Here is a 55,871-nt window from a genome sequence, read left to right on the forward strand (position 1 = left end):
CCATGACGGGCCGGGGCCTGCTACCGGGCGCTCCGATGCTTACCCGGACGGGACTTTCACCCGCAGGCCTGGACCAGCTTCCAGGACGCAACATGAGGGCAGCATAAACCGTACCAGGTACATTTTTGAACCCGGTACGGCTTTTTGTCCGGTTACATGCGGACGACCATCGTGTTGGACACGCGGTCGTGCAGCCCGCGGTGGTCGCGGTCCCAGATCAGGGCGGGCACGGCCAGGCACAGCAGCACCGAGCGCACCAGCACGGGCAGCCAGCGCGGGTCGCCGCCGTCCATCGCGGCCACCCTGATGCCCGCCAGCCGGTGGCCGAACGTCTGCCCCATGAACCCGACGAGGATCAGGTACTGCAGAGCGAAGACGACCGCGGGCGCCCACGGCTGCTCGGCCGGGTTCATCCTGAGCAGCAGCTGCACGACGACCCACGTGCAGATCATCCAGTCGATGACCAGCGCGGCGATCCTGCGCCCCCAGCCGGCGATCGATCCGCTGCCCTCCTCGGGCAGCCCCAGGCGCTCACCCGGGTATCCGAGATCGACCCCGGCGGCCCTGACGCCGCCCAGCCAGGTCTGCGTCCACCGAGGCTCCTTGCTGCTCATGCCTTCAACGGTATCCGCCCGGCAGGCCGGTCGGCATTGTGACCCAACCGCGTCGCAAAGCGGCCATCATGTACGCCATGCCACACGGGGATGACCTTGACGCGCGCTTCAACGAGCTGGTCGCGCAGATCGACGAGGAGCAACAGCGCAGGATGCGGGCCGCGGCCGTCAAAGGCGCGAAAGAACAGCGGCGTACCGACCGCTTAGAGAGGCACGCGGGCAGGACGGCGCGCTTATCCGGGGGACACGAGTCCGAGCCGCCGCGGCGGGTCGGGCGGGCCTGGATCGCGATGGCCGTGATCACGGCGCTGATCGCGGCCGCGGGCGTGATCGTGACCTTCCGCCCCGACCTGCTCGCCCCCGACGCCGTCGTGGACGATGCGCCGCTGTCGATCGCGGCACCGGCCGTCGAACCGGCCGTCGAACCCGCCGAGGACCCGGCGGACGAAGCCGCCGGGGAGCCGACGGAGGGCGCCGGTGAGGAGCCAACGAGCCCGTTCGCCGGATCCCCCGCCGAGAAGTACGCCGAGGGGGCCGCCGGATTCGTGATGCCGGAGGCGAAGGCGCTGGGCGGGCTGTCGAAGAAGGACGTCGCCAAGGGCCTGAAGCTGACTCGCGAGCTGATGTCGGCGGCCTTCCTCGACAAGAAGACGCTCCTGGGCGGCAAGCCTGCGGCGTTCATCAAGCTGCTCGACCCCGAGTTCCGCGAGTGGTACCTCGACGAGCTGAAGAAGCGCAAGAAGAAGGCCGCGTACTACGTCCTCCAGTTCGCGCGGGGCACGGCCGAGTTCTCCACCGATGTGATCAAGGTCTACGGCCGGGTCAAGCTGGGCACGTTCAAGGACCACGGCCGTCGCGGCGTCGAGCTCAAGCTGAACCACATCGTCGTCTACGCCGTGCACCGACCGGGCCGGCCGGACACCACCATTCGGCTCGTCACCCATCCGACCGGCACCGTGATGCTGTTCCGCGAATCCGGACGGCTCGTCGTCTGGCCGGACGGCTGGACGGCGAGCCGCACCCCCGCGAGCTGCGACACGCGCGACGGCTTCATTCATCCCGAATATGAGGACTCACCTCAGGGTACGGTGGCGCCCACAGGCGCGCCCATCGATCCGTATGAGCTGGAGGAAGAGGACGAGCGGACGGGGTGTGCGGCTTCGAAGGGCACCTGACCTGCGTAACATGTGCGAAACAATCGAGACACCACACGGAAACGGCCACGCCCTAGCGTCGGCATGATGGCCAGTCCCCAGGGAGGTTCGAGAGTGTTCAACTCCGCCGACGACGTCCTGAAGTTCATCAGTGACGAAGGGGTGCAGTTCGTCGATGTCAGGTTCACCGACCTGCCGGGGACGACTCACCACTTCACCTTCCCGGTAGAAAACTTCAGCGCGAGCGTCTTCACCGACGGACTCATGTTCGACGGCTCGTCGATCCGCGGTTTCCAGGCGATCCACGAGTCCGACATGCTTCTGCTGCCCGACCCGACCAGCGCCGTGTTGGACCCGTTCCGCCAGCACAAGACGCTCAACCTGAACTTCTTCGTGCACGACCCGCTCACCGGCGAGGCCTACAGCCGCGACCCGCGTAACGTCGCGCGCAAGGCAGAGGAGTTCCTCCGGGGCACGGGCATCGCCGACACGGTCTACTTCGGCCCCGAGGCCGAGTTCTACATCTTCGACGACGTGCGCTTCGAGACGAAGCAGAACGCCGGCTACTACTACATCGACTCCATCGAGGGCGCCTGGAACACCGGCAAGGCCACCGAGGGCGGCAACCTCGGTTACAAGCCGCGTTACAAGGGCGGCTACTTCCCGGTCCCGCCGATGGACCACTTCACCGACCTGCGCTCCGAAATGGTGCGCAACCTCATCGAGTGCGGCATCGACGTCGAGATGCAGCACCACGAGGTCGGCACGGCGGGTCAGGCGGAGATCGACTTCAAGTTCGGCACGCTGCTCAAGACCGCCGACAACCTGATGCTCTACAAGTACATCATCAAGAGCACGGCCCTCGAGTACGGCCACACGGTCACCTTCATGCCCAAGCCCATCTTCGGTGACAACGGCTCCGGCATGCACTGCCACCAGTCGCTGTGGAAGGACGGCTCGCCGCTCTTCTACGACGAGGTCGGCTACGCGGGCCTGTCCGACACGGCCCGCTACTACATCGGCGGCCTGCTCAAGCACGCGCCGTCGCTGCTGGCCTTCACCAACCCGACGGTCAACTCCTACCACCGCCTGGTCCCGGGCTACGAGGCCCCGGTCAACCTGGTCTACTCCCAGCGCAACCGTTCGGCCTGCGTCCGGATCCCGATCACGGGCTCCAACCCGAAGGCCAAGCGCATCGAGTTCCGCGTGCCCGACCCGTCCTGCAACCCGTACTTCGCCTTCGCGGCGATGCTGATGGCGGGCATCGACGGCATCCGCAACAAGATCGAGCCGCCGGAGCCGGTCGACAAGGACCTCTACGAGCTGCCGCCGGAGGAGGCCCGCAACATCCCGCAGGTGCCCGGCTCACTCACCGACGTGCTCAACGCGCTGGAGGAGGACCACGACTACCTGCTCGAAGGCGGCGTCTTCACGCCTGACCTGATCGAGACGTGGATCTCCTACAAGCGGGAGAACGAGGTCGACCCGATCCGCCTGCGCCCGCACCCGCACGAGTTCGAGCTGTACTACGACGTCTGAGCCGCTGAGCTTCTGACCTGGAGAAACGCTGACGGTTGACCCGTCAAGGGCACACCCAGGGCACTCAGGCATCCCACGAAAGGCCGTTGACCGCCCCTCCGTTGAGGGCACGCTCGACGGCCTTTCGCATGCGCTCCTCCCCCGACGGCATGAGTGCTCTGGACGCTCCCAGACGTGAAATCGACGTCGTCCACCGCCAGGCCGAAGACCTCCCCCTGGCGCATGCCGAGACCGGCGCCGAGGTCGACGCTGGCGCGGTAGCGGGAGGGAAGGAGCGGCTGTGAGCACGGCGGAGAGGTTGGCGAAGATGGTCCGCACGCAGTTGGGCACGAGGGCCTTCTGAAGGGTGCGCGTCCAGCCCTGTACGGCCGAGGGACGGAGCGACCGCAGTTCGATCCCGAACGATGATCGGATTTGTCGGGCGTTCGCCCGGCACCGGCGGGGATTGATGTTCCGTAGGTTGAGCGAGGCAGTAGAACCGCCGCTATCGGCTGGGCCCGCGCGGTTACCGCGCGGGCCTCTCTATCGCCGTCAGAGAGAGTTTTCGAAACCAGGGAAGGGCCATATTCGTGGTCAAGGTTAGAGGCGGAACGTCATTGGCCAAGTTCTGCATCGCGGCCGGGATAGTGCTGGCGGCGAGCGTGGCGATGCCGGCAGCACAGGCTGCATCCAAACCGGCGAGATCCACCGGTGCCCCTACTAACGCCACCGGCGTCTCCAGTTACAAGCAGTACACCAGCTCGCTGGGAACCCTGCACTTGCGCGTCGGCACCTACGTGAGTCATAAGTACTACTGGGCCCGGGTCAGCAGCCCGGGGAGCACCCTGAACTCTGACTACAACCTCCACCTCATCGTCAGTGGTCCCAACGGCTACAAAGTGATCGAAACCGTGGACATCAACCGCACCACCTACACCGCCGCCTATAGCATCAAGAGCGGCTACACCTACAAGGCCTGCTGGAGCAAGAAGTCCTCCGAGCTCACGGAGAAGTGCTTGTCGACGACTGCTTGATCAGCGGGCCGGGCGCAATGCCCGGCAAGCGAACGCTGAAAGCCCAGCTCAGCGCACGAGCCGGGCGAGCAGCACAGGTCAGCCACCATGACGGGTCAGATCTACGACATCTATGGTGCATGAGTAGGCAGTCTCTCGGATTCGAGCAATGCTTGAGATCTGTGGATCACCGGGAAGGGGTGTACCTTCCCGGTGATCATGATCGATGCCGGGCCGTATCCGTACTGGTGGAGCCTGGCGGCGCGCCTGTCGCGGTGGACGTCGGCACGGTGGCGCCGGGGTCTTCGGCGTGCGCCGGCGATGTCGCCGCTCCCGTCACGAGCGCCGTAATGAGCAGGGCGCCGTCCGTAGCCGCCCCTCATGAGGAAACCAGTCGCCGCGGCAGGTCTCCACGCTCTCCCTGTGGCGACACCCGGGCACGTACGGCGGGCGTTCTGCGAGCGTCTCCGGTCGTGGCAGCGGGCGATCGGCAACTGCCGCAAAGCGTTCCGAGCGTCAGTAACGCTCCCTTATCGCGGAGTACAGGATCTGGTCGTGCCATCGCCCCATCCGCCACTGAGCCCGCCGGAGCACCCCTTCTTTCTGGAAGCCGGCCTTCTCCAGGGCACGCTGCTCCGCGATGTTGTTGATGTCAGTGGATGCCTGGATTCGCTCTGCCAGGGTGTGCGAGAAAAGGTAGTCGCTCAGCTCCTTCTGGGCCGCCGTCCCGATGCCCTTGCCCCGGAAGCCGGGAAACAAGATTATCCCGATCGTCCAGCTCCAGGACGTGTCCTCCGGACCCCAGCAGTGTTTGACCCAGGAGACCCATCCCGCGATGGCCCCTTCGACGTCGACAACGAACGCCCCGGAATCCGGACCGAGGTATCCGTCCTCGGCCACCCTTTTTCTCATCTTATGAAAAGAGCGAAATCCGAACCACTGGAAATCACCCACGCCCTCAGGAGTAGCGGCGGCCTCCAGGACGTCTATGTCCGGCTCGCGGATCGGCCGCAGCATGACTCCCACAGGCACCCTCCCGCCGCAGACCTTAAGTCTCATCGGCTGCGGCGATCCTGTCAACGGGGCGAGCTTTCAATGAGGCATTAAGAAAGCGCCCGAATGAAATAAGGCAAATTCCGATAAATAGCGGCGGCGTCGACATCCTGCCCGTCTTTATCAAAACCCGTTTGCCCTCGGCGGCCCGCTCGCGCTACGGGAAGATCGGCGACCGGCTCGCCATTCCCCCGGCGCTCGACCTCACGTCGTGAACTCGAACCGGGGCGCGGACGGGCCGAGAACCGTGGATTCCGGGGTCACGGACCAGACGGCGGTCAGCTCGCCTGAGAGCGTGGCCATGAGGGAGGCGATGTCCTTCCCGGCCGTGTCGTGCAGCGCCTCGACGACGATCAGGACGTCTGCGGTCGTGTCGCGGACGGCCGAGTGGCCGCTCTGGCGGTTGGTCCAGCGGCGGGCGTGCGCCCTGCCCTCCGCGTCGGCGAAGATCACCTCACCGGGCGGCGGGTGCTCCGTCTCGCCGGAGAAGGTCAGGTACGTCTCGTCGCCCGCCGCGTACCTGACCTCCACGCACTGCGAGATCTTGGAGACGTCGAACACCGCCACCGGGATCGCGTACGCGATGGACACCGCGTTGCAGAGGTCGATCAGCGGGTGCAGGCGCGGCAGCGCGCCTTCCTTCCGGAAGCGGCGCAGCAGGGACTCCGAGGCGCAGCGGTACTGCGTCGGCTTCAGGCCCATCTTCGAGAACGCCCGCCGCCACGCCTGGATCTCCGGCAGCTCGCCCTCCGAGCCGGTCGCGAGCCGCTTCGCGGCGAGCTCGCCGAACCGGGCCACCTGGTCGTCGACGGAGACGCCCGCCGTGACGCCCTTCGCGACGAGCACTCCGGGGACGAGCTCCGGGAAGTCCCGCCAGATGTCGCTCGAATGCTGAAAACGCACGGTCTACCTCGCCATCCCCGTTGTGAAGCCCCGATCCTGCGGGCGCCTGAGGTGATAGGCCACGTGGGGGAACAGCGGGTGGTCCGGCGCGAGCCGCGGGTGGCCGAAGTCGGTCATGTGGGTCATCCCCAGGCGCTTCATCACGGCCTGGGAGCGGGTGTTGCGCTTGGCCGTCATGGAGATGATCTCGTCGAGTCCGGCCTCCTCGAACGCGTGTCCGATGGCCTCCTCGGCCGCCTCCGTGGCGTACCCGCGGCCCCAGGCGGGGCGTGCCAGCCGCCAGCCGATCTCCCACGCGGGCAGGAACGGCGCGTCGAACGTCTGCCAGATCAGGCCGGTGAAGCCGATGAACTCCCCGCTCTCGCGCACCTCCAGCGCCCACAGCCCGTGGCCGTGCTTGTCGAACTCCTCCTCGATCCTGTCGACGAAGTGGTCGCTCTCCGCGCGGGTGAGCGGGGCCGGGAAGTGCTCCATCACCACGGGGTCGGCGTTCATCGCGGCGAACGGGTCCCGGTCTTCGTCGCGCCATCTGCGCATGATCAAACGCTGGGTCTCCATCCCACCCACGATAGGACCGTCCGCGCCTCTCCCGCCGCCGTCCGTACGTGGGGACGGGCGCGGGCCGGAGGGCGGTTACAGGACGCGGCTGAGGAAGGCCTTGGTGCGTGGGCTGGTGGGATTGTCCAGGACCTCCTTGGGTGTGCCGGACTCGACCACGACGCCGCCGTCCATGAACACCACCCGATCCGCCACTTCCCGCGCGAACCCGATCTCATGCGTCACCACGATCATGGTCAGCCCGTCCTCGGCGAGGCCCTTCATGGTGGCCAGCACCTCGCCCACCAGCTCCGGATCGAGCGCGCTCGTCGGCTCGTCGAAGAGCATCAGCTTGGGCCGCATCGCCAGCGCCCTGGCTATCGCGACCCGCTGCTGCTGCCCGCCGGAGAGCTGCCTGGGGTAGCTGCCCGCCTTGTCCTCCAGGCCCACGCGGCGCAGCAGGCCGAGCGCCCGTTCCCTGGCCTGCTCGCGGGACTCGCGGCGGACGCCGACCGGCGCCTCCATGACGTTCTGCAACACCGTGAAGTGCGGGAACAGGTTGAACTGCTGGAAGACCATGCCGATCTCCCTGCGCTGGCGGGTGATGTCGCGCTTGCGCAGGTGCCGCACCCTGCCGCCGGACGCCTGGAACCCGATCAGCTCCCCGTCCACGAAGATGGAGCCGCCGTCGATGGTCTCCAGGTGGTTCACGCAGCGCAGGAACGTCGACTTGCCCGACCCGGAGGGGCCGAGGATCACCACGACCTCCCCCGGGTGGACGTCCAGGTCGATGCCCTTGAGGACTTCGAGGTGGCCGAAGTGCTTGCGTACGGCGTGGGCGTGGACCATGGGGACGGTCATGACGTCACCTCCGTGGGACGGCGCCGGCGGAAGGTCAGGAACGCCCAGAAGCTCTGCGGCGCGTGCCTGGTGGCCCCGCGGGCGTAGTGCCGCTCGATGAACGACTGGCCGACGTACAGGATCGAGGTGATGAGCAGGTACCAGACGCAGGCGACGATCAGCAGCGGGATGGTCTGGAAGGTGCGGTTGTAGATCGACTGCACCGTGTACAGCAGGTCGGCCAGCGCGATGACGCTCACCAGCGACGTGGCCTTCAGCATGCTGATCACCTGGCTGCCGGTGGGCGGGATGATGAACCGCATGGCCTGCGGCAGCACGATCCTGCGGAAGGTGCGCGCGTTGCTCATGCCGAGCGCGGAGGCGGCCTCGGTCTGCCCGGGGTCCACCGACATGAGCCCGCCGCGGATGATCTCCGCCATGTACGCGCCCTCGTTCAGCCCGAGCCCGAGGATGGCCGCGAGCAGCGGGGTGATGACCTGGTTGGTGTCGGCGCTGATGAACTCCGGCCCGAACGGGATGCCGAGGGAGACCTTCGGCAGCAGGTACGACAGGTTGTACCAGAGCACGAGCTGCACCAGCACCGGCGTGCCGCGGAAGAACCACACGTAGAGCCCGCAGGCCGACCGCGCGACGGGGTTCTCGGAGAGCCGGCCGACGGCCAGCAGCACCCCGAGCACCACGCCCACGAACATCGCGATCACGGTGAGCAGGAGCGTGGTGAAGACGCCCTGGCCGATGACCTGCGCGTTGACGTACCTGAAGACCACGTCCCACTGGAAGTTGGGGTTCGTGACCAGCAGGCTGACGAGCTGGGCGGCCAGCACCAGCAGGACGACCGAGGCCACCCAGCGCAGCGGATGGCGCGTGCGGGACGCGCCCGCGACGTCGACGTCCGGCGGGGCGCTCATGATCCCGCCAGGTTGACGCCGGCCTTGTCCAGCTTGTTGTCGGACGTGCCCCACTTGTCCATGATCTTGGCGTAGGTGCCGTTGTCGATCAGCTTCTGGATGCCGTCCCTGACCACGTCACGCAGCGGCGAGTCCTTGCCGACGACGGCCCCCTGGAAGAGGTCGTCGAACCCGTTGGCCTGCCCCTTGCCCGCCAGCTCCAGCTTGCCGCCCGCCTGCGACACGAAGTACGTGAGCGGCGCCTGCGAGGAGAAGAACGCGTCGGCCCGGCCGGAGCTGACCGCCAGCACCGAGGTGGGCTGGTCCTTGTACGACTGCACGGTGATCTTCGGCTTGCCGTCCTTGACGCAGGTCTCGGACTGGTTCTTGATCACGGCCTCGGCGGAGCCGCCGGCCATGACCGAGATCTTCAGCCCGCACGTGTCGGCCACCGAGTTGATCTTGCTGGGATTGCCCTTCGGCACGGCGAAGACCACGAACTCCTTCACCCAGTCCACGAAGTCGTTGGACTTCTGCCGGTCGGGGAAGTCGCCCACCGGGCCGATGGCCAGGTCGTAGCGGCCCGACGCGATGCCGGTGAGCTGGCTGGGCAGGCCGTCCACGGTGACGTGCTCGATCTTGACGCCGAGCACCTGGCCCAGGGCCTCCGACAGGTCGGCCGCGGCGCCGGTCATGGACTTGCCGTCCGCCCCGGCGATCTCGTACGGCGGGAAGGAGCCGTTGTTCACCGAGACCAGCTTGCCGGCGGTCTTCACCTTGCCGGGCAGCCGGTCGTACAGGGCCTGGTCCTTGTCCTGGGCGGCCACGCTGCCGGAGGCGGCGGGCCGGGAGCTCAATGCGCCCTGGGCCTCCTCCGGGTTGGCGCCGCAGCCGGCCAGCAGGAGGGCGGCGCCGAGCAGGGCAGCCGTCGCGTACTTAGACATGTCGCTCCAATCGGGGGTCGACGGCGAAGCGCCGGTTCTCGAGGACGGGGAGGCTGAGGCGGGCTCGCTCGAGCTCTTCCTTGGAGGCGTCGGCCCACAGCAGGCCCGGCGCGTCGCCGAGGCGGGCCCGGGTGATGCCGAGCGGGTCGACGAGCATGCTGGCGCCGATGTTGCGGCGGCCGCACTCGCCGGAGGCGGCCAGGTACACGGTGTTCTCCAGGGCGCGGGCGGTCACCATGACCTCCCAGTGCCATTCCTTGGCCGGGCCGCGCACCCACGCCGTGGGCAGCGCGATCACCTGCGCGCCCTGGTCGGCCAGGAGCCTGGCCAGTTCGGGGAAGCGCACGTCGTAGCAGGTCATCATGCCGACCTTCCAGCCGGCGACGTCGATCACCACGGGCGCGTTCGTGCCGGGCACGACGTTGTCGGACTCGCGGCGGCCGAAGGCGTCGTACAGGTGCAGCTTGGTGTACGTCCCGACGATCTCGCCGTCCCTGGCGGCCACCAGGACGTTGAACACGCGCCCGTCACCCGACGGGGTGTGCACGCCGACGATCACGGTGGTGGACGAACCGCGCGTGCGCTCGACCAGCCCGCTGACGAACGGCCCGTCCAGCGGCTGGGCGGCCTCGCGGATGCGCGTGGGCTCGTCGATGAACAGGGCCATCGCGCCCTCGGGCAGGACCAGCAGGTCGGCGCCGCCCTCGGCGGCCCGGTCGACCAGGTCCTGACAGGTCTTGAGGTTGGCCGTCCAGTCCTCCGAGGACGCGAACTGTCCAACGGCGATTCTCATAGGTCGAAGACCTCCTCAGGTCCGATGCGTCGGTTCGAGATGCCCTGGGCGTGCAGTTCCGCGCAGAAGGCGGCGACCATGGCGGCGTTGGCCTCGACGCCGTACGGCATCCAGTCGGGGCCGAAGGTCCGCGCCGTCTCCGTCAGGTCGGCGAGCAGCCAGGGCGTGGTGTCGGTGAGCAGCCGCCGCCGGGCCAGCCAGTGCCTCTTGGAGCGTTCGAACAGGTCCTGCACGGCCCGCGGCAGCCCCGGGTCGCGCTCGACGGCCTCGCGCTTCAGCGTCACGAGGTGGATGCCGGGCACGAACCCGGTCTCCCGGTAATAGGCCAGCTCGGCGGCCCGGTGGTCGGGGAGCAGGTGGCGGAAGCGGCTGCCCGGGGTGAAGAACTCGCCGGGCATGAACGGGGTCATGATCGCGTCGTAGCGGCCCTCGGCGAGCCCTTCGGCGAGGCCGTCGTCGGTCAGCGAGACGTTGTCCGGGAACGGGACGGGGCCGACGCGGTCCTTGCCGGTCTCCCCGGCGACCAGCGGGCCGACCGTCCACTCGATGCCCCCGATGTCCACACCGGCGGCCCTGAGCAGGGCGCGCGTCCAGGTGTTGCCGGAGTCCGGCCAGCCGGTCAGGCCGATACGGGCTCCCTTCAGCTCCTCCAGCGCGGTCAGCTCGCTGTCGCGGCGGACCAGGACGCACCTGTGCCGGAAGCCGCGCATCACGAAGACCGGCAGTCCGACCAGGCGGTCGTCGCCCGCGGCGCGGCCGAGCACGTACCTGCTGAAGGACGTCTCGCCGCCGTCCAGGTCCGGCTCGCTCAGGACGTCCGGGGTGACGGCCCGGGACTCCAGGTCCAGCTCGAACCCCTCGGGCCGCACCTCCCCCGTCGCCACCGGCACGAGATGGTCCCAATCCCGCAGACCCAACCGAATACGCACAAATACCCCAAAGTTCCCTTGCTTTGAATTGCTGGAAACCATATGTTCAGCCGAACATCCCACACAAGACGATCTTTGTTGCTGAACAAAGATTTACAGGAGGTCACGTGGAAGCCGCCTGGCTGGCGCAGCAGATCGGCGAGCCGACCGCACGCGGGATCGCCGCCGCCCTGACCGATCTGATCAGGCAGGGCACGGTCACCGCGCAGACGCGCCTGCCGACGGTGCGCGGCCTGGCCAGGGAGCTGGGCGTGAGCTCCGGGACCGTCGCGGAGGCCTGGTCGGAGCTGCGGCGGCACGGGATGATCCACACCGATCGCCGCCGCGGCACGGTGGTGCTCGGGCCGCCCGACGTGCCCCGTCCCATCCGTTACGAGCGCATCGGCCACTGGGGCGACCGGCTGGCGATCGACCTGGCCATCGCCTCGCCGGACCCGGCGCTGCTGCCGCCGCTGGAGGCCGCCCTGGTAGCGGCGGCGGGCGCGGACGGGCTCAACGACTACGCCCGCGAGACGATCACGCCGCGGCTGCGTGCCGCCGTGGAACCGGACTGGCCGTTCCCCGCGCAGGGCTGGCTCGCCGTCGGCGGCGGGTACGAGGGGGTGCAGCTGCTCTGTCAGACGACCGCGCTGCCCGGCGACCGGATCGCGATCGAGGAGCCGACCGCCGCCCGGCTCCTGGACATCCTGGAGACGATGGGCGTCCAGATCGTGCCCGTGGCCTGCGACGAGCAGGGGCCCGTCCCCGAGTCGCTGGCCAAGGCGCTGCGGGCCAGGCCGGTGGCGTTCGTCTACCAGCCGCGCGGCCAGTCGCCCTGCGGCCACGCCGTGACCGCCGAGCGCTCGGCCGAGCTGGCCGGCCTGCTGGAGCCGTCCTCCACGCTCATCGTGGAGGACGACGGGATCGGCGAGCTGTCGGTCTCGCCGATGGTGAGCATGGGGACGCGCTTTCCCGACCGTACGGTGCTGGTGCGGTCGTACTCCAAGTCGCACGGCCCCGACCTGCGCATCGCGGTCATCGGCGGGGCGGCGGACGCGGTCGAGCGGGTGCGCGTGCTACGGAGCTTCGGCACCGGCTGGACCAGCAGGATCCTGCAGGACACGCTGGCCCACCTGCTCGGGGACGCCGGCGTGCGGGAGCGCGTGACGCACGCCCGCGCGGTCTACGCCGGGCGGCGGGCGCGGCTGGCCGCCGAACTGGCGGCCCGCGGCGTGCGCACAAGCGGCGGGGACGGGCTGGTCCTGTGGGTGCCGGTGCGCGAGGAGTCGGCGGCGCTGGTCACGCTGGCCGCGCACGGCATCTCCGTGGCGCCCGGCAGCCGGTACGTGATCCGCCCCGCGACCACGGACCACCTGCGGCTCGCCACGGCCCGGCTCACCGACAACCCCGGCGAGCTGGCGGACCTGGCCGACGTGATCGCCCTGGCGGCCGGGGACGGGCTCAGCGCCGGCTCTTGATCCCGGTGAGGCGGCGCAGCACGTCCCACCAGAACGACGCCCCGAACAGCAGCGCCACATACGTCAGCAGGAAGCCCGGCCAGTGGCTGGGCGTGGTGATCCGCTGCCACCACAGCCCGCCGTTCCAGTGCACGGACGGGTCGCCCTCCGCCGGGATCGACACGCTGACCAGCGCGTGGTCGAGCATCTTGACCAGCGCGGGCTGGCTGAGCGTCTCGGTGACGCACGGCACCGGGTCGCCGCCCGTGCAGCGCGCCTTGAGCTCGCTGTACGCGTCCGGCCCCGCCCCCGCCACGGCCGTCACCGAGGCGCGGAAGGCGTTGTCGCGCAGCAGCGTCTTGGCGTACTCCAGCCCGTCCATCGTGAACACCAGCGTCACGACCACGCCGAGCACCGCCACGACCCACTTGACGTAGCGCTTGTAGAGCATGGACAGCCGCTGCATCTCCCCGTCGAACCAGCTCTCCACCCCCTGCCTGAACCGGTCGAGGTCCCGCTGCGCGGTCTCCCACACGCCCTTGAGGTGGCCGTAGAGCGGGCTGCGCATGGCCTTGAGCTTCTCCAGGAAGCCCTCGACGCCGTCCGGCTCCCCCGCGGCCAGCTCCATCAGGGCCACCGCGAAGCGCGCGGGAGGGATGTTCGAGATGCTGGTACGGCCCCTCTTCGGGTGGTCGATCTCCTGGACCCGCTGGTAGAGCAGGTTGACCATGGCGTCCTCGGCCTTGTTCTCCTGCGCGGGCAGCGTCCCCGGCTCGGGCGGCGAGGGCTGGTCGCTGTGCTTGGGCCGGGGGTCGCGGACGAAGGGCAGCGCCGCGAAGACGTCGCGCACCTTGGCCGGCAACCACGACCTGCCGTGCGCGTCGGACCCGTCCATCGTGTCCCTGAGGTAGGCCCACAGGAACTTGCTGCGGATGGCCAGCATCCGCACGAACGCCTCATTGAGCCCGCTCACCAGCAGCGACAGCAGCAGGAACGACACCACCAGGCCCAGGGCCAAATCCACATAAACGGATAACACGCGGGCTTTGATACACCCGATCGCGGTCCGTGATCAAGCCCCGTAGAAAACTCGGTCCACCACTTGCCGTGCGCGGCGGGTCACGCGGCGGTAGTCGTCGAGGAAGTCCTCCGAGCCGTCCGGTGGGTAGCCGAGCGTCTGGGCGATCAGCTTCCGCTCGCCCGAGTCGCGCGGGACGCTGTCGCCGGGGCGGCCCTTGACCAGCATGATCGCGTCGCGGATGCGGGAGGCGAAGCGCCACGCCTCGGCCAGCACGGCCTCGTCGGCGGGGGCGAGCAGGCCCTCGGCCACGGCCGCGCGCAGGGCTACGAGCGTGCGGGGGGTGCGCAGGGAGCGCAGCGTGCCCGCGCACCGCAGTTGCAGGAGCTGGGCCACCCACTCCACATCGGACAGCCCGCCGGGGCCCAGCTTGGTGTGCAGGCCCGGGTCGGCGCCGCGTGGCAGGCGCTCGGCCTCCATGCGGGCCTTGAGCCGCCTGATCTCCCTGACCGCGTCGTCGGGCAGGCCGCCCTTCGGATAGCGCAGCTCGTCGACCATCGCGGTGAACTCCTGCCCCAGCTCCGCGTCGCCCGCCGAGAACCTGGCCCGCAGCAGCGCCTGCGACTCCCACGGCGACGACCAGCGCGCGTAGTAGGCGCGGTAGGAGGCCATCGTCCGCACCAGCGGGCCCTGCCGCCCCTCGGGTCGCAGGTCGGGGTCGATGATCAGGGGCGGGTCGGGGGCGGGCAGCGAGAGCAGCCTGCGCACCTCGTTGGCCACGGCGAAGGCGGCGTCCGTGGCCTCGCGCTCCGCCACGCCCGGCAGCGGCGAGTGGACGAACATGACGTCGGCGTCGCTGGCGTAGGAGCTCTCCATGCCGCCGAGCCGGCCCATGGCGATGACGGCGAACCTCGTGACGCGCGGGACCTTGGCCAGGGCCACGTCGAGGGTCGCCTGGAGGGTCACGTCGGTCAGGGACGACAGGGCGGTCCCGACCGCCTCGATGTCGACGAGCCCGAAGAGGTCGGCCACGGCGATCCGGAACAGCTCTTTCCTCCGCAGCGCCCGCACGGCCGCGACCGCCGGCTCGGGGTCGCCCTGGTGCCTGGAGAGAGCCGCCGTTGCCTCGTTGGCCAGCGAGTCCCGGGAGCGCAGGACGAGCTCGTCGTTCGAGCCCAGCATCGCGACCGTCTCGGGCGCGTTCATGATCAGGCCGGTCGCGTAGCGGCTGGTGCCGAGCACGCGCGACATCCTGGAGGCCACCGCGGTCTCGTCGCGCAGCAGCCGGAGGTACCAGGGCGTGCTGCCCAGTTTGTCGCTGACCTGCCGGAACCCGAGCAGCGCCGCGTCCGGGTCGGGCGTGTCGGCGAACCACCCCAGCATGACGGGCAGCAGCGTGCGCTGGATGGCCGCCCGCCTGGACACGCCCGAGGTGAGGGCGGCGATGTGGTGCAGCGCGCCGGCGGGGTCGACGTAGCCGAGCGCCTCCAGCCTGGCCTTGGCCGCCGCGGTCGACAGCCGCGCCTCCGACTCCTGCAGCCGCGACACGGCCTGGAGCAGCGGCCGGTAGAACAGCTTCTCGTGCAGCCGCCGCGCCTCCATGGCGTGCCGCCGCCACCGCGCCGTGAACTCCCCCACCGGGTCGGTCTGCATGCCGAGCGCGCGGCCCAGCCGGCGCAGGTCGGACTCGTCGGAGGGCACGATGTGGGTGCGCCGCAGCCGGTGGAGCTGCAGCAGGTGCTCGATCTGGCGCAGGAACGAGTACGCCTCCGCCAGCCCCCGCGAGTCGTCGCGGCCGACGTAGCCGCCCCGGGACAGCGCCGCCAGCGCGGGCAGCGTGGCCCTGCGGCGCAGCAGCGGATCGAGCCGGCCATGGACGAGCTGGAGCAGCTGCACCGCGAACTCGATGTCGCGCAGCCCGCCCGGCCCCAGCTTGAGCTGGCGGTCCCCCTCGGCGCGCACGTGCGCCTCGACCCGGCGGCGCATGGCCTGCACGTCCTCGACGAAGTGCTCGCGCGTGGCCGCCGCCCACACGAGGTCGTTGACCGCCTCGACGTAGGCCGAGCCGAGCTCCATGTCGCCCGCGACCGGCCGGGCCTTCAGCAGCGCCTGGAACTCCCACGTCTTGGCCCAGCGCCGGTAGTAGGCCAGGTGGCTGCCGAGCGTGCGCACCAGCGGGCCCGACCTGCCCTCCGGCCGCAGGCCCGCGTCGACCTCCCACAGCGAGCCCTCGGACGTGGTGGCGGAGCAGGCCCGCATCATGGCCTGGGCCAGGCGGGTCGCGGTGCGCAGCGCCTTGGTCTCGTCGGCGCCCTCGCGCGGCTCGGCCACGAAGATCACGTCGACGTCGCTGATGTAGTTGAGCTCCCTGGCGCCGCATTTGCCCATGCCGATGACCGCCAGGCGTACCTCGCCGTCGTCGACCTCGGCGCGGGCGATGGCCAGCCCGGCCTCCAGCGCGGCGCCCGCGAGGTCGGACAGCTCCGCCATGACCTCGGCGAGCGTGGCCTCTCCGGTGAGGTCGCGGGCGGCCAGGTGGAGCAGCCGGCCCCGGTAGGCGACGCGCAGCGCGTCCAGCGGGCGCTCGGCGGTGGCGGCCTTGCCCGGCTCGGCGCCGACCGCCTTCAGCAGCTCCGCCCGCACGTCGTCCGGTCGCGGCGCGGCCAGGAGCGCGAGCTGGCCGGGGTGGCGCACCAGATGGTCGCCGAGGGCGGCGCTGACGCCCAGGACGGCCAGCAGCCGCGTGCGCAGGCGATCGTCCTGGCGGAGGACGTCGAGCACGGCGGGCTCGCGCTCGACCAGGCGGGTGAGCGAGACCAGCGCCTGGTCGGGGTCGGCCACGTCCACCAGGAACTCCAGGAGATCGCCCACGTCGACCCCTGCCTGCCGGACGAGCTGGGCGGCCCTGGCTCCGTCGGCGAAGCCGAGCTTGGCCAGCCGCGCGGCGGTGGATTCGATCCTGGGCACCCCTCCATCTTGACAGGACTTCCGCCGCAGCATAGAAACGCAACGTTGCGTTGCATTCTTGGGAGGCGATCGGCGATGGTTCCCCCTGCCGTCACGTGGGGTCTGCTGGCCGCGTGGGCGGTGCACGACGTGGAGGAGCTGGCGACCATGGCGGGCTGGACGCGCTCGGCCCGGCCCCGGCTGGAGGAGCGGCTGCCGTGGGTGCCGTGGGAGCGGCTTGAGGTCTCGCAGCGGCACGTGAACGTGGCCATCGGGCTCATGGGCGGGGTGATGGCGGGGGCTTCGGCGCTGGGGGCGCGGACGGGCGGGCGGAGCCCGGTGTTCCAGGCGGCGCTGCTGGGGTTCGGGGCGCACGGGGTCATGCACCTGGCGCAGGCGGCGGTGACGCGGGGGTACACGCCCGGGGCGGTAACCGCGCCCGTGGTGGTCATCCCGTTCTCGGTGTGGGCCTGGCGGCGGCTCCGGGCCGAAGGGGTGCCGGTGCGTACGGGGGCGGCGGGCTGGGCGGGCCTGGCCGCGCTCCCGGTCGTGCTGGCCGGCGTCCACGCCGTGGCCCACGCCCTGACCCGGCCCGCCGGCCGCCCTGAAGCCGGCGCCCCACCCCGCACCACCGCGGAGGCACGGACGGCCGCCCGTCCGGGCACGGGCGTGGCCGGGCGGCTGCGGCGGTTCAGGCTCGGGCGCCTGCTCTGACCACCTCCGCGAACGCCTCCGCCACCGGGCGCCAGGTGGCCACGAGCGCGCTCTCGGCGGCCTTGACCCCGGCGTTGAGCTCCTCGGCCGCCTCCAGGTCCGACTCGTCGGTCCAGGCGGTGAAGATCTCCGGCGTGGCCTCGGGGTGGAACTGGACCGCCCACGCGGCCTCACCGAGGCGGTATGCCTGGTTCGGATACTGCGCCCCGGTCATCAGCGGCACGGCGCCGTCGGGCAGCCGCGTCATCGCGTCCTGGTGGTACTGGACGGCCACGGCCGTCCCGACCCCGGCCAGCAGCCGGTCATCGGCGGCCACGGGCAGCGCGACCACCTCGCGGGCGCCCACTTCGAGCCCGTTCGCCCCTCGCTCGACGGTGCCGCCGCAGGCCATGGTCAGTAACTGCGCGCCCAGGCAGATGGCCAGCGTGGGCGTTCCCTCGTCCACGGCCCGGCGCAGCAGGTCGCGGGTGGCGGGCTGCCAGGGGCTCCGCTCGTCCTCCCAGGCGGCCGCCGCACCGCCGAGCACGATCAGCCCGTCCGCCGGGCGCGCGGGGATCTCCTCGCCGAGGTACGGCCGGACGACGTCACAGGGCAGCCCCAGCCACTCGGCGAGGTATCCGAGCCCGGCCCCGTCCTCGTGCTGAACAACGGTGATACGCATATCAGGGCATTATCCGGAATATCGCCACATTTCACACATCGGGCCCCCTGCGCGCCGATCGCCAGGGTGGGGTGTCCGTCCCTAAGCTCCGAACCATGAGTTTCGAGTTCGACGATGTCGGCGGTCTGCGGATCGCCAGGTTCGGCACGGGACCGCGCACGATCATCGCGGTCCACGGGATCACGGCCTCCCTGATGGCCTGGGGCGCGGTGGCGCGGCGACTGCCCGAGGAATGGTCCATGGTCGCCATGGACCTGCGCGGTCGCGGGCACAGCGCCTCGCTGCCGGGGCCGTACGGGCTGCCGAGGCACGCCGAGGACGTGCTGCGCGTCGCCGACCACGTGGGGGCGGGCCCGGACGCGGTGCTGACGGGGCACTCGATGGGCGCGTACGTGGCCGCGCTGGCCGCCGCCGAGCGCGACTTCGCACGGGTCGTGCTGGTGGACGGCGGCCTGCCCTTCCCTCCGCTGCCCGAGGGGATGGACGCCGACGAGGCGATGGAGGCCACGCTCGGGCCGGCACTCGCCCGGCTGCGCCAGACGTTCCCCACCGCGGACGCCTACGTCGATTTCTTCAAGGCCCATCCGGCCTTCGCCGGCCACTGGAACGCCGATGTGGAGGCTTACGTCCGCTATGACCTGACAGGCCCCGAGGGGGCGCTCAGGTCGCGCGTGGCCCCGGAGGCGGTGCTGCAGGACGGACGCTGGCTGCGCCTGGAGTCGGAGGCCATCGGGGCCGCCCTGACCGCCGTCACGTCACCGCTCACCCTGCTCAGGGCGCCGCGCGGCCTGCTCAACCAGGACGTCGGCATGCTCCCCGACGACCTGGCCCTCCCCTGGACCACCCGCCTCCCGGGGCTCCGGGACGAGGTCGTCCCGGACTGCAACCACTACACGATCCTCTTCGACGCCCCCTGCGTCTCCACCATCGTCACCCACCTCACCTCCCAGCCCTGACCCGGGGACCTGCCACCCGACCATCGCCCCAGCCCGCCCCAAGGGACGGCCCCCGTCCCGCACACCACACGACGTCGAGCAGCCGCGGCACTCGTGAGCCGGGGCGGGTGGCGCGAGCTCGTCCGCCCGTGGACGCGGAACGGCCCCCGAGCCGTGGCGCATTCGAAGGGTCGCCGCAACACGGTGATCCATTGCCGGCGGCGGCCTGGTGGCCGTGCGGACGCCCTGAGCCGTGGATCGAGTTTTGAGACGGTGGAGGTCAGCCCTGCCCGGCGTCCTCACCGAGGCGTCCGGAAGGACCGGGTTCGGTCTCCTTGACGGGCAGCACCATGAGGATCGAAAGGATCAGGAGGCCACCCAATATCACCACCACACTGATCTTGTCGATGGTCGAGAAGACGTGCAGGTGCATCACGTGCCACAGGAAGTGGATCGCGTTGTAGATCAACCATGCGCCCCCGGTCACCGCCAGGGACCCCCGGGTCGGCCGGAGCAGCGCCCACACGCTCAGCACCATCAGCGACAGGTTGAGCGCCCCCGTGTCGACGGCCAGATGCTCGTTGTACGGGCCGAGCGCCGCCACCCAGTGGAGCCCCGGCGCCGGGAAGTCGTTGTAGAACGACCGCGGGAACGCCGCCGCCCACACCCCCTGGTACGCCGCCGCCACCGCCAGCACCCCGGCCATCCAGCGCTTGGCCGCCACGGTCATCGCGACGCCGCCCACTGCTCGAAGGTGATCTTCCCGCTGCGGAAGTCGCCGGCCGGCAGCACACCGCCGTTCGCCATCGCCTTGCCGACGGGCACCGTCAGCACCAGTTTGCCTTTGGCCAGGCGGCGCATCATCGATGCCATCGTCAGCACCTCGGGGCCGGCCAGCTCGGTCGCCCGGCCCTGGGCGGGGCCTTCGGCCAGGCGTACGAGCTCGGCGGCGACCTCGGAGGCGGCGACCGGCCGGCTCACCATCAACGGCGCCACCTTCACTGGGCCAGGCACCTTGTCGAGCATCTGCGCCGCGAACTCATGGAACTGCGTCACCCGCAGGAGCGTCACCGGGATCGGGCCGGCCAACGCCAGCTCCTCCTGGCGGCACTTGCCGAAGTAGTAGCCCGAGTCGACCCGGTCGACCCCGACGATCGACAGGAGCACGTGGTGGCGTACGCCCGCCCGCTCCTCCGCCGCCAGCAGGTTGCGTGTCTCGGTCTCGAAGAACGCCACCGACTTCTTGCGGCTGAGCGTCGTCACGTTCGCCACGTCGATCACGACGTCCACACCGCGCAGCGCGTCGTCGAGACCGGCTCCCGTGAGCAGGTCGACGCCGCTCGACCGGGACATCACCACGACCTCGTGGCCCCGCTCCCGTGCCCGCTCGACCACCAGCTTGCCGACCCAGCCGGTTCCCCCGGCCACCGCCATCCTCATTGCGTTCCTTCCTCTCTCGTCGAATCGATGAACAAGACAAGGACGAGGGGCTGAATGTGACAGCCGATCGCACCCGCTCGACAATTCGGGTCGTTTGGCCCGTCAGCGGTCCAACGAGTCCCAGAAATCGGTGAGCACCTGGGCACCACGGCCGGGGTCCTGGGTCATCCACCAGTGGCCCAGCCCGTCGAGGGTCGCGGTCCCGGCGCCGGCCAGCCGCGCCGTGCGGGACCGCTGTTCGTTGGTCCCGACCAGAAGGTCCTCGGTGGCGAGCAGGGCGAGGCCCGGCCGCTGCGCCGCGCGTTCGAGGTTCCGGCCCAGCTCGGCCATCACCGGTTGGGCGGCTGATCGGTAGAGCGCGTGTGCGGCCCGCCCCATCGCCTCGTCCTGGCCTGCCGCGACCCGCGTCGCCACCGGCTCGCTCATGCCGAACTTCACGAGCATCGCGACCCGCATCGCGAGGTCCGGGCCGAGCGGGACGGCGGGGTCCGGTCCCGTGCTCTCCGGCGCCTGTTGGCTCAGGGCGAACTCGTGCCACACGTAGTCCGGGTCGAACAGGCCGATCACATCGCTGACCCAGCTGCGCACGAGGTCCGGGCGGGCCATCACCGCGTTGAGGGTGTGCACGCCGCCCCAGTCGTGCCCGACCAGGTCGACGGGCTCGGCGAAACGCTCCAATTCGCCGATGAGCCAGTCCCGGTAATCATCGACGGTCGCACCGAACCCCGCCGGCAAGGGCGCCCCAAAGCCGGGCGGGGACAGCCGGATCGGGCCGGGTCGAGCGGGAGCGATACGTTCGAGCTCGACGAGCAGCGGCTCCCAGACCTCCGGCGTCTCAGGGAAGCCGTGGACGAAAACGGTTGGCATGGCGGGAACTCCGTTCATGTTGGCCAGGTTGACCAGATGACCAATCTGGTCATTGAGTATAGTCACCACCATGAAGACGAACACCACCCCGCGACAGCGGGCTCTTGTCATCGGACTCGGCGTCAGCGGAACCGCCTCCGCGCTGCGGCTGCACAAGGCGGGCTGGGACGTCGTCGTCCTGGAGAAAGCAGCCGAACGCCGCCGCGGCGGGTACTTCCTCACCCTCTTCGGCACCGGGATCACCGCGGCGGAGCGCCTGGGCATCGACGTGCCGAACCGCTTCTCGACGGACATCGCCTACTACAACGTCGATCGCGCAGGCCACCGGCGGCGCGGCATGGGTTTCGCCGAGGCCGTGGCCGGCGAGTCACGCCCGGTCGTCCGCGGTGACGTCGAGCAGGCCGCGTTCGACGCCCTGCCCGAGGACGTGGAGATCCGGTACTCGTCCGTTCCGGTCGCGCTACGCCAGGACGCGCAAAGCGTACAGGTTGACATCGAGGACCTGGCCGCGGGGACGGTGACCACCCAACGGTTCGACCTCGTGGTCGGGGCCGACGGACTGCGCTCGACCGTGCGCCGGCTGGCATTCGGGCCCGATGAGGGCCACATTTACCGTCTCGGTTACATGCTCGCGGCGTGCAGCCTGCCCGGCCCGGTCCCTGGTTTCCGGGGCACGGACGGAATCATCATGTCCGAGCTGGGCCGGTCGGCATGGGTGTTCGCCTTCGCCGACCGGCCACCGACGGTGCTGTTCAACTACCGGACCGACGATGTGGACGGCGAGTTCACCCGGCCCGCCATCGACTCGCTGCGGGCGGTGTTCGGACCGGAGCCCACGGGTGCGACGCTCGGCTGGCTGCTCGACCAGTTCGAGCAGGCGCCGGACTACCTGTTCGACACCGCCGAGCAGGTGCGGCTCGACACCTGGCACCACGGCAGGGTGGTGCTCGTCGGCGACTCGGCGTGGTGCCTGACCCTCTACTCCGGGATGGGGGCCTCCAGCGGCCTGGCCGGGGCCGACATGCTGGGCACGATGCTGGAGCGGCATCCCGGGGACGTGCCGCGGGCGCTGCGGGCCTGGGAGGCGAAACTCCGCCCCTTCATCGAGTTCCACCAGGGCTCCGGCATGGCCATGCGTAAGCTCTTCGTCCCGGCCGACCGCACCGAGTACGGGATCCGGTTCGTCTTCGATCACGTGGCGGGGACGACGCTCGGCAGAACGCTCCTGTCGGAGGCCGAGCACCGCAGCAAGGCTTCCCGGATGAAGACGATCGACATCGCCCTGACGTGACCCGGCCTCGGGGCCTGCCGCACGGTAGGGTTCACCTCCGTGAACCCACGTGACATCATGCCGCCGAAGAGCGAACGGGAGGAACCACGACGGTGAGCCGGCTGATCGAACACGACTCCGTCAAGGCGGCCAGAATCCTCGACAGCGCGCGCGAGCTGGTCATCGAACACGGCGTCCGCAAGGTGACCATCGCCGAGATCGCCGCGGCCGCGGGCGTGGGCAAGGGCACGGTCTACCTGTACTGGGAGACCAAGGAAGACCTGCTCGTGGGGCTGGCCGCCCGCGAGGTACTGGCCTGGATCGAGACCATCAACCACCAGATCGCCCAGGACCCGCAGTCCATCCTGCCCCGCCGTCTCGCTCCGCTGCTCATCCGCACGACACTGGGCAACCCGTGGCTGCGGTTGCTCATGAGCGACGACAGCGCCCTGCGGCAGCTGCTTCACCGCCCCGCCGACCGGGAGCGCTTCGCCGAGGCCACCACGAGCGCGATGGGCAACGCGGTCGTGACGATCCTGCGCGACCACGGGATCGTGCGCGACGATCTCCCCCTGTCCAGGCAGATGTACGCCCTGCACGCCGTGCTGGTCGGGTTCAGCACCGTCATGAACAACCCCGGTGTCGCGGGCCCGCTCAACATCGACGATCCCGAAACCGCCCTCGCCGACACCGTCCACCTGCTGCTCGAACGGCCTGGCGACCCCGCCGCGCCCGATGTCGCCAAGGCCGCGGAAGCGGTGCGGGCCCGGTTCAGCGAGATTCACGACAACCTCCTGGGACTCGTTGCGGCGGGCGCCGCCGGAACCAGATGACCCGCGTCCTCAAGGCCGTGCCGTTCGGCTGCGGATCAGCCGACGCGGCGTAGGCCAGGCCGCGTGCCGACCAAGGTGGCCGAAGCGCAGGTTGCCAGGAGCTTTGCGAGGCGTTCAGCCGGGGTGTCCCGGTCGAGCGTCTTGCGAGGTCGGGAGTTCAGCTCGGCGGCGACGGCGTCGAGCTGAACGCGGTGCGCAGTGCTCGGGCCGGCTCGCGACGCAGCTCTCCGCGGCCTTGGACGTAGAGCGCGGTTGCGGCGAATCTCCCGGCTGATGGTGGAGGGCGCGTGTCCGAGCTCGCGTGCGATCTCACGGATCGACGCCTTCTCTCGCATCCGGTCGGTCTCATTCAGGCAGCGGCCACGCACGTCTGGGGGCGCCACCGATGTGATCGGTGGCGCCCCCACGTGCTTGCCGGTTGGATTGCGCCCGTTTCGCCATCGTCGTCCGGTACGGGAGTTGATGCCGACGATCCGGCACGCCTCCTGATTGCTCAAGCCCTGCCGCACGAGCCGCAAGTATGTCGCCCGCTCGCGGGAAAGAGCCCCGGTGTCAGCGTGGAGCGATCCAGGTGGCGCGAGCGGCGGCCACCAGCGTGCCGTCCGCCTCGTAGATGGCGCTCTGCCCGTACATCTTGCGCCCGTCGCTGCCGGTCGGGCGGGCGACGACGGAGTAGCGGCCGCCGGGGGAGACCGGGCGGTGGATCTGCACGGCCAGGCGGCCGAGCAGGGCGCTCTCGCCCGGCCCGAAGTGGGCCCAGCCGGTGATGCAGTCGAGCACGGCGCCCACGATCGAGGCGGGCACGCCCTCCTCGCCCGTCACCGTGAACGGCACCCGCCAGCCGGCCGCCACCAGGTCCGTGCCCTCCACCGGGCCCGGGAAGATGCGCAGGCCGTCACCGGGCTCGCGCAGCCCGCAGGCGAAGCACTCGGCGAACGGGTGGGCCTTCAGCCCCGCGAACCCCGCCTCGGCGCGGGCCGCGTCGTTGAACGGCACGAACCCCGGGCCCTCCAGGTCCTCGGCCACGGGGATGGCCTCGACCAGGAGCTTGTCGCCGTCCGAGAGGGAGACGGAGTTGGCGACGTGCTCCAGGCGCAACTCGGTTTCCAAAGGTGTCGGCGCATGCAACGTGACCTCGACCGCTGATCGGCCCCCGTTCAGCGCCTCCGCCATGGTGCCCGCGATCCAGCCGCCGTTGGCGACCCCCGCCGGACCCCGGAAACGCTCGGGAACCGTCAGCACTGTCTGCAGGGCAGACGTCGTCATGCCACACCCTCCAATATCGCCACATACGGCGACAAGTCCAGAAATGTCAATAGAAGCAGGCCGATTTTACCGGACACCCGGTTTCACCAGATCTCGGGGGTCCTGAGGCTGATCGACACCACCACATAACGCCTCGAAGGGGCCCGAAACTTCCCACCCGCCGACACGCTATGCGCCGCACATCGCCAGGATGTAACTCAGGGGTTAGAAGCAACGAAAATCGGCCCCACTCCAGGCTTGCCTGAAGTGAGGCCGATCAAGGCGTTGCCTTTACCCTATCCCGGGTTTCCCTCGCCCCGCGACCGATCCGCCGATCCGGAGCGCGTCCCGGGGCAACCTCGGAGAAGCTGTAAGCAACACGACAGAAGCGGGGGTGGGCCTGTGCACGGGCCGAGGTTACGGTTTCCGCCGGGGTCGCTGGTCATCCTGACCGGGCTGCCCGGCGCCGGGAAGACCACGCTGCTGCGGCGCCTGTACGGACTGCACGGCGCGGAGAGCCGGCCCGTCGCCAGCGGCACGGTCGTGGTGATCGACTCCTACCAGTCCAAGCGGCACTGGCACGGGCGGCTCGGCTGGGCACCGGGTCCGGTACGCCGCGCTGTGGTCTTCGTCACCCACCTGAGCCGCATCCGCCACGCCCTGCGCCTGGGCCACTCGGTCGTCGCGCACAACCGGGGCTGCGCGCCGTACGTGCTGCGGGGTTTCGCCTGGCTGGCCCGCAGGCACCGCGCGGACTTCCACCTGCTCCTGCTCGACGCGCCGCCGGAGCAGGCGCTGGCGGGGCAGGTGGCCAGGGGCCGGGTGGTCGCGCCCAGGACGTTCGCGCGCCATCGGCGCAGGTGGGAGAGCCTGTTGGCGAGGGTGAAGTCCGGCGATCCCGCGCCCGCCGCCGGCGCGTGCGTCATCGGCCGGGCCGAGGCCGGGCTGCTCCAGGAGATCGTGTTCGATCGGACGCCGACGCCCACCCGATGAGATTTCCGCGCGGCGGATGTCGATATGGGCGCACCGCGTTCGTGCAAGAGGTGACGGAAAGGAAAGTCACATGAAGCAGTACGTGCTCAGCATGCAGCAGCCCGACGGAGCCCCGCCCCCGCCCGAGATCCTGGACCCGATCATGCGCGACCTCGGCGCCGTCGAGCAGGAGATGCGCGACGCGGGCGTCTGGGTCTTCTCCGGCGCGCTCCAGTCACCCTCCCAGGCCCGCGTGGTGCGGATGCGCGAGGGCGAGCCGTTCACCACCGACGGCCCCTACGCGGAGGGCAAGGAGCACATCGGTGGTTTCACGATCATTCAGGCGCCCGACCTGGACGCGGCCCTGGAATGGGCCCGCAAGCTGGCCGGGGCGGTGGCCCTGCTGCCGATCGAGGTCCGCGAGTTTCAGGGGAGCGTCTAGAGCACCGGCAGGTAGCGGCCGAGCTCGAACTCGGTGACGTGCCGCCGGTATTCGCGCCACTCCGCGCGCTTGTTGCGCAGGAAGAAGTCGAAGACGTGCTCCCCGAGCGTCTCGGCGACCAGCTCGCTCTGCTCCATCACCGCGATCGCGTCGTTGAGTGAGCCGGGCAGCGGCTGGATGCCGAGGGCCCGCCGCTCGGCGCTGGTCAGCGTCCACACGTTGTCCTCGGCGGCGGCGGGCAGCTCGTAGCTCTCCTCGATGCCCTTCAGGCCCGCGGCCAGGATCAGCGCGAAGGCGAGGTACGGGTTGCACGCCGAGTCGAGCGACCTGAACTCGATCCGCGTCGAGCCGCCCTTGTGCGGCTTGTACATCGGCACCCGGACCAGGGCGGAGCGGTTGTTGTGGCCCCAGCACACGTAGGAGGGCGCCTCGCCGCCCTGCCCCGCGATGGCCTCGGCGCCGCCCCAGAGCCGCTTGTAGGAGTTGACCCACTGGTTGGTGATGGCCGTGATCTCGGCGGCGTGCTTGAGCAGCCCGGCGATGAACGAACGGCCGATCTTGGACAGCCGGTATTCGGACCCGGCCTCGTAGAAGGCGTTCCTGTCGCCCTCGAACAGCGACATGTGGGTGTGCATGCCGGAGCCCGGGTGCTCGGTGAACGGCTTGGGCATGAAGGAGGCCCAGATGCCCTGCTCCAGGGCGACCTCCTTCATGACCAGGCGGAAGGTCATGATGTTGTCGGCCGTGGTCAGCGCGTCGGCGTACCGCAGGTCGATCTCCTGCTGGCCGGGGGCGCCCTCGTGGTGGCTGAACTCGACCGAGATGCCCATCGACTCCAGCATCAGCACCGCCTGGCGCCGGAAGTCGTGGCCGGCGCTGTGCGGCGTGTGGTCGAAGTAGCCGCCGGAGTCGATCGGCTCGGGCCGGACGCCGGGCTCCGGGCGGTTCTTCAGCAGGAAGAACTCGATCTCCGGGTGGGTGTAGAAGGTGAAGCCCATGTCGGCGCACTTGGCGAGCGTGCGCTTGAGCACCCAGCGCGGGTCGGCGTGCGACGGCGAGCCGTCCGGCATCAGGATGTCGCAGAAGATGCGCCCCGCGCCCGGCGTCTCGCTGCGCCAGGGCAGGATCTGGAACGTGGCCGGGTCGGGCTTGGCGAGCATGTCCGACTCGTAGACGCGCGCGAAACCCTCGATGGCCGAGCCGTCGAAACCTATGCCCTCGGCGAACGCGCCTTCCAGCTCGGCCGGGGCGATGGCCACTGACTTGAGGAAGCCGAGCACGTCAGTGAACCACAGCCGGATGAACCGGATGTCGCGTTCCTCGAGCGTGCGGAGCACGAACTCCTGCTGGCGGTCCACAGCGTCCCCTCATATCTGTCAGTACATGTACAGCTACCAGCATGCCGTGCCCGTGTTTCGCACACGTTACGGGGGGTGCCGGTGCGAGCCTCGCTGACAAAGGCCCGCCCCGAGCTTACTGTGATCACGCAGTCAGTCTCGGGGGAGGCATTGGTGGCTATCGACCTGCTCAATCACAAGCTCGATCGGGCGTTCGACCACATCGACGCGAGCGGCAACGGCGTCGTCGAGCGGGAGGACCTGCTGGGTCTGGGCGCCCGCATCCTGGTGGGCTTCGGGGAGTCCCCCACCTCGGTCACCGGGTCCAGCCTCGTCGACGGCTTCGACGAGATCTGGTCGACCCTGTCGAAGGCGCTGGAGCGCGACGTCGACTTCGGCATCGCGCGCGCCGACTTCCGCACCGGGATGGTGGTGGCGTTCGTCACGGGCGACCAGTACGACTCCGTGTTCAGGCCGGCGACGGTGGCGGTCGCCGAACTGTGCGACGGCGACGGCGACGGGAAGATCGGCCCCGGCGAGTTCCGCACGATGCTGAGCGCCTTCGGCGTCGCGTACGACGACGTGGACGCGGCCTTCGACCGCCTCGACCGCGCGGGCAGGGGCACGCTCACCGTGGACGAGCTGGTCCTGGCCGCCTCCGACTACTACCGCGGCGACGACCCCAACGCCGCGGGCAACTGGCTCTTCGGCCCGCTGTGAAGGCCGGCGTGAAGACAGCTGCGAAGAGCACCTCGAAGACCACGGTGAAGAGCACTGTGAACAACACCACCACGAGCACCACCGTGTTCGCCACGGTGCGTACCGCGCTGCGATCGGCCCTGACCTCGGTGCTGCCGCTGCCGCGCAGGGGCGGCTCGGCGGCGACGGCGCTGCTGCCGCTCACCGAGCGGGTGCCCGCGATGGCGGCCCCGTGCAGGATGCACCCGGCCGTGTACGCGATCGAGGCCGCGGTCATCGACTGGGCCAGGAGGACCGGGCTGCGGGCGGCCCCCGGCGTGGGCTACCACCGGATGGCGGGCCGGGCGTTCGCCGAGTTCGACGCGGCCGCGGCGGCGCTGTTCGCGCAGTGGCTGACATGGCTGTTCCACCTGGACGACGAGCTGGACGAGGGCTCGTGCCCGCTGGACATCTTCGACGGCATGCTCAGGGGCGCGGCCCGGCATCCGCTGGAGGCGGCCTTCGCGGACCTGTGGCGGGTGACGAGCGCGCGGATGAGCGACCGGTGGCGGGCCAGGTTCGCGGTCGGGCTGCGGCGCCAGCACGACGCGTGCCGCACCGAGGCCGACAACCGGGCGGCGGGCCGGATGCCGACGCTGGAGGAGTACCCGGCGCTGCGCAGGGGCACCGTGGGGCCGTACCTCTATGACCTGGTCGAGCCGTGCCTGCGGGTCGAGGTGCCCGTGTGGGTGCACGAGTGCGAGCCGTGGCAGCAGCTGGTGAACGCGTGCAGCGACGTCACGGCCTGGTGCAACGACGTGGCCTCCCGGCCGAAGGAGCGCGGCGACGTGCACAACTTCGTGGTGCTCGCGATGCGCCAGCTCGGGCTGGGCGAGCGGGAGGCGACGGCCTGGGTGCTCGACCGGATCGCCGCGCGCTGCCAGGACATGCACAAGGCCGCCCGGCGGCTGCCGCTGGAGGACCTGGAGCCGAAGGAGGCGAGAGACGTCAGCAAGGTCGCCTGCGCGTACCTGGCGGCGCCGCGCGCCCACCTCGACTGGCTGCTGGAGTCCAAGCGCTACGCGTGACCCGCCAGCGTGTCGCCCGTGGGGGTGCGGCGGTAGACGACCTGTTTGCCGACCCGCATCCCCACCGCGAGCCCGCCGTCGCTGAGCACCCCGAGGTGCTGGCTGACCGCGCCGGGCGTGAGCGCCATGCGCGCGGCCAGGGCCGAGGTCGTGGTGGGGTCGGCGAGGGCGAGCAGGATCTGCGCCCGGCTCCTGCCGATCAGGGCGGCGAGCGCGCCGGGCGCGGGCGGCGGGCCCTGCTCCCACAGCGTGCCGACGCCGAGCACGGGGTAGACCAGCATCGACTGGTACGGCGCCGTCATCACGGCCACGGCCGGCCCCCAGAACGCGCTGGGCACCAGCACCAGCCCGTCGCCGTGCAGGCCGCCCGCCTCGCACCACGGCCGGTCGATGAGCAGCCGCTCCCCCGTCCACACCACGGCCGGATCGAGCGCGGCGAACAGCTCGTGCGCCCCGCCCTGGGCCAGCTGCCGCGATCGGCGCAGCACGTCGCGCTCCAGCAGCCCGTACACACGGGGCCAGAACTCCGAGAAGCACGCCTCCCAGTACGCCTCCAGCGTGGCGGCGACCCTGGCCACGCCCGCCTCGGGATCGGCCGTGAACCGCTCGATCATCGCCCGGTCGGTCCCCTCGATCTTCGCCGCCTCCGCGCCGGCCTGCTCGGGATCGGCGCTCCTGACCCGGTCCAGCTCGGCGGCGAACTCCGGCATCGGCGTGTCGGGCGGCGGGGTGATGAAGTCGGCGATGTAGCCGTTCGGGGGCACGAGCGCGAACAGCTCGGCCAGGTCGAGCCCCGCCAGGCGGGGGCGCACGGCCTTGAGCCAGGGCAGGTGGATCGACTGCCTGGACGGGCCCTGGAGGGTGCGCAGGCTGGCGACCAGCTCCCACATCGGCGAGAACGCGAACCGGATCCGGGCCACGTCCTCCGGCTTCAGCACCCATGTGACAGCCATGGTTTTAGCCTGCACTAAATCGTTCGCCCCGACAAACCAGGAATATCAGGCTTTGTTGCGTGTCGAGCACAACTCTTGAGCGAAGATCATTTCTCCGGTCGCAGATCGGCGGGCTGCCCCGCCCGTTCTGGGCTCTTTGGGGCGGCACGGTGGTGAACCGCCTGGGCACCATGGTCATGCCCTTCACCGGCGTCTACCTGACGCAGAGCCGCGGCCTGTCGGTGGCGGCGGCGGGCCTGGTGATGGGCGTGTTCGGGGTCGGGTCGCTGCTGTCGCAGCTGGTCGCGGGGGTGCTCACCGACCGGATCGGGCGCCGGGCCACGCTGTCGGGCGGGATGCTGGCCACGGCCGCGACCTTGCTGGCGCTCGGCTACAGCTCCTCGCTGCCGGCGATCGTGGCCTCGATGCTCGTGCTCGGCCTGGTGATGGACGTCTACCGGCCCGCGTCGAGCGCCCTCGTCGCGGACCTGGTCTCGCCCGAGGAGCGGCCCCGGGCGTACGGGCTGCTGTTCTGGGGGATCAACCTCGGATTCGCGGTCGGCGTGACGGCCGGGGGCTGGCTGGCGAGCCTCGGGTTCCTCTGGTTGTTCTGGATCGACGCGCTGTCGAGCGTGGTCTTCGCCGTGCTGGTGTGGCGGGCCGTCCCCGAGACCAGGCCGGCGGCGCGCGAGTCCGCGGGCGGGTTCGGCGTGGTGCTGCGGGACCGGGTGATGATCGGGTTCACGCTGGTGATGCTGGGGAACGCGCTGGTCTACCTGCAGACGATCACCATGCTGCCGGTGGCGATGACCAAGGTCGTGGGGCTGTCGGCCGGGGAGTTCGGGCTGGCCATGGCCCTGAACGGGGTGCTGATCGTCATCGTGCAGCCGCTGGTGTCGGCATGGCTGGGGCGCCGGGACCCCGCCCGCATGTTCGCGCTGGGGCTGTCGGTGATGGCGCTCGGGTTCGCGATGACGGCGTTCGTCGAGACCACGCTCGGGCTGGCGGTCACGATCGTGGTGTGGACGGCGGGCGAGGTCATCACGGCGGGCATCCCGGGCACGGTCGTGGCCACGCTGGCGCCGGCCGAGCTGCGGGGGCGGTACTCGGGGCTGTTCGGGTTCGCGTGGTCGCTGGCGGCGGTGCTGGCGCCGCTGATCGGCGGGCCGCTGCTGGAGCTCGGCTCCCAGGCGCTGTGGTTCACGATCGGCGGGGTGGGGGTGCTGTCGGCGGCGGGCATGCTGCTGCTCGGACCCGCGATCCGACGCCGCTGACCGCTGTATTGGGAGAATTCGACATATACCCAAGCACCGTCTCCCTCTACAGTTGCGCCTGACATGCTGACATTCACCGCGCTGGGACCGTTCCAGGCCTGGGCCGACGGCGCCCCTCTCGATCTCGGCGGCCAGCGGCAGCGGGCGGTGCTCGCGCGCCTGCTCGTCGCCGGCGGCCGCGCCGTGCCCATGAACACCCTCATCGACGAGCTCTGGCCGGGCGCGCCGCCCGGCCAGGCCCTGTCCACCATCCAGGGGTACGTCTCCCGCCTGCGCCGCGCCCTCGAACCCGATCGCGCGCCCCGCGAGGAGGCCCGCGTGCTGGTCTCCGCACCGCCCGGATACGCCCTGCGGGCCGGGACCGAGCAGGTGGACGCGTGGCGGTTCGAGGCCCTGGTGAAGTCGGAGGGCGACCCGGGCCGGGTGTGGGCGGCCATGGACACGGCGCTGGGGCTGTGGCGGGGGCCGGCGCTGGCCGAGTTCGGCGAGCTGAGCTGGGCCGCGACGGAGGCGGCCAGGCTGGAGGAGCTGCGGCTGATCGCCGTCGAGCGCCGGGCCGGGGCGGGTCTCGCGCTGGGCCGCGCGACGTCGCTGGCGGCCGACCTGGAGGCGCACGCGTCGGCGTACCCGCTGCGGGAGGAGGCGTGGCGGCTGCTCGCCACGGCGCTCTACGGGCTGGGCCGCCAGGGCGACGCGCTGGCGGCGCTGCGCAGGGCCCGCTCGGTGTGGCGGGAGGAGCTGGGCCTCGACCTGTCGGCGGGCTTGCAGCGCCTGGAGGCCGACATGCTCGCCCAGCGCCTGGAGGATCCGCCGTCGCCTCCGAAGGCGGTGTCCACCGGCGCGCCGCTGCGGGTGCTGGTGGCCGACGACCAGGCGCTCGTACGGGCGGGGGTGCGGGCGATGCTGGACGCCGAGCCCGGGGTGACGATGGCCGGCGAGGCGGCCGACGGGGAGGAGGCCATCGCGCTCGCGGCCGAGACCCGCCCGGACGTGGTGCTGCTCGACATCCAGATGCCCCGCCTGGACGGCCTGGCCGCCGCCCGCCGGATCCTGTCCGAAAACCGGCCGCCCAAGGTGATCATGATGACCACGTTCGGCAGCGACGAGAACCTGTATGCGGCGTTGCGGGCGGGTGTGAGCGGATTCATCCTGAAAACGTCGGCTCCCGAGCAGTTCCTGGCCGCGATCAGGGCCGCGTCCGCCGGGGACGCGCTCATCGACCCGACGATCACCACCCGGCTGATCGCGGCGTTCGCGGGACGCGTCGACCCGGACTCTCCCCCGGCGCTGGCCGGGCTCGCCGACTCCCAGCTCGACGTGCTGAAACTCATCGCCCGCGGCCTGACGAACCGCCAGATCGGCCAGACGCTCTCCCTGCCGGAGGAGGAGGTGGCCATCGCGGTCAAGTCGCTCCTGGAGCATCTCGGGCTGTCCGACCGCGCACAGCTGGTTATGGCCGCGTATGAGTCAGGTTTTGTGACACCCGGGGAAAAGACTTACTTTTCGTCGCTTTGACGATAAAAATCCCGCCGTACTAGGCTTGGCGCGTGGCACAACTGCGTATCGCCCTGGCCCAGATGAACCCGACCGTAGGCGACCTTGACGGCAACGCCGAGCGGCTGGTCGCGTGGACCCGCGACGCCGCCGACCGCGGGGCTCACCTCGCCGTCTTCACCGAGATGTTCCTCACCGGCTATCCCGTGGAGGACCTGGTGCTGCGCACGTCCTTCGTGGACGCCAGCATCCGCACCCTGGAGGAGGTCGCGCGCAGGCTGGAGCGGGAAGGCCTGGGCGACCTGCCGGTGGTGGTCGGCTACGTCGACCGGGCCGGCCTGGCGCCCCGCGTCGGCCAGCCGAAGGGCGCCCCGCTGGACGCGGCCGCGCTGCTGCACAAGGGCGAGGTGGTGACCCGCACGGCCAAGCATCACCTGCCCAACTACGGGGTGTTCGACGAATACCGCTACTTCGTGCGCGGCGACCGGCTGCCGATCTTCCGCCTGCACGGGGTGGACGTGGCGATCGCGGTGTGCGAGGACCTCTGGCAGGAGGGCGGCCCCGTGTCCGTCGTCGGCCAGGCGGGCGCCGGGCTGCTGGTCGCGCCGAACGCCTCGCCGTACGAGAAGGAGAAGGACGACGTGCGCCTGGCGCTGTGCGCGCGCCGGGCACGCGAGGCGGGCTGCGCCCTCGTCTACGTCAACCAGGTCGGCGGCCAGGACGAGCTGGTCTTCGACGGCGACTCGATCGTGGTGGACGCCTCGGGCGAGGTGGTGGCGCGGGCCGGCCAGTTCCGGGAGGAGCTGCTGACCGTGGACCTGGAGCTGCCGACCTCGGACGCCGAGCCGGGCTCCTTCCCCTATGACGCGGGCGACGGCTCCACGATCACCGTCGAGCGCCTGGTGCTCTCCTCCACCCCCGTGGAGCCGTACGAACCGGCGCCCCCGGCGGTCGCGGAGCACCTGGACCTGCACGGCGAGGTGTACGCGGCCCTGGTCCTGGCCGTGCGGGACTACGTGGCCAAGAACGGCTTCCAGTCGGTCATCCTGGGCCTGTCCGGCGGCATCGACTCGGCCCTGACCGCCACCATCGCCTCAGACGCCATCGGCCCCTCGCGCGTCAACGTGGTGCTCATGCCCTCCCGCTACTCCTCCGACCACTCCCTGGCCGACGCCGAGGAGCTGGTCCGCAGGCAGGGCGTCAACTCCCGGATCGCCCCGATCGCCGACATCGTCAACGCCTTCGAGAAGGAGATCGAGCTCTCGGGCCTGGCCGCCGAGAACCTCCAGGCGAGGGTACGCGGCATGATCCTCATGGGCCTGTCGAATCAGCACGGCCACCTGGTGCTGACGACCGGCAACAAGAGCGAGCTGGCGACGGGCTATTCGACGCTGTACGGCGACTCGGCCGGCGGCTTCGCCCCCATCAAGGACGTTCCGAAGACGATGGTCTGGGACCTGTCGAGGTGGCGCAACGCCAATTCGCTGCCGCAGTTCATGCTCGACGCCGAAACTCCCATTCCCGAAAATTCCATCACCAAGGAGCCGAGCGCCGAACTCCGCCCCGACCAGCGCGACACGGATTCTCTGCCTCCTTACGAAATCCTCGACCGCCTGCTGGACGATTACGTGGAGAAGGACATGGGCTCGACGGAGCTCATCGCGGCCGGCCACGATCCGGAGCTGGTCACGAGGGTCATCAGGCTGGTCGACCTGGCCGAGTACAAGCGCCGCCAGTATCCGCCGGGCCCGAAGATCACCCCGAAGAACTTCGGCCGCGACCGCCGCCTTCCCATCACCAACAGATGGCGCGAAACCGCCGACTGAACGGCTCCCTCGTCACCGCCGCGCTCTCCCCGGCCGGCCTGGTCGGGCCCGGGGCAGGCGACCCTCCGCCCCACCAAACCTCACGCCTCATAACACTGTCTGGGCTTTCAGTTGCCGCCGCGGTTCAGCCAGGCGCGGACCGCGCCGCCGTCGTAGACGACCAGATAGTCGGCTTTGCCGTCACCGCTGATGTCGGCGAACCGGACGTACTTGCGGGGGTAGTCGGAGGCGTGGGCCCAGTCGTAGCGGGCCTCGAAGCTGCCGTTGCCCCCGCCACCGCGGTTGAGGAAGGCGTGCACCGCGCCGTCGAGGCCGACCTGCAGGTAGTCGGCCTGGCCGTCACCGTCGCCGTCGGCGAACCGGACGGCTTCCAGCGATGAGCCTCGGGTGCCGCCGGCCCAGTCGAGCCACAGCCGCCAGTCCGGAGGCTGGGGCTCGCTACCGACCTGCCCGCTGTTGGGGTCCCACATGTTCCGGTACACGTGGACCGCGCCCTCCGCGCTGACCCGCAGGATGTCGTCGCGCCCGTCTCCGGTGACGTCCGCGAAGCGAAGGTTGTCCCGGTTGAACGTCTCCTCGCCGAAGACGATCCCCCAGTGGACGAATCTGAGCCGGTTGCCGGTCCCGGGGAAGTTGATGTAGGCCCGTACCTTGCTGTCGGAACCGACCACGAGGTAGTCGTCGCGTCCGTCCCCGTTGAGGTCGGCGAACCGCACCTCCTCCCCCTGGGCATCGTCTGCCGGGGCGTACGTGCCCACGTCCACCCAGTCGGGTTGCCCGGGGGTGCCGACGGTGTTCACCGATGCGCGGAAGCCGCCGTCCTGACCGACCTGAAGGTAGTCGGCCCGCTGGTCGCCGTTGAGCTCGGCGATGATCGTACGGCCCAGGTTGGTGCCGTATCCGGGGGCGATCACGCCCAGCGCGCGCCATCCCGCGCCGAGAGCCGTCTCGCCGGAGCCGACGGGGGACTCCCCCGGGTCGCCGGAGTCGACGGGAGAGTCCCCCAGGTCGTCGTCGACGGGAGAGTCCGCCGGGTCGCAGCCGTCGGCTTCGTTCTCGGGCAGCGGGGTCTGGATCCAGCCCTTGGCGTCCGCCGCCGATATGGCGGCGTACCAGGCGTCGGCCATCTTGGCGTAGCCCGCGTCCGTCGGGTGCGCGTCGTTCTCCAGTCCGTCGCTGACCAGCACCCGCTTCATGTCGACCAGAAGTACGTGCTTGCCCTCGTTCTGCAGGTCCTCCACCATGCCGGGCAGCGCCGCGTTGAACGCGTCGATGCGCGGCTGCAGCCCGGCCTTGGCGGTCGGGATGAGCTTGGCGACCAGCACCGTGGCACGTGGTGAGTGCGTCAGCGCCTGGTTGATCAGCTTCTTGAGCCGGGTGGGCGCGGCCGGCAGGTTGTAGTTCTGGTTCATGTCGTTGGTGCCGGCGTGCAGGGTGATCACGTTCGGCTGATACCGCGGCACGCTGCAGTAGGCGAAGGCCGCGATCTGGCCGATCCGCTTGCCCGGGTGCCCCTGGTTGTCGCGGTCGCTCATCGAGCCGGCCCGCACCGACCCGACGAAGTCGACGCTGCTCCAACTGCCCTTCAGATAGGCGTACAACTCGTCGCGGTAGCCGTTCCCGTCGGAACTCTCCACGCCGTAGGTGATCGAGTCTCCGAGCGGCATCACCCGCAGCGAGGAGGCGATGGGGATGCCACGCCGGTGCGCCTCGCGCACGATCGCATCCCAGACCAGCTCGGAGAGTTCCGCCCACTTCTCGCCGGCGCTGTTGACGAGGTTGCTGATGGTCTCGCCCGCCCATCCTCTGACGGCCACGGCCACGTCCTTCAGCGTCCTGCCGACCCTGAGCGCCGTGCCGGGCAGGGCCTTGCTCATCCAGTTCTTGCCCAGGTCCCAGCCGGCTCCGGGCAGCAGTGCCGCGACCAGCCCGAACGCGAGCGCTTCGGCCCACAGTTGCGGATCGTTCGCCGCTCTACCCGAGAAGTAGGAGGCCACCATGTACCCGCTGAAGGCCGCTATGCCCTGGGAGACGGCCGAGCAGACGTTGATGAACAGCGCGCTGGCGGGCGGGGCGGCGAAGGAGACGCAGAACGCGAAGGTGGCCACGCGTACGCCGACCGTGGCCATCAGGACGACCACCGATCGCCACCACCAACCCCAGGACGCCTCACCGACGTCCGCGGACGGGATGACGATCGCGAGCCCGTCACTCGTCGCTTGGAGCGTGCCGTCGACGTCGACGTCGTCATAGTCGCTGATGTCGACGATATCCGCCGGCGCGCCCTCGAAGTGCTCCCGCTGCCCGTTCAGCACGGCGAGCGCCTGCTCGCTCAGCGAGACGCCGGGCTGGTACACCTCCTCGATCGCGTCCCGCATCATCGCCTGGGTCACGCCCTCGAAGGCGAACCTGATCACCAGGTCGTCGTCGGCGGCCACCAGCGTGGCATCGGCGAGGACGGCGTCCTCGCCGCACAGGACCTCCATCCCCGTCGTGCCCGCCGGCGCGGTGGTCACCAGCTCACGTGGCAGACCGCACTCGGCCGTCGCCGACCGCGGCTCGGCGGGAACGCGAAGAAGACTCAAGGTAAGGACCAGGACCAATCCGCTCGCGATTCGGGCGGTCGTTCTTCGCATGTTCCCGCGCACCTCCACATTGAGTTGATCATGTCCGACCCACACGAGAACGGGGTGAATCCCCCGTTAACACTCGTCAGGTGGTGAAGCCCGTGAGGTCGCGTCAGCCCACGATGACCGTGAGGTCGAACGTGCCCTGGTGAGGGACGCGGAGGGCGTGGAAGCGGCGGGCGCCGTCGCGGAAGTAGCGCACGCTGCCGGCCGCGACGGTCGCCTGCAGAGGGGTGCCCCAGCGGAAGCGGATCGTGGTGCGGCCCCGGCGCACGTCGAAGCCGTCGGCGGTGGCGGCGGTCGAGCCGCCGAACGCGGCCCGCGTGCCGTCGGTGAAGGTGAGGACGTCCTCGGGCTGGAGGACGAGGGGGATCTGCTCGGTGGCCGCGGCGTTCGCCGTGACCGTACGCCGGATCGTCCGGCGGGTGACCAGGACGTCCGTGGTGACGTTCGCGTTGCCGTACCGGATGCCGAAGGCGGCCGGAGCCCGGCCGCCGGTCCACTCGCCGCCACCGGGGGCGCCGCGGAAGTAGGTGGCCGGAAGGGGGCCGTTGGAGTCGGGCGCCTGGCCGGGGAAGACGGTGGACCAGCAGGCGTGGTTGTTGTCGTTGAGCCCGCAGATGATCGTGCCTGCCTCGGGATGCCACAGGAAGGTCAGGCCGGTGCGGCCGCGGGAGGCGCGCTCGCCGAAGTAGCCGCCCAGGTACAGGCCGGGCTTGCGGACGTACAGGAAGTCCTGGCCCCTGTCCCTGCGCAGTTCGACGAAGTCGTGCGAGCGCAGGTAGGGCAGATCCGCGATGGCGACGGCCCGCTGCCGCCTGGTGGGGAAGCGCTCGCCGTACAGGCCGTGGGTGAGGATGCGCGGCGAGGTGTCCTGCTTGGCGAGCGGTGTCACCGGCTCGGTGGACGCGGCCCAGGCGGCGCGGGCCTCGGCGAGGTCCTCGCGAGCGGTCATGAACGCCGACAGCAGCGGTACCCGGCGGGTGAACGTCCAGTTGAGGGCGGTCCTGTCGGGGTCGGGCCTGACCTCGTCGTACCAGCGGGTGCTGGTGCGGGTGGAGGGCGCGACGTTGACCAGGTACCCGGCGCCGTCCGGTTCGCGCAGCAGGTTGTAGGACAGGAAGCCGGTGAACCTGCGGGCCATGTCCACCAGGTGCGGGTCCGAGCTCTGGTGGTAGGCGTCGGCCAGCTCGGGCAGCATGACCTCGAAGTTGTAGTTCATGTCGTGGCCGCCCTCCTCGTGGAAGAAGCCGGCGGAGCTCACGCCGGTCGCGGCGATCCTGGCGAACCCCTCGCTCAGGCTCGTGGCGAGCGCGGGGTCGGGGTCGAGCTTGAGCGCGAGCGACGCCCCGGCCAGGCCGGAGGCGGTCTGGTTGGCGTAGTTGAGGGGCTCCTGCCAGACGGTGCGGTTGGCGGGGTCGAGGAACCACGTCATCGCCGTCCGCAATGCGGCGGCGAGCTGGGACTGCCGGGTGGGCAGCGCCCCGGTCGCGCGCAGGATCCGCAGCGTTTTGGCGAGGTAGCCGATGCCGAACCCGGTGGGGGCCAGGCCGTGCTCGTTGCGGTTGTACTCGGGGAAGGAGCCGTCGGCGTGCTGGAGCGACAGGTAGTGGCCGAGCGCCGCGTCGAGCGCGGCCAGCAGGTTCGCGTCCCCGGCGTACGGGTTCCAGGGGCGGGCGTTGGCGTGGAACCAGGCCAGCGTGAAGACGTGCTCCTGCACGCGGGCGTTGTACGGCGCCGCCGGCGAACGCCACCAGCCGCCGGCGAAGAAGCCGGAGTCGTCCATGTCGTTGACCATGGGCGCGAGGGTGACCAGGTACGGCGCGAAGCGCTGCTCGTAAGGGGCGAACGACGTGCGGTTCAGCGTGGGCGGCGGCGGCAGGTCGGGGACGGCGGCGAAGGCGGTGCCGGGCGCGAGCACGGGGACGGCCGGGAGCAGGGCGGCGGCGCGCAGGAGGGTGCGGCGGGAGAGCATGGTCAGCCTTTCAGACCGGTGTGCGCGAGCCCCTCGATGAACTGCCGCTGGGCCAGCACGAAGACGACCAGGATGGGCAGGGCGGTCATCGTGGCGGCCGAGAGCTGCACGTTCCACAGGGGCGAGCCGTAGGCGTCGACGAACTGGGTGAGCGCCTGCGGCAGGGTGAACTTCGACGGGGTGGACAGGAACACGATCGGTTCGAGGTAGAGGTTCCACGAGTGCAGGAACGTGAAGATGGCGACGGCGCCGAGCGCGGGCCTGGCCAGCGGCAACGCCACCCGGCAGAAGGTGCCGAAGCGGCCGAGCCCGTCGACCCTGGCGGCCTCCTCCAGCTCGCCGGGCAGCGTGATGAAGAACTGCCGCATGATGAACGTCGCCAGCACGCTGGGCGCGCCCAGGATCGGCACCAGGATCAGCGGCCAGTGCGTGTCGGTCAGCCCCGCCGTGTGGAACATCTGGAACAGCGGGACGATCGTCACCTCGCTGGGGATCAGCAGGCCGACGAGCACGACCAGGAAGAGCACGTTCTGGCCGGGGAAGCGGATGCGGGCGAAGGCGTAGCCGGCCATCGCGGCCACCGCCATCGTGCCGGCGGTCACCACCGCCGCGATGTAGAGGCTGTTGAGGTACTGCTGCCCGAACGGCTGCAGCTCGAAGACCCTGCCGTACGTGGAGAAGTCGAACCGGGAGGGCACCAGCGCGGGCGGGAAGGCGAAGATGTCGCTGATCGGCTTCACCGACGAGGTGACCATCCACCAGGTCGGGAACACGAACGGCACGCACAACACGCACAGCAGCGCGTACAGCGCGAGCTTGACCCTACGACTCATGGAAGACCCACTTCCGGCGCAGCCGCCACTGCAGCAGCGTCAGCGCCGCGACGATCAGGAACAGCAGGACCGACAGGGTGGCGCCGTAGCCGAGGTGCCGGAACTGGAAGGCCTGCTGGTACAGGTAGTAGACGAGGACCGTGGTGGACATGCCGGGCCCGCCCTGGGTGAGCACGGCGATCTGGGCGAACACCTGCAGCGACCCGACCACGGTGATGATCGAGGTGAGCAGGATCGTCGGGCTGATCTGCGGCACCGTGATGCGCAGGAAGCGGGTCCAGGCGCCGGCGCCGTCGAGCTGCGCGGCCTCGTACAGCTGGCGGGGCACGCCCTGGAGCGCCGCCAGGAACAGGACCATGTTGAGCCCCACGTTCTTGACGACCTGGACCACGATGACCGACAGCAGGGCGGTCGTCTCGCCGCGCAGCCAGTTGGGCCCGTCGATGCCCGCCGCGCCGAGCAGGCCGTTGACGCCGCCGTCCTGCTGGAGCAGGAACTGCCAGACGATCGTCCAGGCGACCAGCGACACCAGCACCGGCGAGAAGAACAGCGTGCGGAAGAACGTGGTGCCGCGCAGCCGCTGGTCGAGCAGGATGGCCAGGGCGAGGGCGAGGGTGAGGTTGAGCACGACCAGACCGGCCGAGAAGAGCGCGGTGCTGGTCAGCACCTGCCCCATCTTCGGGTCGGCGAGCAGCTTGGCGTAGTTCTCGCCGCCGACGTACTCGAACGTGCCCGCCAGCACGTTCCACTCCTGGAGGCTGTAGTAGACGACCAGGCCGAGCGGCAGCAGGACGAACAGCACGCTGCCCACGAGTTGCGGCGAGATCAGCAGGTAGCCGACGAGGGCGTCACGCCGGGGGACGGTCCAGAAGGGGCGGGGCCGGGTGGCGGCGCCTACGGCCACCCGCCCGCCGAGGTCCGTGGCCGCCATGTCATCCGCCCAGCAGCGGCTGGATCTTCGCGCACACGCCGTCCAGCACCGCCTTGACGTCGGCGTCCGGCTTCCACAGCGGGTCGAGGGCGGCCCTGGTGGTCTGCGCGAGCTCGGCCTGACCCTTGTGGCTGGGCTTGACCACGCCCTTCTCGATGCCGTCGATCACTACCTTCTGGAGCTGGTCGCCGTTCAGCATGGGGCTGGTCTTGGCCATGGTGTCGGCGGTCAGCAGTGAACTGCGGGCGGGCGGGAAGTACGCGGCGAGCTTGGCGGAGTTGGCGGCGTTGGCGAAGTAGGCGAGGAAGTCGGTGGCCTGCTGGGCCCTCGGCGACTTCTTCAGCACGCCGATCCCGGCCTGGCCGATGACCGCGTACTCGCCCTTCGGCCCGGCGGGCAGCGGCACCAGGTCCCACTTGAAGGTCGCGTCCTTCAGCATGGCGGCGCGGGAGATCTGGGCGACGGCCATCGCGGTGTCGCCGGAGAAGAAGTCGACGGCGGTGCCCGGCCCCGGCATGGACTTGTCGGTGAAGATCGCCTTGTGCGTGAACGTCATGGCCTCGACCATCTCGGGCGCGTTGAACTGGCAGGTGGCGCCGTCGTCGCTCCATGCCTTGGCGCCCCAGCCCTGCCAGACGGTGGCGAGGTTGTCCCAGGCCTTGTAGTCGAAGTTGAGGATGGTCAGGCCGTTCTTGCCCTTCGCCGCGACGGCCTTGTTGATCTCGTTGGCGTGCTCCCAGTCCCACTGGCCGGCCTTCATCAGCTCGCGCGGCGTCTTCTGGCCCGCGGCCTTGACCAGGTCGGTGTTGACGAAGACGCCGAAGGGCGAGGTGGAGAACGGGTAGGCGTACAGCTCTCCGTCGCGCTCCCACAGCCGGGTGGCGGCCGGGACCAGCTCGGCCGCGTTCTCGATCTTGCTCTTGAGCGGGACGAGGGCGCCGGAGCCGACGAAGTCCGGGGCGGAGTTCTCCAGGATCCACGCCAGGTCGGGGGCGTTGCCGCCGGCGATCTGCGTGGTCAGCGTGGTCGTGTAGTTCTCGAACGGGATGGGGTCGAAGGTGATCGCACCGACCTGCGGGTGGGACTTGCGGTACTCGGCGGCGATCTCGTTGAACAGCTTCAGGTGGGCCTCGTTGGAGGTCCAGATCGACATGCGCAGCGGCTGCGGGCCCTGCGCGGCCTCGGTGGTGCCGCCGTCGCCGCAGGCGGTGGCCACGAGGAGGGCGGTCAGCGAGAGGGCCGCCAGCTTCCCGGATGCTTTCATGGGGGGTTCTCCTTCTGGCGTCGATGACGGCTTCAGTAACCGGTGACGTCGGGCCAGCGCAGCTCCACGCCGTCGCGCACGAGCCGGTGCTGGAAGTCGGCCAGGAGCCGGTCGTTCGCGCGCACGGCGTGCGGCGTGGTGGCGTGGTCCAGGCAGAAGGCGGCGAGCGCGCCGGCCGCCTCGCCGACGTTCCACTCCACCGGATGCAGGCGGTAGGCGCCGTTGGTGATGTGGGTGGTGCCGATGTTCTTGCCGGCGGGCAGCAGGTTGGTCATCCGCCGCGGGACCAGCGCCCCGAGAGGGATCTCGAACGGGGAACAGGCGACGTCGATGTAGTTGTCGCCGCCGGTCGACGGGTGCAGGTCGATGCGGTACATGCCCACGCCCACGGAGTCGTGATACGAGACGGCGCCCTTGTCGCCGCGGACCGCCACGGACAGGTCCTGTTCGGTGACGGTGGTCAGGGCCCGGACACGCCGGGACTCGCGGATGTAGGGCGCCTGGGCGAGCCCGTCGGCGCCGCCGGTGACGTCGCCGCGCAGGCGAAGGCCCGGGTATCCGGTGCCGCCGTCGTGGCGGGGGGCCTCGGTCTGCAGCCAGTACAGCACCGACAGGGACAGCTCGCGGGCGGCCGCCAGGTGCCGGCCGGCGTCCGGCACGTCGATGACCGGGCCCTCCAGGTAGTCGATCATCGGCCAGTTGACGAGGGTGATGTCGCTGGCGTACGCGCCCTGCGTGAAGTTGCGGCGCGCGGCGATCCTGCGGAAGGTCCACAGGTTGGCGTCGCCCGGGTTGACGCGCTGGTCGGCCTCGACGAGCTGGGGGTCGTCGTCGGGATTGGGCGTGAAGGAACGTTCCATGATCGCGAGGGTGCGCGGGTTCGGGCACCGCCACGACAGCAGCTTGTCGCCCCAGAAGGGCGGCTCGTAGGCCCGCCAGAAGTCGTAGGAGGCGGGCCGGTCGATCGTGTGGTCGCCGTCGACGTGGTCGACCGCGAAGCAGACGGAGACGGCCTGCATGTTCAGCGGTTGCGCCTCGGCGGGCGCGCTCGGCTCGCCCGTCTCGGACTGCGACTCGAATCCGGTGACGTACTCGGTGCCTGTCAGGGGCAGCAGTTCGCCGGTCTCGGTCGCGTCCAGCACGTACGGCGCGCGCAGCACGACCTGCTCGGCGTCATCGTCGCGATGCGCCAGCCGTACCAAGGTGACGCGGTCGCCGTCCACCTCCGCGCCCACCGGCCGGTACGGCTGCAGCACCCGTAACCGCCCCGAGCCCCGATAGGGGGCGAGCATCGCCTCGATCACCGCGACCGCGACCCTGGGCTCGTGGCACAGGCGGCTCACGTGACCGGCTCCCGGGTTGAACTCCCGCTGCGCCCGCGCCCGTCCGGTGAGCGGGTAGTGGTCGCGGTAGTAGCGCCGGATGCCGTCGCGCAGGGTCCGGTAGCTCGCCGTGACACCGAACCGCTCCACCCAGGAGTGCTCGTCGGGCGGGACGGCCTGGCTGGTGAGCTGGCCACCGAGCCAGTCGTGCTCCTCCGTGAGGACCACCGTGCGGCCGGCCCGCAGCAGGGCCAGCGCGGCGGCGACGCCGCCCAGCCCGCCGCCGACGATGGCCGCGTCTGCCGAAATCTCAACCACGTGGGGATCTCCTGTCACATTCCGGGTGCCGGAGCCAGCGTGCTGCCGGCGATCAGCTCGCAAGGGAGCAGTTCTTGTGGGCTCCCGCCGGTCTCCAGCACTTCGGCCAGCAGTTTCACGGCTCTGTGGCCCATCTCGCGCCTGGGGATGCGGAATCCCGTGAAGTCGGTGTCGGCCTGGACCGGCCGGGTGAACGCGCCCAGAGTGAGGATGGACAGGTCGCGGGGAATCTCCATGTCGCGCTCCCCGGCCGCTGCGGCGAGCGCGACGCAGTCGGCGTACTCCTCGACGAAGACCGCCGTCACCCCGGCCGCGACCAGGGCCTCCAGGGGCGCCTCGGGCGGGAGGTGGCGGCCGTCGGCGCCGCCCGCCGCCACACCCTCGTGGAACCCGCGCAGGCGGTCGGCCCTGGACTCGCCGCCCGTGCCCGCCCCGACGTAGGCCAGACGCCGATGGCCGAGGGCCACCGCCCGCTCGACCAGTGCCCGGACCGCCGACGGGTAGTCGGCCCCCACGTACGGCACCGGCCCGCCCGCGTCGTCGCGGCGGCCGACGGAGACGAACGGGATCCCCTCCGCCAGCAGCCGGGCCAGGTCGTCACGGTCGACCGTACGGCCGAGCAGCAGGCAGCCGTCGGCCAGCCGCACGCGGCTCTCCTCGTTGAAGATTTTCCTTCGCGCCCCCGAGACCGCCCTGGCGCTGGTGAACAGCAGCAGGTCGCAGCCGATCTCCTCGGCGCACTCCTCGATGCCGCCCAGGAACGGGTGGTAGAAGTCGGCGCTCTCGGTGGGGAAGACCGCCTCGTAGGTGAACACGCCGAGGATGCGGTTACGCCCCTCGGCGAGCCGTCGCGCGGCGGGATCGGCCACGTAGCCGGTCTCCTTGATCACCCGCAGGACCCTTTCGCGGGTCTCGGGGGAGATCCGCACCGCGGCGTCGCCGCGCTTGTTGAGCACGAGGGACACCATCGTCTGGCTCACGCCGGCCATCTTGGCGATGTCCTGCTGTGTGAGACGTCGGCCCGGGCCAGTCACCGTCTGTGTTCTCCCCTGATTCGTTAATGCGCATTAGCGAGTTGGTAGGGCCCCATCTTTCGCATGGCGCCGCGTGCTGTCAAGAGTGGATTTTCCCGAGTTAATTCGTATTAGCATCTTGACGCGGCGTTCGACCGAGGGAGAGCGTGTGAATCCGCACCGCGACGCAGCGTGAAGGAGAGGACGTGGACGCTCCCCACCCATTGATCCGACGGCGGACCTTGTTACTGGGCGCGGCGGCGGGCATGGCCGCAGGCCTGGGCCTCGGACCGGCCGCGAGCGCAACAGCGGGCCCGGCCACACGCCTGGGCCTCGGACCGGCCGCGAACGCGGCGGCGGGCCCGGCCGGGATGCCGACCTACCGGTATCTGCGCGACGCGCTGGCCCTGCCGCTCAGCCACAACCCGACGGGGGAGTTCATCTTCCCCTGCATCAGAGGGGTGTACGACAAGCTCAGCAATCCCCGAGCGCGCTATTACCTCTACTACGCCCCGCATGAGGACCCGGGCGGCATCTGCGTGGCCTTCGCCAATTCCCTGGCGGGCCCCTTCGACGACTACTCGGGCAACCCGATCATCGACAACCGCCTGCCGACCACCACGGTCTCACACGTGTCCTCACCCCACGTGACCTGGGACGCCTCCACCCGGCAGTTCTTCTGCTACTTCCACGGCGAGAACTTCACCACGCGCGTGGCCCGCTCCACCGACGGCGTCACCTTCACCGACGAGACCCCGATCCTCAGCACCCGCCTGGTGCCCGGCACCTCCGAGACCTCCTACGCGCGGGTCTTCGAGCATGCGCTGCCCGGACGTGACAACAAGTACGTGATGATCTTCATGGGGCTGCGCAACGGCCGCCGCATCTTCTACGGCTGGTCGCCCAACGGCTGGGACGGCTGGCAGTTCAGCGCGACCCCGCTGGTGAACCCCGAACCCGACGGCGTGACCGACATCTCCGGCCCGACCCTCGTCAAACGCAACGGAACCACCTACGTGGCCTATCACGGCAACGACGGCAGGATGCGGATCACCGAGGTCGGCAACGCGTTCGACAGGGAGACGCACCTCGGCGTCTTCCACTCCCCGATCCCCTCGGACAACGGCAGGGTGGCGGCGCCGTCGTTCGGCACCCAGGACGGCGTGGAGTACATGTTCTACGAGGCAGGGCCGCGGCTGAACGCACGCATCTGCATCGCCCGGGCGGTCTGACAGCCGTCAGGCGACAGGGCCGCGAGCCGGCGCGGCGATGCTCGTGAACGGTGGAGCCCGGGGCACTGCCGGTTTCCCGGTCGGCTGCACTCCCCCGGTGTCCCTGGTCCGGATCGCTCCTGGGGCTGGCGCTCGGGGCCGGTTGCCCGGCCGCCATGGCAGGCGCGCCCGGCGCCGTCGCCTCCACCCTCGACCCGCCCACCCTCGCGAGCGGGAGCCGTCCGGGAACGGGAGGAAACGGTTGGCGAACGCGTAACCCATAGGTTACGCTTTTGCCGTGGACGAGGTGGCAGGGGTGATCGCGGACCCGGTTCGGCGGCGGATCCTGGTGATGCTCAAGGACGGACGGCTGTCGGCAGGAGAGGTCGCCGAGCGGTTCGCCATCAGCCGGCCCGCCGTGAGCCGGCACCTGCGGGTGCTCCGGCAGAGCGGGCTGGTTCACGCGGAGCTGATCGGCAGGCAGCGCTTCTACACGCTCGACCCCGAGCCGTTCGGCGAGCTCATCGCCTGGCTCGCCCAGTTCGAACGGCCCTCCGGGTGGGAGCATCGCCTGGACGCGCTGGAGACCGAGGTCTACCGGACGCGCCGCGAGCGCGGCTCGGGCACAAGGACCGGGAGCAGAGAGGAAAGGACGGCATGACCCGTTTCCCCACCGGCCGGCTGTTCAGGACGAGCGAGGGCAGCGACCTCGTTCTCAGCCGGACGTTCCGCGCGCCCGCCGAGGACGTGTGGGCCAGCATCACCGAGCCCGACCGCACCGCCCGCTGGTTCGGCCCCTGGGAGGGCCACGGCGCGCCCGGCCAGACGATCAAGGTGCGGTTGGTGTTCGAGGAGCAGTCCCCCTGGTACGAAATGCGCATCGAGGCGTGCGAACCGCCGAAGCGGCTGGCCGTGTCCTCTCTCGACGAGTCCGGGGCCTGGCGGATCGAGCTGCTGCTGGAGGAGCATGACGGCACGACGGAGCTGCGGTTCGTCCACCATCTCGACACCGAGGACATGATCGGCGAGATCGGGCCCGGCTGGGAGTACTACCTCGACATGCTCGTGGCCGCCCGCGACGGCTCCCCGACGCCGCACTTCGACGACTACTACCCGTCGATGCAGGCGCACTTCCTCGGGCTGTCCCAGCAGGGCTGAGGGATTGTCGGTGGCGGCTGGCAGAGTGGGCGCGTGCCTCAACCGCTCAAGGACCTGATCAACGCCGGCTCCGTCTCCGTGCTGGCCGACGGGCTGGCCGCCTCATGGGCGCCGTTCCCGCGGGCCGCCTTCGTCGCGCGCGCCCTGGCCGGGCTCGACGGGCTGGAGCTCAAGGACCGCGTCAGGCATGTCGCCGCGGCCCTGCACGACGCGCTGCCGCTCCCCTACCCGCAGGCCGCGGAGGTCGTCCGCGAGTGCGCCTCGCGGGTCGCGCTGGACATGTGGAGCGGCTGGCCGGCCACCGATCACACGGCCGCCCAGGGGCTCGGCCACCTGGAGGCGGGGATGGGCACGCTGGCCGTGCTCACGCCGTACGCCACGGGCGAGTTCGCCGTGCGGCCCTACCTGGAGCACCACCGCGACGACGCCCTCAAGATCATGTACGGCTGGGCGGAGTCCCCTGACGAGCATCTGCGCCGCCTGGCCTCCGAGGGGTCGCGACCGCGGCTGCCGTGGGGCGCCCGGGTGCGCTGGCTGATGGCGCCCGGGCCGACCCTGCCGCTGCTCGACCGGCTGCGCGACGACCCGAGCGAATACGTCCGCCGCTCGGTCGCCAACCACGTCAACGACCTGGCCAAGGACCACCCGGAGGTGGCGCTGGGGCTGCTGGCCCGATGGCGTTCCGACGGCGGCTCGCACGTGGAGAAGGTGCTGCGCCACGCGGTGCGCGGGCTGCTGCGCTCCGGCCACCCCGAGGCGCTGGCGCTGGTGGGCGTCACCCCGGGCAGCGGCGCGGTCGACGTGCTGGCCCTGGAGTCCGACGCGGTGGCCGTCGGCGGGAAGCTGGCCTTCGCCGTCACGGTCACGGCGGGCGCGCCGGGGCCGGTGCTGCTCAAGTACGCGATCCGGCGGGCGGGTTCGCGCCGGGTGTTCCACCTGGGCCGGCGGGAGGCGGCGGGGCCCGGCACGACGTTCACCGTGCGCAAGAGCCATTCCTTCCGCCCGGTCACCACCCGCGACGAGCCACCGGGCGCCAGGGAGCTCGACGTGATCGTCAACGGCAGGGTGGCCGCGAGCGCCGCGTTCACGCTGGTGGGGTCATGACCGTCGGCCTGCTCGCCGTCGAGCTGGGCGTCATCTGGCGTCTCGACTCCCGGGGCCGCCTGCCGGGGCCGGAGGAGGTGGTGATCGGCGTGGCGGCCGACGGCATGACCGCCGCGGTCTGCGCCGACGTGCCCGACCCGCTCGCCGCGCGCCTCCTGGACCTCGTCTCCCGGAGCGCCCCGCCGCCCCCGGGCGAGCCGCCGGACGCCCTGGCGCGGTGCGACACCCTGCTGGGCGGCGGGCGGACGGTGTCCGGAGGGCCGTGCTATCTGGTGCGGCCGCCGCTGCCGTTCGAGGCGCCGGCCGAGGTCCTCAGGTCGGACGATCCGTCGCACGCCGCACGCGCACGCCCGCCGCGGCCTCCGAACTGGGAGCCCGAGGAGTGGGACGAGCTCGTCGCCGGTGGCGCGGGCGCGCCCTGGGCGATGATCGTCGAGGACGGGCAGGTGGCCGCGATCTGCCACAGCGCCCGGCTGACCCCCGAGGGAGCCGAGGCCGGCACCTGGACGTCGCCCGCCTTCCGGGGCCGCGGATACGCGGCGGCGACCACCGCCGCCTGGGCCGGCCTACTGCCGGGGCTCCACCTGTTCTACAGCACGAGCGCCGGCAACCGCTCCTCCCAGCGGGTGGCCGAGCGGCTGGGGCTCCGCGCCATCGGCCGGCTCTGGAAGCTCACACCCGCGGGTCACGCCCCGGTACCGTCGTAGCGGACCTCCCGTTCCCACTGTTCCCGGGGCTGGGTGTGCAGGCGCCAGTAGTGCTCGGCGATGTCGTCGGGGTCGAAGGCGGTGCCGGGCGCGACCGGCCCGGCCACGGTGACGCCGGCCACGTGCACCCCCGAGGGCCCATACTCCTGGTCGAGCAGCGCCACCAGCGTCCGCACGCCCGCCTTGCCGAGCGAGAGGCTGACGTACCGGGCCTTGGGCTCGGGCATCCCCCCGGTGATGAGGAACGATCCGCTGCCGCGCCGGGCCATCGCGGGAGCCACGTGCGCGGCCGCGATGAGCGCCCCCACCACGTTCACGGCCCAGGCGTCCAGCTGGGCCCGCACGGTCGCCTCGCCCGGCGTGTCCGGCCGGATGAGCGCGGCGTTGTAGACGACGGCGTCCGGGGTGCCCAGCTCGGCGGCGGCCGCGTCGAGGGCCGCCTTGAGCTGGGCCTCGTCGGTGCTGTCCGCCTTGTACGCGAGCACCCCGACCAGATCGAGCGTCGTGCCGCTACGCGAGACGACCGCGACCCGCAGCCCCTCCCTCGCGAACCGCCGGGCCACGGACCGGCCGATCCCCGGCCCCGCTCCGATGATCACGGCTCCAGGCATCATCGGCTCCTCTCCGTTGTTGTTGTCGGAAGCTTGTGATCGGAAGCTAAGGCGTCACATCGATGTGAAGGTCAAGGAGCATATGAGGATCGGAGACCTGGCCCGCCGCACCGGGGTGAGCAGGCGGCTGCTGCGCTACTACGAGGAGCAGGGGCTGCTGCGGCCGGTGCGGCTGCCCAACGGCTACCGCGAGTACGGCGAACCGGACGTGGCGTCGGTGCGCCACATCCGTACGATGCTCGCCGCCGGGCTCCCGACGACCGTCATCGCCCTCCTGCTGCCCTGCGTCCACGACGACGGCGACCGGATGGTGCCGACGGCGTGCCCGGGCATGCTGAGCAATCTGCGGAAGGAGCGCGAGCGCATCGCCGAGACGATCGAGCGGCTCCAGACGTCCCAGCATGCCCTCGACACCCTGCTCGCCACCGTCCGGCCGGGCGCCTAGCGCGGGCCCAGGTCGGTGCGCGCCTCGCCCGTGGCCGGGTCGTACGGGTAGGAGACGTGCTGGTGGATCATCACCCACGAGCCGTTCCGCCGCTCGAACACCCGCGTCCCCCGCGACCACGTCCCGGCGGCACCGCCCACGCGGACCCGGTTCAGCCCCCACGCGACCGCGAGGTCCTCCCTGGCCAGGACCTTCAGGTCAGGCACGTCGAAACGGACGTCGGGCCCCTCGTCGAGGCCGCGCGCGCAGACCTGCCGCACCGCCTCCACGCCCACGTACGCGAGCGGCGCCTCGTGCTCGTACGAGACGACGTCGTCGGCGATGGCGGCCATCATGCCGTCGAGGTCCTTGGCCGCGGTGCCCTCGTACCACCGCTCGTGGACCCGCCGCACCTCCCGCGCGGCAGCCCCGTCGTCGGCGATCGGGAACGAGTGGTGCTCGTGCGCGACGACCCACCGGCCGCCCTCCTTGCGCAGGCCGAGCGTCAGCCGCAGGCGCCGGTCGTCGTCGGCGGGCATGCCGCAGCGCAGCAGCGCGTACGCGAAGGCGACGTCGTCACCTGCGACGACGTCCAGCGACTCGATCTCGAACGCCGCCCCCTGCGCCTGCCACTCGAAGAACGGCGGCCAGGCCTTCTCGTACGCCTCGATGCCGCGGACGTCCTGCGGCACGTCGAACATCACGATGTCCGCGGCGTGGTCCGCGAGCACCGCGTCCAGGTCGCCGCGGTGCACCGCCTCGGCCCAGCGCAGGATCAGGTCACGGATCTGGTCTTCGTTCGTGGACATGGGCGAGGTCCTTCCGGGGTCGATGCCGTCGTTCCGGACGTACAACCCGGGCGGATCCCGAAACTCATCGCGCCTCCGCAGGAAGCCCGAAATCGGCGAACCCGGCCTCCAGGAACGCCACGACCTCCGCCACCCGCCCACCCCGCACCACCAGCAGGTCCAGCCCCGCCGGCAGGTAGGCCGCCCGCTGGTCGTCCCACATGTACGTGCCGAACGCCAGCTGCCCGTTGGCCCGCGCGGGCAGGAACCGCCAGCGATGCCTGAGCGGCCCGCCGAGCAGGAACTCCCGGATCCCGTCGTGTCCCTCGAACCAGACTGCCAGCGGCGGCATCGAGTACTTCGCGTCCTCGGCCAGCATGGCCACGATGGCGTCCACGTCACCGGCCTCCCAGGCGGCCGCGTACCGGCGGGCCAGCTCCCGGCCCCCCGCCTCGCCCAGCTCGTCGAGGGTCTGCCGCTGGGTGCTCGGGGGGAGCAGTTCGGCGAGGTTCCTCCTGGCCCGCTGGAGGGCGCTGTTGACCGCCGCGACCGTGGTGTCCAGCAGGTCGGCGACCTCGCGGGCGGCATACCCGAGGACGTCGCGCAGCAGCAGCACGGCCCGCTGCACGGCCGACAGGTGCTGCAGCGCCGCCACGAACGCCAGCTCCACGCTCTCCCGCGCCACCACCCGCGCCTCGGGCCCCAGCTCCGCCGTCCACGCCATCAGACTGTCCGGGTACGGCTCCAGCCAGGCCACCTCGCCACCGGCCGGGTCGAGGTCGGCGGGCAGCTCGCGGCGGCCCCGGCGTTCGATGAGCGTCAGCGACCTGTTCGTCGCGATCTTGTACAGCCACGGTCTGATCGACCCGCGGTCCTCGAACCGCGCCAGGCTCCGCCACGCCCGGTCCAGCGTGTCCTGCACGGCGTCCTCGGCGTCGTGGACGGACCCCAGCATCCGGTAGCAGTGGGCCCGCAGCTCGTCCCGCAACGGCCCGACCAGCCGCCCGAACGCCACGTCGTCCCCGCCCCGCGCCGCGGCCAGCAGCTCCGCCGCCGTAGCCCCGTCCGCCGTCACCCCGTCCGCCGTCACCCCGTCCGCCATCGCCTGTCCCCCTCCCGGTGCGCCCAAACTACAGCGCCGGGATCGCCGCGCTCTGCCACCATTGGGGAGAGATGACGACTCAGACTCACTGCGCCCTCTGCGGCGGCGGCGCCGTGGCCCCGGACGGCCATTGCTGGGACTGCGGCCAGGCCCAACCGGCCTTCCGCTCGCACCTGGAGATCACGACAGCCGGCGGGGCCGGGGTCAGCGACCGCGGGCTGCGGCGCGGTGTCAACGCCGACGCGATGGCGCTGGCCGGGGACGGCACGTGGACGATCGGCGTGGTGTGCGATGGCGTGTCCATGTCGCCCCGCTCCGAGCGCGCCGCCCGGATCGCGGCCGACACGGGCGCGTCCACCCTGGCGGCACGGCTACGGGCGGGCGCGCTGCCGGAGACGGCGCTCGCCGACGCCGCGATCCGCGCGGGCCGGGCGGTCGCCGCCCTGGCCGAGTCGGCCCAGGCCGCGCCGGCCTGCACGTACGTCGCGGGCGTCGCCGGCCAGGGCGGGATCTGGGCCTGCTGGATCGGCGACAGCCGCGCGTACTGGCTGCCGGACGAGGGGGCCGGGATGGCGCTGACCGAGGACGACACGGGTGCCCACGAAGCGCTCTCCGCCTGGCTGGGCGCCGACGCCGGCGAGCCGGATCCGCGCATCCGCAGCTACCGTCCCCCGGGGCCGGGCCGCCTGCTGCTGTGCACCGACGGCTTGTGGCGGTACCTTCCCGGGCTGGACTCCCTGCGGTCACAGGGCGACCTGCTGGCGGACGCACGGGGGTTGATCGGGCTCGCGTTGGACGCGGGAGGCCACGACAACATCACCGCGGTGCTCATCGGGCGAGTCAATGCCGCCCGAGATCCACATTCGCACAACGCACGACCGACCAGAGGCTGAACCTCGCCGCCCCGGCAAGGCCCGGCGGAGGCGGCCGAAAACACGCCTCCGCCGGGAGTCGTCAGCCCCGAGGACCGGTGGCCGTCAGGGGGCCATTCCTTCCAGAACGACGTCCACGACGCGTTCGGCGAGGTCCGGGTCGAGGTCACCGGCCGGAGCCCATTTGGTGTGCCAGAGCATGGTGCCGCTGAGGAGGGCCATGCCCATGGAGACGTCCAGGTCGGAGCGGAGCTCGCCGGTGGCGATGCCGCGCTCGATCACGGCGCGCAGCGCCTGCCGCCGAGGCTCGATGGCCCGCTTGACGAACCGGTCCATCAGCTGCGGGTGCCGATCGGCCTCGTTCATCGCGATGTTCATCACGCAGCGGTTGCGGGCCACGCCCGACTCCCTGCGCATCGCGTCGAGCAGGGCGATCAGGTCGTCGCGCACGGACGTGCCCGTGAGCGCGGGCACCGGGGCCTTGAGCGTGGCGAGGGCGTCGACGACCAGGTCCTCCTTGTTGGACCAGCGCCGGTAGATCGTCGTCTTGCCGACGCCCGCCCTCGACGCGATGGCCTCGATGGACAGCTCGGAGACTCCCATGCCCTCGCCGATCAGATCGAGGGTGGCCTCGATGATCGCCTTTTCGGCCTTTTCGCTGCGCGGGCGCCCTGCCGGACGGGCGGTCCCTGATTCCTGGATCGTCATCGCTGCCTCACCGTACAACTACATGCTTCGTTCCCGTGAGAGGGGGAGGAAACGCGGAACGGCTGAGCAGGTCGCCCGGGCCGGTGCGCCGCGAACCTCAACCTCTCCTCCTCTCCGCTCGAGATCGTTCGGGATCCCCCGCCTACCGTTCCAGACGGGGGAGGTTGTCAAACCACAGCCGGCTCTTTCTGCTCCGCCTGCGTGACCGGGCGTGCCTTGCCCGGCATCCACTTCGCCACCACGGCGACGCCGACCAGCGCGATCAGCGCCGACACCAGGGCCGTGACGTGCATCCCGTCGACGAACGCGGCGAACGCGGGCTTGATCAGCGCCTGGCCCCTCTCACCGAGCTCCTGGGCGACGCCCATCGTCTGGACGATCGACTCGCCCGCGGTGTGCTGGACGTCGGCGGGCAGTCCGGCCAGCGAGGGCGTGATCTCGCCGCGGTAGTTGGACGACAGCACCGAGCCGAGCACGGCCACGCCCAGCGCGCCGGCGACCTGGCGGACGGTGTTGCTCATGGCCGAGCCGACACCGGCCTTCTCCCTGGGCAGCGACTCCATGATGGCGGTGGTCGCGGGCGGCATGATGTTGGCCATCGCGGCGCCCTGGACGAAGAAGATGACCTCGATCAGCACGATCGGCGTGTCCTGGTCCATGAGCGCGTAGCTGGCCAGGGCCCCCGTCACCACGATCATGCTCACGGTGGCCGACAGCTTGGCGCCGAACCGCTCGTTCACCCGCTGGCTGAGCGGCGCGAAGATGAGCTGCGCGGCGGCGAACGGGATCATCAGCGCCCCCGCCTGCACCGGCGAGAAGCCCAGCACCGTCTGCAGGTAGAAGGTCAGGAAGAACATCCCGCCCATCATCGCGAAGAAGACGATGCCCATCATGCCGATGGCCGAGCTGAAGCGGACGTTGCCGAAGTTGCGGACGTCGAAGATGGGGTGGTCGATGCGCCGCTCCCACCAGACGAACGCGCCCAGCACCACCAGCCCGAGCAGCGTCGGCACCAGGACCTCCGCGCTGAACACGGTGCCGAGGCCGCCGCCGCGGATGATGCCGTACACCACGGCCACCAACCCGATGATCGACAGCAGCACACCGACCGGGTCCAGCTTGGACGGCTTCGGGTCACGCGACTCCGGCACGAAGGTCGCGATGAGGATCATGGCGACGATCACGATCGGCACGTTGATCAGGAAGACCGAACCCCACCAGAAGTGCTGGATCAGCAGGCCGCCCGTGATGGGCCCGATCGCCACGGCGAGCCCCACGCCGCCGGCCCACACGCCGATCGCCTTGCCCCGCTCACCGGGCGGGAAGACGTTGGAGATGATCGCCAGGGTCGCCGGCATGATCGCCGCCCCGCCGATGCCCATCGCCGCCCTCGCCAGGATCAACTGCATCGGATCCTGCGAGTAGGCGCTGGCGAGCGAGGCCAGCCCGAACAACGCCATGCCGATGAACAACATCCGCTTGCGTCCCGTTCGGTCACCGATCACCCCGAACGTGAACAGCAACCCGGCGAACACCAGCGTGTAGGAGTTGATCGCCCACTCCAGCTCGCTCTGCGTCGCCCCCAAACCGACCGTCTTGTCGGCGATGGTCTTCATCGCCACGTTGAGGATGGTGTTGTCCAGCACGACGGCCAGCAGGCTGAACACCAGGACGCCGAGGATCCCCCACCGGCGTGGATGGCCCGCGTGCGGGTCCACGACTACCTCTTTCATGGAGAGCCCCCCAATTTCGATACGTGCGAGTTTCGCAACGACACCGTATCGCAAGATATTCCGATACGCAACGGTCCCGTTTCGTAAACCCTGGGTTAACTCCGCCCAACGCCCCCGCACGGCCACCGTGACCGGCCTCCCCCACCAGAGCGAGCCGGAGGACCGGTCACCGGGTCAAGGGGCCTCGACCGGTGCCGGGGGAGGCTCGGCGAGTGCCGGGGCGGCCGTGGCCGAAGGGGCGGTCGAGGGAAGGGCCTCGGCGGGGCGGCGGGGCCAGAAGGGAGCGGCGGCGAGCACCATGGCCACTCCCACCACCCCCGCCAGCACGAACGCCCAGGCCGGCCCGCTTCCGTCGATCACGGCCCCCGCGATGGGGGCCGAGCTCGCGCCGCCGATCAGCAGGGCCGTGCCGTGGAAGCCCATCGCCTCGCCCCGCGCGGCGGAAGGCACCCACCGGGACAGCACGTCGACCGTGGCCGACAGCGCCGGCGCGCAGAGGAGGCCCGCCGGGATGAGCATCACGACCAGCCACTGCCACCCGCTCACCAGGCTCACG

The 55,871-nt window shown here is 70.7% G+C and carries 53 protein-coding genes and 1 pseudogene (1 of these 54 running past the window's edge); 22 read left to right on the top strand and 32 right to left on the bottom strand.

Annotated elements, in window-relative coordinates; translation table 11 throughout:
• Positions 1-152 precede the first annotated feature (152 nt).
• Positions 153-614, bottom strand: a complete 462-nt coding sequence (locus ACIBQ1_RS57530) for an RDD family protein (RefSeq protein ID WP_397291722.1) — start codon at positions 612-614, stop codon at positions 153-155.
• A gap of 77 nt (positions 615-691) precedes the next feature.
• Between ACIBQ1_RS57530 and ACIBQ1_RS57535 the strand changes: the two genes are divergently transcribed.
• From ACIBQ1_RS57535 to ACIBQ1_RS57545, 3 genes are all read left to right on the top strand, one after another.
• The gene (locus tag ACIBQ1_RS57535; RefSeq protein WP_397291724.1) at positions 692-1,789 is read left to right on the top strand and encodes a hypothetical protein; all 1,098 of its coding nucleotides are present in this window, start codon (positions 692-694) and stop codon (positions 1,787-1,789) included.
• Positions 1,790-1,882: 93 nt separating this feature from the next.
• The gene (gene glnA / locus ACIBQ1_RS57540; RefSeq protein WP_397291725.1) at positions 1,883-3,307 is read left to right on the top strand and encodes a type I glutamate--ammonia ligase; all 1,425 of its coding nucleotides are present in this window, start codon (positions 1,883-1,885) and stop codon (positions 3,305-3,307) included.
• Between the two features lie 596 nt (positions 3,308-3,903).
• Entirely contained in the window at positions 3,904-4,320 is a 417-nt protein-coding gene (locus ACIBQ1_RS57545; RefSeq protein WP_397291726.1) for a hypothetical protein, read from the top strand.
• A 495-nt stretch (positions 4,321-4,815) separates the two neighbouring features.
• Here ACIBQ1_RS57545 and ACIBQ1_RS57550 read toward each other — a convergent pair whose 3' ends face one another.
• The 8 genes from ACIBQ1_RS57550 to ACIBQ1_RS57585 all read right to left on the bottom strand — a co-directional run bounded on the left by ACIBQ1_RS57550 (position 4,816) and on the right by ACIBQ1_RS57585 (position 11,206).
• The gene (locus ACIBQ1_RS57550; protein WP_397291728.1) at positions 4,816-5,358 is read right to left on the bottom strand and encodes a GNAT family N-acetyltransferase; all 543 of its coding nucleotides are present in this window, start codon (positions 5,356-5,358) and stop codon (positions 4,816-4,818) included.
• Between the two features lie 198 nt (positions 5,359-5,556).
• A complete protein-coding gene (locus ACIBQ1_RS57555) occupies positions 5,557-6,255 on the bottom strand; it encodes a B3/4 domain-containing protein (RefSeq protein WP_397291729.1) in 699 nt (232 codons plus the stop codon).
• A gap of 3 nt (positions 6,256-6,258) precedes the next feature.
• Positions 6,259-6,813 carry a GNAT family N-acetyltransferase gene (locus ACIBQ1_RS57560; RefSeq protein WP_397291730.1) on the bottom strand — a complete coding sequence of 185 codons (555 nt, stop codon included), beginning with the start codon at positions 6,811-6,813 and terminating at the stop codon, positions 6,259-6,261.
• Between the two features lie 75 nt (positions 6,814-6,888).
• On the bottom strand, positions 6,889-7,653 hold the full coding sequence (locus tag ACIBQ1_RS57565) for an amino acid ABC transporter ATP-binding protein (protein ID WP_397291733.1): 765 nt from the start codon (positions 7,651-7,653) through the stop codon (positions 6,889-6,891).
• Positions 7,650-8,561, bottom strand: coding sequence for an amino acid ABC transporter permease (locus tag ACIBQ1_RS57570; protein ID WP_397291734.1), 912 nt, complete (start codon positions 8,559-8,561; stop codon positions 7,650-7,652). Before ACIBQ1_RS57570 ends, ACIBQ1_RS57565 begins: the two co-directional genes overlap by 4 nt.
• Positions 8,558-9,484 (bottom strand): ABC transporter substrate-binding protein, encoded by a 927-nt coding sequence (locus tag ACIBQ1_RS57575; protein ID WP_397291735.1) that lies wholly within the window; start codon positions 9,482-9,484, stop codon positions 8,558-8,560. Before ACIBQ1_RS57575 ends, ACIBQ1_RS57570 begins: the two co-directional genes overlap by 4 nt.
• On the bottom strand, positions 9,477-10,277 hold the full coding sequence (locus ACIBQ1_RS57580; RefSeq protein WP_397291737.1) for a deaminated glutathione amidase: 801 nt from the start codon (positions 10,275-10,277) through the stop codon (positions 9,477-9,479). The genes ACIBQ1_RS57575 and ACIBQ1_RS57580 overlap by 8 nt, the downstream gene beginning before the upstream one ends.
• Positions 10,274-11,206 (bottom strand): hypothetical protein, encoded by a 933-nt coding sequence (locus tag ACIBQ1_RS57585; protein WP_397291738.1) that lies wholly within the window; start codon positions 11,204-11,206, stop codon positions 10,274-10,276. The genes ACIBQ1_RS57580 and ACIBQ1_RS57585 overlap by 4 nt, the downstream gene beginning before the upstream one ends.
• A gap of 107 nt (positions 11,207-11,313) precedes the next feature.
• On the opposite strand from ACIBQ1_RS57585, the gene ACIBQ1_RS57590 reads away from it, so the two are divergent.
• On the top strand, positions 11,314-12,663 hold the full coding sequence (locus tag ACIBQ1_RS57590; RefSeq protein WP_397291739.1) for a PLP-dependent aminotransferase family protein: 1,350 nt from the start codon (positions 11,314-11,316) through the stop codon (positions 12,661-12,663).
• On the opposite strand, the gene ACIBQ1_RS57595 is transcribed toward ACIBQ1_RS57590, so the two are convergent.
• Positions 12,647-13,666, bottom strand: a complete 1,020-nt coding sequence (locus ACIBQ1_RS57595) for a hypothetical protein (protein ID WP_397291741.1) — start codon at positions 13,664-13,666, stop codon at positions 12,647-12,649. The two genes, ACIBQ1_RS57590 and ACIBQ1_RS57595, sit on opposite strands and share 17 nt — an antisense overlap.
• Before the next feature lie 48 nt (positions 13,667-13,714).
• The gene (locus ACIBQ1_RS57600) at positions 13,715-16,660 is read right to left on the bottom strand and encodes a bifunctional [glutamine synthetase] adenylyltransferase/[glutamine synthetase]-adenylyl-L-tyrosine phosphorylase (RefSeq protein ID WP_397291742.1); all 2,946 of its coding nucleotides are present in this window, start codon (positions 16,658-16,660) and stop codon (positions 13,715-13,717) included.
• Between the two features lie 42 nt (positions 16,661-16,702).
• Between ACIBQ1_RS57600 and ACIBQ1_RS57605 the strand changes: the two genes are divergently transcribed.
• On the top strand, positions 16,703-17,320 hold the full coding sequence (locus ACIBQ1_RS57605; protein ID WP_397291744.1) for an HXXEE domain-containing protein: 618 nt from the start codon (positions 16,703-16,705) through the stop codon (positions 17,318-17,320).
• On the opposite strand, the gene ACIBQ1_RS57610 is transcribed toward ACIBQ1_RS57605, so the two are convergent.
• A complete protein-coding gene (locus tag ACIBQ1_RS57610; protein ID WP_397291745.1) occupies positions 17,298-17,981 on the bottom strand; it encodes a type 1 glutamine amidotransferase in 684 nt (227 codons plus the stop codon). The genes ACIBQ1_RS57605 and ACIBQ1_RS57610 overlap by 23 nt on opposite strands.
• A gap of 95 nt (positions 17,982-18,076) precedes the next feature.
• Between ACIBQ1_RS57610 and ACIBQ1_RS57615 the strand changes: the two genes are divergently transcribed.
• A complete protein-coding gene (locus ACIBQ1_RS57615; RefSeq protein WP_397291746.1) occupies positions 18,077-18,937 on the top strand; it encodes an alpha/beta hydrolase in 861 nt (286 codons plus the stop codon).
• 259 nt (positions 18,938-19,196) lie between these two features.
• On the opposite strand, the gene ACIBQ1_RS57620 is transcribed toward ACIBQ1_RS57615, so the two are convergent.
• The 3 genes from ACIBQ1_RS57620 to ACIBQ1_RS57630 form a co-directional block, all read right to left on the bottom strand.
• A complete protein-coding gene (locus tag ACIBQ1_RS57620) occupies positions 19,197-19,661 on the bottom strand; it encodes a hypothetical protein (protein WP_397291748.1) in 465 nt (154 codons plus the stop codon).
• On the bottom strand, positions 19,643-20,356 hold the full coding sequence (locus ACIBQ1_RS57625) for an SDR family oxidoreductase (RefSeq protein WP_397291749.1): 714 nt from the start codon (positions 20,354-20,356) through the stop codon (positions 19,643-19,645). Before ACIBQ1_RS57625 ends, ACIBQ1_RS57620 begins: the two co-directional genes overlap by 19 nt.
• A 102-nt stretch (positions 20,357-20,458) precedes the next feature.
• Complete coding sequence (locus ACIBQ1_RS57630; protein ID WP_397291750.1) at positions 20,459-21,310, bottom strand: alpha/beta fold hydrolase; 852 nt, start codon at positions 21,308-21,310, stop codon at positions 20,459-20,461.
• Here ACIBQ1_RS57630 and ACIBQ1_RS57635 point away from each other — a divergent pair.
• Together ACIBQ1_RS57635 and ACIBQ1_RS57640 are read left to right on the top strand one after the other, a co-directional pair.
• The gene (locus tag ACIBQ1_RS57635; protein WP_397291752.1) at positions 21,294-22,514 is read left to right on the top strand and encodes an FAD-dependent monooxygenase; all 1,221 of its coding nucleotides are present in this window, start codon (positions 21,294-21,296) and stop codon (positions 22,512-22,514) included. The genes ACIBQ1_RS57630 and ACIBQ1_RS57635 overlap by 17 nt on opposite strands.
• Positions 22,515-22,606: 92 nt before the next feature.
• Complete coding sequence (locus tag ACIBQ1_RS57640) at positions 22,607-23,326, top strand: TetR/AcrR family transcriptional regulator (RefSeq protein WP_397291753.1); 720 nt, start codon at positions 22,607-22,609, stop codon at positions 23,324-23,326.
• Positions 23,327-23,589: 263 nt separating this feature from the next.
• Here the strand turns inward: ACIBQ1_RS57640 and ACIBQ1_RS57645 are convergent.
• A pseudogene (locus tag ACIBQ1_RS57645) lies at positions 23,590-23,853 on the bottom strand (helix-turn-helix domain-containing protein); the annotation flags it as partial.
• A 25-nt stretch (positions 23,854-23,878) separates the two neighbouring features.
• Positions 23,879-24,592 (bottom strand): PaaI family thioesterase, encoded by a 714-nt coding sequence (locus tag ACIBQ1_RS57650; protein ID WP_397291754.1) that lies wholly within the window; start codon positions 24,590-24,592, stop codon positions 23,879-23,881.
• A 381-nt stretch (positions 24,593-24,973) separates the two neighbouring features.
• Between ACIBQ1_RS57650 and ACIBQ1_RS57655 the strand changes: the two genes are divergently transcribed.
• Positions 24,974-25,564 (top strand): AAA family ATPase, encoded by a 591-nt coding sequence (locus ACIBQ1_RS57655; RefSeq protein ID WP_397291756.1) that lies wholly within the window; start codon positions 24,974-24,976, stop codon positions 25,562-25,564.
• Between the two features lie 70 nt (positions 25,565-25,634).
• Positions 25,635-25,985 carry a YciI family protein gene (locus tag ACIBQ1_RS57660; protein ID WP_397291757.1) on the top strand — a complete coding sequence of 117 codons (351 nt, stop codon included), beginning with the start codon at positions 25,635-25,637 and terminating at the stop codon, positions 25,983-25,985.
• Here ACIBQ1_RS57660 and ACIBQ1_RS57665 read toward each other — a convergent pair.
• Positions 25,982-27,343 carry a glutamine synthetase family protein gene (locus ACIBQ1_RS57665; RefSeq protein ID WP_397291758.1) on the bottom strand — a complete coding sequence of 454 codons (1,362 nt, stop codon included), beginning with the start codon at positions 27,341-27,343 and terminating at the stop codon, positions 25,982-25,984. The two genes, ACIBQ1_RS57660 and ACIBQ1_RS57665, sit on opposite strands and share 4 nt — an antisense overlap.
• Positions 27,344-27,496: 153 nt before the next feature.
• Between ACIBQ1_RS57665 and ACIBQ1_RS57670 the strand changes: the two genes are divergently transcribed.
• Positions 27,497-28,042, top strand: coding sequence for an EF-hand domain-containing protein (locus ACIBQ1_RS57670; RefSeq protein WP_397291760.1), 546 nt, complete (start codon positions 27,497-27,499; stop codon positions 28,040-28,042).
• A gap of 8 nt (positions 28,043-28,050) precedes the next feature.
• Complete coding sequence (locus ACIBQ1_RS57675) at positions 28,051-29,088, top strand: terpene synthase family protein (RefSeq protein WP_397291761.1); 1,038 nt, start codon at positions 28,051-28,053, stop codon at positions 29,086-29,088.
• Here the strand turns inward: ACIBQ1_RS57675 and ACIBQ1_RS57680 are convergent.
• Entirely contained in the window at positions 29,079-30,041 is a 963-nt protein-coding gene (locus tag ACIBQ1_RS57680; RefSeq protein WP_397291762.1) for a DUF5937 family protein, read from the bottom strand. The two genes, ACIBQ1_RS57675 and ACIBQ1_RS57680, sit on opposite strands and share 10 nt — an antisense overlap.
• A gap of 59 nt (positions 30,042-30,100) precedes the next feature.
• Here ACIBQ1_RS57680 and ACIBQ1_RS57685 point away from each other — a divergent pair, with 59 nt between their 5' ends.
• From ACIBQ1_RS57685 to ACIBQ1_RS57695, 3 genes are all read left to right on the top strand, one after another.
• Positions 30,101-31,294, top strand: coding sequence for an MDR family MFS transporter (locus ACIBQ1_RS57685; RefSeq protein ID WP_397291764.1), 1,194 nt, complete (start codon positions 30,101-30,103; stop codon positions 31,292-31,294).
• 63 nt (positions 31,295-31,357) lie between these two features.
• The gene (locus ACIBQ1_RS57690; protein WP_397291765.1) at positions 31,358-32,809 is read left to right on the top strand and encodes a BTAD domain-containing putative transcriptional regulator; all 1,452 of its coding nucleotides are present in this window, start codon (positions 31,358-31,360) and stop codon (positions 32,807-32,809) included.
• A 32-nt stretch (positions 32,810-32,841) separates the two neighbouring features.
• Positions 32,842-34,614 (top strand): NAD+ synthase, encoded by a 1,773-nt coding sequence (locus tag ACIBQ1_RS57695; RefSeq protein WP_397291766.1) that lies wholly within the window; start codon positions 32,842-32,844, stop codon positions 34,612-34,614.
• Positions 34,615-34,721: 107 nt separating this feature from the next.
• On the opposite strand, the gene ACIBQ1_RS57700 is transcribed toward ACIBQ1_RS57695, so the two are convergent.
• From ACIBQ1_RS57700 to ACIBQ1_RS57730, 7 genes are all read right to left on the bottom strand, one after another.
• Complete coding sequence (locus ACIBQ1_RS57700) at positions 34,722-37,199, bottom strand: FG-GAP-like repeat-containing protein (protein WP_397291768.1); 2,478 nt, start codon at positions 37,197-37,199, stop codon at positions 34,722-34,724.
• Between the two features lie 154 nt (positions 37,200-37,353).
• Positions 37,354-39,216 carry a hypothetical protein gene (locus tag ACIBQ1_RS57705; RefSeq protein ID WP_397291769.1) on the bottom strand — a complete coding sequence of 621 codons (1,863 nt, stop codon included), beginning with the start codon at positions 39,214-39,216 and terminating at the stop codon, positions 37,354-37,356.
• 2 nt (positions 39,217-39,218) lie between these two features.
• Entirely contained in the window at positions 39,219-40,049 is an 831-nt protein-coding gene (locus tag ACIBQ1_RS57710; RefSeq protein ID WP_397291770.1) for a carbohydrate ABC transporter permease, read from the bottom strand.
• Positions 40,039-40,980 carry a carbohydrate ABC transporter permease gene (locus ACIBQ1_RS57715; protein ID WP_397291772.1) on the bottom strand — a complete coding sequence of 314 codons (942 nt, stop codon included), beginning with the start codon at positions 40,978-40,980 and terminating at the stop codon, positions 40,039-40,041. The genes ACIBQ1_RS57710 and ACIBQ1_RS57715 overlap by 11 nt, the downstream gene beginning before the upstream one ends.
• Position 40,981: 1 nt before the next feature.
• On the bottom strand, positions 40,982-42,244 hold the full coding sequence (locus ACIBQ1_RS57720) for an ABC transporter substrate-binding protein (RefSeq protein ID WP_397291773.1): 1,263 nt from the start codon (positions 42,242-42,244) through the stop codon (positions 40,982-40,984).
• 32 nt (positions 42,245-42,276) lie between these two features.
• Positions 42,277-43,884, bottom strand: a complete 1,608-nt coding sequence (locus ACIBQ1_RS57725; protein ID WP_397291774.1) for an FAD-dependent oxidoreductase — start codon at positions 43,882-43,884, stop codon at positions 42,277-42,279.
• Positions 43,885-43,898: 14 nt separating this feature from the next.
• Positions 43,899-44,918, bottom strand: a complete 1,020-nt coding sequence (locus ACIBQ1_RS57730; protein ID WP_397291777.1) for a LacI family DNA-binding transcriptional regulator — start codon at positions 44,916-44,918, stop codon at positions 43,899-43,901.
• A gap of 185 nt (positions 44,919-45,103) precedes the next feature.
• On the opposite strand from ACIBQ1_RS57730, the gene ACIBQ1_RS57735 reads away from it, so the two are divergent.
• From ACIBQ1_RS57735 to ACIBQ1_RS57755, 5 genes are all read left to right on the top strand, one after another.
• On the top strand, positions 45,104-46,129 hold the full coding sequence (locus ACIBQ1_RS57735; protein WP_397291778.1) for a hypothetical protein: 1,026 nt from the start codon (positions 45,104-45,106) through the stop codon (positions 46,127-46,129).
• Positions 46,130-46,406: 277 nt separating this feature from the next.
• Positions 46,407-46,769, top strand: a complete 363-nt coding sequence (locus ACIBQ1_RS57740; RefSeq protein WP_397291779.1) for a metalloregulator ArsR/SmtB family transcription factor — start codon at positions 46,407-46,409, stop codon at positions 46,767-46,769.
• On the top strand, positions 46,766-47,266 hold the full coding sequence (locus tag ACIBQ1_RS57745; RefSeq protein WP_397291781.1) for an SRPBCC family protein: 501 nt from the start codon (positions 46,766-46,768) through the stop codon (positions 47,264-47,266). Before ACIBQ1_RS57740 ends, ACIBQ1_RS57745 begins: the two co-directional genes overlap by 4 nt.
• 33 nt (positions 47,267-47,299) lie before the next feature.
• Entirely contained in the window at positions 47,300-48,370 is a 1,071-nt protein-coding gene (locus ACIBQ1_RS57750; RefSeq protein ID WP_397291782.1) for a hypothetical protein, read from the top strand.
• Positions 48,367-49,077 (top strand): GNAT family N-acetyltransferase, encoded by a 711-nt coding sequence (locus ACIBQ1_RS57755; RefSeq protein ID WP_397291783.1) that lies wholly within the window; start codon positions 48,367-48,369, stop codon positions 49,075-49,077. Before ACIBQ1_RS57750 ends, ACIBQ1_RS57755 begins: the two co-directional genes overlap by 4 nt.
• Here the strand turns inward: ACIBQ1_RS57755 and ACIBQ1_RS57760 are convergent.
• Positions 49,056-49,691: an SDR family NAD(P)-dependent oxidoreductase gene (locus tag ACIBQ1_RS57760; RefSeq protein ID WP_397291785.1), complete on the bottom strand. Its 636-nt coding sequence runs from the start codon at positions 49,689-49,691 to the stop codon at positions 49,056-49,058. The two genes, ACIBQ1_RS57755 and ACIBQ1_RS57760, sit on opposite strands and share 22 nt — an antisense overlap.
• 79 nt (positions 49,692-49,770) lie before the next feature.
• On the opposite strand from ACIBQ1_RS57760, the gene ACIBQ1_RS57765 reads away from it, so the two are divergent.
• Positions 49,771-50,133: a MerR family transcriptional regulator gene (locus ACIBQ1_RS57765; RefSeq protein WP_397291786.1), complete on the top strand. Its 363-nt coding sequence runs from the start codon at positions 49,771-49,773 to the stop codon at positions 50,131-50,133.
• Here the strand turns inward: ACIBQ1_RS57765 and ACIBQ1_RS57770 are convergent.
• Complete coding sequence (locus ACIBQ1_RS57770; protein ID WP_397291787.1) at positions 50,130-50,921, bottom strand: YybH family protein; 792 nt, start codon at positions 50,919-50,921, stop codon at positions 50,130-50,132. The genes ACIBQ1_RS57765 and ACIBQ1_RS57770 overlap by 4 nt on opposite strands.
• Before the next feature lie 64 nt (positions 50,922-50,985).
• Positions 50,986-52,002, bottom strand: a complete 1,017-nt coding sequence (locus ACIBQ1_RS57775; protein ID WP_397291788.1) for a sigma-70 family RNA polymerase sigma factor — start codon at positions 52,000-52,002, stop codon at positions 50,986-50,988.
• Between the two features lie 71 nt (positions 52,003-52,073).
• On the opposite strand from ACIBQ1_RS57775, the gene ACIBQ1_RS57780 reads away from it, so the two are divergent.
• The gene (locus ACIBQ1_RS57780) at positions 52,074-52,895 is read left to right on the top strand and encodes a PP2C family protein-serine/threonine phosphatase (protein WP_397291790.1); all 822 of its coding nucleotides are present in this window, start codon (positions 52,074-52,076) and stop codon (positions 52,893-52,895) included.
• 84 nt (positions 52,896-52,979) lie between these two features.
• On the opposite strand, the gene ACIBQ1_RS57785 is transcribed toward ACIBQ1_RS57780, so the two are convergent.
• The 3 genes from ACIBQ1_RS57785 to ACIBQ1_RS57795 form a co-directional block, all read right to left on the bottom strand.
• Positions 52,980-53,582: a TetR/AcrR family transcriptional regulator gene (locus ACIBQ1_RS57785; RefSeq protein WP_397291791.1), complete on the bottom strand. Its 603-nt coding sequence runs from the start codon at positions 53,580-53,582 to the stop codon at positions 52,980-52,982.
• 167 nt (positions 53,583-53,749) lie between these two features.
• A complete protein-coding gene (locus tag ACIBQ1_RS57790) occupies positions 53,750-55,315 on the bottom strand; it encodes an MFS transporter (protein ID WP_397291793.1) in 1,566 nt (521 codons plus the stop codon).
• Between the two features lie 174 nt (positions 55,316-55,489).
• On the bottom strand, positions 55,490-55,871 hold the 3' end of the coding sequence (locus tag ACIBQ1_RS57795) for an MFS transporter (protein WP_397291794.1). 863 nt of this gene lie beyond the right edge of the window; only the last 382 of its 1,245 coding nucleotides appear in the window; its start codon lies beyond the right edge, outside the window; it ends in the stop codon at positions 55,490-55,492.

Source organism: Nonomuraea sp. NPDC050153, from assembly GCF_044460125.1.
Classification (GTDB): Bacteria; Actinomycetota; Actinomycetes; order Streptosporangiales; family Streptosporangiaceae; genus Nonomuraea.

What these genes read in the sequence shown, in the direction of transcription:
- ACIBQ1_RS57530 (WP_397291722.1), bottom strand. Translation starts at nt 614, where the DNA reads ATGAGCAGCAAGGAGCCTCGGTGGACGCAGACCTGGCTGGGCGGCGTC.
- ACIBQ1_RS57535 (WP_397291724.1), top strand. Translation starts at nt 692, where the DNA reads ATGCCACACGGGGATGACCTTGACGCGCGCTTCAACGAGCTGGTCGCG.
- ACIBQ1_RS57550 (WP_397291728.1), bottom strand. Translation starts at nt 5,358, where the DNA reads ATGAGACTTAAGGTCTGCGGCGGGAGGGTGCCTGTGGGAGTCATGCTG.
- ACIBQ1_RS57560 (WP_397291730.1), bottom strand. Translation starts at nt 6,813, where the DNA reads ATGGAGACCCAGCGTTTGATCATGCGCAGATGGCGCGACGAAGACCGG.
- ACIBQ1_RS57565 (WP_397291733.1), bottom strand. Translation starts at nt 7,653, where the DNA reads ATGACCGTCCCCATGGTCCACGCCCACGCCGTACGCAAGCACTTCGGC.
- ACIBQ1_RS57570 (WP_397291734.1), bottom strand. Translation starts at nt 8,561, where the DNA reads ATGAGCGCCCCGCCGGACGTCGACGTCGCGGGCGCGTCCCGCACGCGC.
- ACIBQ1_RS57575 (WP_397291735.1), bottom strand. Translation starts at nt 9,484, where the DNA reads ATGTCTAAGTACGCGACGGCTGCCCTGCTCGGCGCCGCCCTCCTGCTG.
- ACIBQ1_RS57580 (WP_397291737.1), bottom strand. Translation starts at nt 10,277, where the DNA reads ATGAGAATCGCCGTTGGACAGTTCGCGTCCTCGGAGGACTGGACGGCC.
- ACIBQ1_RS57600 (WP_397291742.1), bottom strand. Translation starts at nt 16,660, where the DNA reads ATGCTGCGGCGGAAGTCCTGTCAAGATGGAGGGGTGCCCAGGATCGAA.
- ACIBQ1_RS57605 (WP_397291744.1), top strand. Translation starts at nt 16,703, where the DNA reads ATGGTTCCCCCTGCCGTCACGTGGGGTCTGCTGGCCGCGTGGGCGGTG.
- ACIBQ1_RS57610 (WP_397291745.1), bottom strand. Translation starts at nt 17,981, where the DNA reads ATGCGTATCACCGTTGTTCAGCACGAGGACGGGGCCGGGCTCGGATAC.
- ACIBQ1_RS57615 (WP_397291746.1), top strand. Translation starts at nt 18,077, where the DNA reads ATGAGTTTCGAGTTCGACGATGTCGGCGGTCTGCGGATCGCCAGGTTC.
- ACIBQ1_RS57625 (WP_397291749.1), bottom strand. Translation starts at nt 20,356, where the DNA reads ATGAGGATGGCGGTGGCCGGGGGAACCGGCTGGGTCGGCAAGCTGGTG.
- ACIBQ1_RS57635 (WP_397291752.1), top strand. Translation starts at nt 21,294, where the DNA reads ATGAAGACGAACACCACCCCGCGACAGCGGGCTCTTGTCATCGGACTC.
- ACIBQ1_RS57650 (WP_397291754.1), bottom strand. Translation starts at nt 24,592, where the DNA reads ATGACGACGTCTGCCCTGCAGACAGTGCTGACGGTTCCCGAGCGTTTC.
- ACIBQ1_RS57660 (WP_397291757.1), top strand. Translation starts at nt 25,635, where the DNA reads ATGAAGCAGTACGTGCTCAGCATGCAGCAGCCCGACGGAGCCCCGCCC.
- ACIBQ1_RS57680 (WP_397291762.1), bottom strand. Translation starts at nt 30,041, where the DNA reads ATGGCTGTCACATGGGTGCTGAAGCCGGAGGACGTGGCCCGGATCCGG.
- ACIBQ1_RS57690 (WP_397291765.1), top strand. Translation starts at nt 31,358, where the DNA reads ATGCTGACATTCACCGCGCTGGGACCGTTCCAGGCCTGGGCCGACGGC.
- ACIBQ1_RS57705 (WP_397291769.1), bottom strand. Translation starts at nt 39,216, where the DNA reads ATGCTCTCCCGCCGCACCCTCCTGCGCGCCGCCGCCCTGCTCCCGGCC.
- ACIBQ1_RS57710 (WP_397291770.1), bottom strand. Translation starts at nt 40,049, where the DNA reads ATGAGTCGTAGGGTCAAGCTCGCGCTGTACGCGCTGCTGTGCGTGTTG.
- ACIBQ1_RS57715 (WP_397291772.1), bottom strand. Translation starts at nt 40,980, where the DNA reads ATGGCGGCCACGGACCTCGGCGGGCGGGTGGCCGTAGGCGCCGCCACC.
- ACIBQ1_RS57720 (WP_397291773.1), bottom strand. Translation starts at nt 42,244, where the DNA reads ATGAAAGCATCCGGGAAGCTGGCGGCCCTCTCGCTGACCGCCCTCCTC.
- ACIBQ1_RS57745 (WP_397291781.1), top strand. Translation starts at nt 46,766, where the DNA reads ATGACCCGTTTCCCCACCGGCCGGCTGTTCAGGACGAGCGAGGGCAGC.
- ACIBQ1_RS57755 (WP_397291783.1), top strand. Translation starts at nt 48,367, where the DNA reads ATGACCGTCGGCCTGCTCGCCGTCGAGCTGGGCGTCATCTGGCGTCTC.
- ACIBQ1_RS57760 (WP_397291785.1), bottom strand. Translation starts at nt 49,691, where the DNA reads ATGATGCCTGGAGCCGTGATCATCGGAGCGGGGCCGGGGATCGGCCGG.
- ACIBQ1_RS57765 (WP_397291786.1), top strand. Translation starts at nt 49,771, where the DNA reads ATGAGGATCGGAGACCTGGCCCGCCGCACCGGGGTGAGCAGGCGGCTG.
- ACIBQ1_RS57770 (WP_397291787.1), bottom strand. Translation starts at nt 50,921, where the DNA reads ATGTCCACGAACGAAGACCAGATCCGTGACCTGATCCTGCGCTGGGCC.
- ACIBQ1_RS57775 (WP_397291788.1), bottom strand. Translation starts at nt 52,002, where the DNA reads ATGGCGGACGGGGTGACGGCGGACGGGGTGACGGCGGACGGGGCTACG.
- ACIBQ1_RS57780 (WP_397291790.1), top strand. Translation starts at nt 52,074, where the DNA reads ATGACGACTCAGACTCACTGCGCCCTCTGCGGCGGCGGCGCCGTGGCC.
- ACIBQ1_RS57785 (WP_397291791.1), bottom strand. Translation starts at nt 53,582, where the DNA reads ATGACGATCCAGGAATCAGGGACCGCCCGTCCGGCAGGGCGCCCGCGC.
- ACIBQ1_RS57790 (WP_397291793.1), bottom strand. Translation starts at nt 55,315, where the DNA reads ATGAAAGAGGTAGTCGTGGACCCGCACGCGGGCCATCCACGCCGGTGG.